Annotated in this window: 44 protein-coding genes and 1 tRNA gene; 36 read left to right on the top strand and 9 right to left on the bottom strand. The window is 46.3% G+C overall.

What is annotated here, in order from left to right; translation table 11 throughout:
* Positions 1 to 1,037: [citrate (pro-3S)-lyase] ligase (gene citC / locus RT269_RS11210; RefSeq protein ID WP_313182657.1), on the top strand; the 1,037-nt coding region annotated here is incomplete at its 5' end.
* On the opposite strand, the gene RT269_RS11215 is transcribed toward citC, so the two are convergent.
* A complete protein-coding gene (locus tag RT269_RS11215; RefSeq protein ID WP_313182659.1) occupies positions 1,034 to 1,720 on the bottom strand; it encodes a response regulator transcription factor in 687 nt (228 codons plus the stop codon). The genes citC and RT269_RS11215 overlap by 4 nt on opposite strands.
* A 97-nt stretch (positions 1,721 to 1,817) precedes the next feature.
* On the opposite strand from RT269_RS11215, the gene RT269_RS11220 reads away from it, so the two are divergent.
* Together RT269_RS11220 and RT269_RS11225 are read left to right on the top strand one after the other, a co-directional pair.
* Positions 1,818 to 3,995 (top strand): ATP-binding protein, encoded by a 2,178-nt coding sequence (locus tag RT269_RS11220; RefSeq protein WP_313182661.1) that lies wholly within the window; start codon positions 1,818 to 1,820, stop codon positions 3,993 to 3,995.
* A gap of 127 nt (positions 3,996 to 4,122) precedes the next feature.
* Positions 4,123 to 5,460 (top strand): CitMHS family transporter, encoded by a 1,338-nt coding sequence (locus RT269_RS11225; RefSeq protein ID WP_313182662.1) that lies wholly within the window; start codon positions 4,123 to 4,125, stop codon positions 5,458 to 5,460.
* 88 nt (positions 5,461 to 5,548) lie between these two features.
* Here the strand turns inward: RT269_RS11225 and RT269_RS11230 are convergent, their stop codons facing one another.
* Positions 5,549 to 6,091, bottom strand: a complete 543-nt coding sequence (locus RT269_RS11230; RefSeq protein WP_313182664.1) for a beta-class carbonic anhydrase — start codon at positions 6,089 to 6,091, stop codon at positions 5,549 to 5,551.
* A 299-nt stretch (positions 6,092 to 6,390) separates the two neighbouring features.
* Here RT269_RS11230 and RT269_RS11235 point away from each other — a divergent pair, with 299 nt between their 5' ends.
* The 21 genes from RT269_RS11235 (at position 6,391) to RT269_RS11335 (ending at position 31,605) form a co-directional block, all read left to right on the top strand.
* Positions 6,391 to 7,845: an acyl-CoA carboxylase subunit beta gene (locus tag RT269_RS11235; RefSeq protein WP_313182665.1), complete on the top strand. Its 1,455-nt coding sequence runs from the start codon at positions 6,391 to 6,393 to the stop codon at positions 7,843 to 7,845.
* Between the two features lie 17 nt (positions 7,846 to 7,862).
* Positions 7,863 to 8,633: an OadG family transporter subunit gene (locus tag RT269_RS11240; RefSeq protein ID WP_313182667.1), complete on the top strand. Its 771-nt coding sequence runs from the start codon at positions 7,863 to 7,865 to the stop codon at positions 8,631 to 8,633.
* A 21-nt stretch (positions 8,634 to 8,654) separates the two neighbouring features.
* A complete protein-coding gene (locus tag RT269_RS11245; RefSeq protein WP_313182669.1) occupies positions 8,655 to 9,080 on the top strand; it encodes a biotin/lipoyl-containing protein in 426 nt (141 codons plus the stop codon).
* Between the two features lie 56 nt (positions 9,081 to 9,136).
* Positions 9,137 to 10,285, top strand: coding sequence for a sodium ion-translocating decarboxylase subunit beta (locus RT269_RS11250; RefSeq protein WP_054789842.1), 1,149 nt, complete (start codon positions 9,137 to 9,139; stop codon positions 10,283 to 10,285).
* A 67-nt stretch (positions 10,286 to 10,352) separates the two neighbouring features.
* A complete protein-coding gene (locus RT269_RS11255) occupies positions 10,353 to 11,765 on the top strand; it encodes an oxaloacetate decarboxylase subunit alpha (RefSeq protein ID WP_313182671.1) in 1,413 nt (470 codons plus the stop codon).
* A gap of 200 nt (positions 11,766 to 11,965) precedes the next feature.
* Positions 11,966 to 14,287: a dockerin type I domain-containing protein gene (locus RT269_RS11260; protein ID WP_313182673.1), complete on the top strand. Its 2,322-nt coding sequence runs from the start codon at positions 11,966 to 11,968 to the stop codon at positions 14,285 to 14,287.
* 24 nt (positions 14,288 to 14,311) lie between these two features.
* On the top strand, positions 14,312 to 16,144 hold the full coding sequence (locus RT269_RS11265; protein ID WP_313182675.1) for a cadherin-like beta sandwich domain-containing protein: 1,833 nt from the start codon (positions 14,312 to 14,314) through the stop codon (positions 16,142 to 16,144).
* A gap of 217 nt (positions 16,145 to 16,361) precedes the next feature.
* On the top strand, positions 16,362 to 16,748 hold the full coding sequence (locus tag RT269_RS11270) for a GntR family transcriptional regulator (protein ID WP_312442274.1): 387 nt from the start codon (positions 16,362 to 16,364) through the stop codon (positions 16,746 to 16,748).
* Positions 16,749 to 16,770: 22 nt separating this feature from the next.
* Positions 16,771 to 17,355, top strand: coding sequence for a UvrB/UvrC motif-containing protein (locus RT269_RS11275; RefSeq protein WP_313182676.1), 585 nt, complete (start codon positions 16,771 to 16,773; stop codon positions 17,353 to 17,355).
* On the top strand, positions 17,348 to 18,379 hold the full coding sequence (locus tag RT269_RS11280; protein WP_313182678.1) for an ATP--guanido phosphotransferase: 1,032 nt from the start codon (positions 17,348 to 17,350) through the stop codon (positions 18,377 to 18,379). The genes RT269_RS11275 and RT269_RS11280 overlap by 8 nt, the downstream gene beginning before the upstream one ends.
* Before the next feature lie 16 nt (positions 18,380 to 18,395).
* The gene (locus RT269_RS11285; RefSeq protein ID WP_313182680.1) at positions 18,396 to 20,846 is read left to right on the top strand and encodes an ATP-dependent Clp protease ATP-binding subunit; all 2,451 of its coding nucleotides are present in this window, start codon (positions 18,396 to 18,398) and stop codon (positions 20,844 to 20,846) included.
* 104 nt (positions 20,847 to 20,950) lie between these two features.
* Positions 20,951 to 21,364 (top strand): endosialidase, encoded by a 414-nt coding sequence (locus RT269_RS11290; RefSeq protein ID WP_313182682.1) that lies wholly within the window; start codon positions 20,951 to 20,953, stop codon positions 21,362 to 21,364.
* A gap of 117 nt (positions 21,365 to 21,481) precedes the next feature.
* Positions 21,482 to 22,879 (top strand): DNA repair protein RadA, encoded by a 1,398-nt coding sequence (radA, locus tag RT269_RS11295; protein WP_313182684.1) that lies wholly within the window; start codon positions 21,482 to 21,484, stop codon positions 22,877 to 22,879.
* 418 nt (positions 22,880 to 23,297) lie between these two features.
* Positions 23,298 to 24,719 (top strand): MBOAT family O-acyltransferase, encoded by a 1,422-nt coding sequence (locus RT269_RS11300; protein WP_313182686.1) that lies wholly within the window; start codon positions 23,298 to 23,300, stop codon positions 24,717 to 24,719.
* A gap of 17 nt (positions 24,720 to 24,736) precedes the next feature.
* Entirely contained in the window at positions 24,737 to 25,768 is a 1,032-nt protein-coding gene (locus RT269_RS11305) for a GDSL-type esterase/lipase family protein (RefSeq protein ID WP_313182687.1), read from the top strand.
* Positions 25,769 to 26,026: 258 nt separating this feature from the next.
* The gene (locus RT269_RS11310) at positions 26,027 to 26,263 is read left to right on the top strand and encodes a hypothetical protein (RefSeq protein ID WP_313182689.1); all 237 of its coding nucleotides are present in this window, start codon (positions 26,027 to 26,029) and stop codon (positions 26,261 to 26,263) included.
* Between the two features lie 28 nt (positions 26,264 to 26,291).
* Positions 26,292 to 26,453 carry a hypothetical protein gene (locus tag RT269_RS11315; protein WP_313182691.1) on the top strand — a complete coding sequence of 54 codons (162 nt, stop codon included), beginning with the start codon at positions 26,292 to 26,294 and terminating at the stop codon, positions 26,451 to 26,453.
* Positions 26,454 to 26,784: 331 nt separating this feature from the next.
* Positions 26,785 to 28,527, top strand: coding sequence for an ABC transporter ATP-binding protein (locus RT269_RS11320; RefSeq protein WP_313182694.1), 1,743 nt, complete (start codon positions 26,785 to 26,787; stop codon positions 28,525 to 28,527).
* Positions 28,514 to 30,364: an ABC transporter ATP-binding protein gene (locus tag RT269_RS11325; RefSeq protein WP_313182695.1), complete on the top strand. Its 1,851-nt coding sequence runs from the start codon at positions 28,514 to 28,516 to the stop codon at positions 30,362 to 30,364. Before RT269_RS11320 ends, RT269_RS11325 begins: the two co-directional genes overlap by 14 nt.
* 198 nt (positions 30,365 to 30,562) lie before the next feature.
* Positions 30,563 to 30,955 (top strand): Fur family transcriptional regulator, encoded by a 393-nt coding sequence (locus RT269_RS11330; protein ID WP_313182696.1) that lies wholly within the window; start codon positions 30,563 to 30,565, stop codon positions 30,953 to 30,955.
* A gap of 86 nt (positions 30,956 to 31,041) precedes the next feature.
* Entirely contained in the window at positions 31,042 to 31,605 is a 564-nt protein-coding gene (locus RT269_RS11335) for a 6-pyruvoyl trahydropterin synthase family protein (RefSeq protein ID WP_313182698.1), read from the top strand.
* Between the two features lie 468 nt (positions 31,606 to 32,073).
* On the opposite strand, the gene RT269_RS11340 is transcribed toward RT269_RS11335, so the two are convergent.
* Positions 32,074 to 32,144, bottom strand: a tRNA-Trp gene (locus RT269_RS11340).
* 437 nt (positions 32,145 to 32,581) lie between these two features.
* Between RT269_RS11340 and RT269_RS11345 the strand changes: the two genes are divergently transcribed.
* The gene (locus RT269_RS11345) at positions 32,582 to 32,824 is read left to right on the top strand and encodes an HPr family phosphocarrier protein (RefSeq protein WP_313182700.1); all 243 of its coding nucleotides are present in this window, start codon (positions 32,582 to 32,584) and stop codon (positions 32,822 to 32,824) included.
* Between the two features lie 151 nt (positions 32,825 to 32,975).
* Positions 32,976 to 35,342 (top strand): ATP-dependent DNA helicase, encoded by a 2,367-nt coding sequence (locus RT269_RS11350; RefSeq protein WP_313182743.1) that lies wholly within the window; start codon positions 32,976 to 32,978, stop codon positions 35,340 to 35,342.
* Positions 35,343 to 35,390: 48 nt separating this feature from the next.
* Here RT269_RS11350 and RT269_RS11355 read toward each other — a convergent pair whose 3' ends face one another.
* Positions 35,391 to 36,266, bottom strand: a complete 876-nt coding sequence (locus RT269_RS11355) for a LysR family transcriptional regulator (protein ID WP_313182702.1) — start codon at positions 36,264 to 36,266, stop codon at positions 35,391 to 35,393.
* Between the two features lie 141 nt (positions 36,267 to 36,407).
* On the opposite strand from RT269_RS11355, the gene RT269_RS11360 reads away from it, so the two are divergent.
* Positions 36,408 to 37,016 carry a sigma-70 domain-containing protein gene (locus RT269_RS11360; RefSeq protein ID WP_313182704.1) on the top strand — a complete coding sequence of 203 codons (609 nt, stop codon included), beginning with the start codon at positions 36,408 to 36,410 and terminating at the stop codon, positions 37,014 to 37,016.
* Between the two features lie 18 nt (positions 37,017 to 37,034).
* Positions 37,035 to 37,646, top strand: a complete 612-nt coding sequence (locus tag RT269_RS11365; protein WP_313182706.1) for a histidine phosphatase family protein — start codon at positions 37,035 to 37,037, stop codon at positions 37,644 to 37,646.
* Positions 37,647 to 37,725: 79 nt separating this feature from the next.
* On the opposite strand, the gene RT269_RS11370 is transcribed toward RT269_RS11365, so the two are convergent.
* Positions 37,726 to 38,043, bottom strand: a complete 318-nt coding sequence (locus RT269_RS11370; RefSeq protein WP_313182708.1) for a hypothetical protein — start codon at positions 38,041 to 38,043, stop codon at positions 37,726 to 37,728.
* 311 nt (positions 38,044 to 38,354) lie between these two features.
* Between RT269_RS11370 and RT269_RS11375 the strand changes: the two genes are divergently transcribed.
* Positions 38,355 to 42,104 (top strand): phosphoribosylformylglycinamidine synthase, encoded by a 3,750-nt coding sequence (locus RT269_RS11375; protein WP_313182709.1) that lies wholly within the window; start codon positions 38,355 to 38,357, stop codon positions 42,102 to 42,104.
* 466 nt (positions 42,105 to 42,570) lie between these two features.
* On the top strand, positions 42,571 to 44,454 hold the full coding sequence (locus tag RT269_RS11380) for an APC family permease (protein WP_313182710.1): 1,884 nt from the start codon (positions 42,571 to 42,573) through the stop codon (positions 44,452 to 44,454).
* A 5-nt stretch (positions 44,455 to 44,459) separates the two neighbouring features.
* Here RT269_RS11380 and RT269_RS11385 read toward each other — a convergent pair whose 3' ends face one another.
* Complete coding sequence (locus RT269_RS11385) at positions 44,460 to 45,254, bottom strand: MerR family transcriptional regulator (RefSeq protein WP_313182711.1); 795 nt, start codon at positions 45,252 to 45,254, stop codon at positions 44,460 to 44,462.
* Positions 45,255 to 45,514: 260 nt separating this feature from the next.
* Here RT269_RS11385 and RT269_RS11390 point away from each other — a divergent pair, with 260 nt between their 5' ends.
* Positions 45,515 to 46,804 (top strand): FAD-dependent oxidoreductase, encoded by a 1,290-nt coding sequence (locus RT269_RS11390; protein WP_313182713.1) that lies wholly within the window; start codon positions 45,515 to 45,517, stop codon positions 46,802 to 46,804.
* A gap of 55 nt (positions 46,805 to 46,859) precedes the next feature.
* On the opposite strand, the gene asnB is transcribed toward RT269_RS11390, so the two are convergent.
* Complete coding sequence (asnB, locus tag RT269_RS11395; protein WP_313182715.1) at positions 46,860 to 48,710, bottom strand: asparagine synthase (glutamine-hydrolyzing); 1,851 nt, start codon at positions 48,708 to 48,710, stop codon at positions 46,860 to 46,862.
* Between the two features lie 27 nt (positions 48,711 to 48,737).
* Positions 48,738 to 50,108, bottom strand: a complete 1,371-nt coding sequence (locus RT269_RS11400; protein ID WP_313182716.1) for a citrate transporter — start codon at positions 50,106 to 50,108, stop codon at positions 48,738 to 48,740.
* 131 nt (positions 50,109 to 50,239) lie between these two features.
* Between RT269_RS11400 and RT269_RS11405 the strand changes: the two genes are divergently transcribed.
* A complete protein-coding gene (locus RT269_RS11405; protein ID WP_313182718.1) occupies positions 50,240 to 52,090 on the top strand; it encodes an ATP-dependent nuclease in 1,851 nt (616 codons plus the stop codon).
* 8 nt (positions 52,091 to 52,098) lie between these two features.
* On the opposite strand, the gene RT269_RS11410 is transcribed toward RT269_RS11405, so the two are convergent.
* Positions 52,099 to 52,704: a sugar O-acetyltransferase gene (locus RT269_RS11410; RefSeq protein ID WP_313182719.1), complete on the bottom strand. Its 606-nt coding sequence runs from the start codon at positions 52,702 to 52,704 to the stop codon at positions 52,099 to 52,101.
* 377 nt (positions 52,705 to 53,081) lie between these two features.
* On the opposite strand from RT269_RS11410, the gene xylB reads away from it, so the two are divergent.
* From xylB to RT269_RS11430, 4 genes are all read left to right on the top strand, one after another.
* A complete protein-coding gene (xylB, locus tag RT269_RS11415) occupies positions 53,082 to 54,605 on the top strand; it encodes a xylulokinase (protein WP_313182720.1) in 1,524 nt (507 codons plus the stop codon).
* Between the two features lie 32 nt (positions 54,606 to 54,637).
* Complete coding sequence (fsa, locus tag RT269_RS11420; protein ID WP_313182721.1) at positions 54,638 to 55,291, top strand: fructose-6-phosphate aldolase; 654 nt, start codon at positions 54,638 to 54,640, stop codon at positions 55,289 to 55,291.
* A gap of 18 nt (positions 55,292 to 55,309) precedes the next feature.
* Entirely contained in the window at positions 55,310 to 55,936 is a 627-nt protein-coding gene (locus RT269_RS11425) for a DUF4867 family protein (RefSeq protein WP_313182723.1), read from the top strand.
* Between the two features lie 74 nt (positions 55,937 to 56,010).
* Entirely contained in the window at positions 56,011 to 57,489 is a 1,479-nt protein-coding gene (locus RT269_RS11430; RefSeq protein ID WP_313182725.1) for an L-fucose/L-arabinose isomerase family protein, read from the top strand.
* Positions 57,490 to 57,671: the final 182 nt, after the last annotated feature.

Raw genomic sequence — 57,671 nt, forward strand, 5'->3', positions numbered from 1 at the left:
GTGAAGGAGAGGATTCTATGGAATTCGTAAAGCTGGAGGGAAGACCCTTAAAAGGAAAAGAGCTGGAGCTGTTAAAGGATTTTTTAAAACGGAATGATCTGGATTATGACCAGGGAATCGAATACAGCATATGCCTGCTTGATGAGAATTACCGGATCCAGGCCACCGGCTCGGCAGAACAGAATGTCTTAAAATGCATTGCGGTTGATAAAAGCGCACGAGGGTTTGGCTTATCCGGATCGATCATCTCAGACTTAACCCAGTATGAATTTGAAAAGGGCAGATCCCATATTCTTATATACACAAAGCCGGAAAACAGGGAGATGTTTGGAGACCTTGGATTTTATCCGGTTCTTATGACCGATGAGGTCCTTTTTATGGAAAACAGGAAAAACGGGTTTGAAGAGTTTATGAACCGTCTGATCTCAGAGTCTCCGAAGGAGGCTCTGAAACCGGATATGGTCATCGGTTCCATCGTTGCCAACTGCAATCCATTTACTTACGGCCACCGGTATCTGGTAGAACAGGCCCTTACCTGCTGTGACTATGTCCATGTACTGGTCCTTGCCGATAACAGAAGCAGTTTTGGGGCGGCTGAACGCTTTTTTATGGTACGGGAGGGACTAAGGGATCTGCCGCGGGCTATCGTTCATCAGGCGGCTGATTATGTCATATCCGCAGCAACCTTTCCAACCTATTTCATAAAGGAAAAGGTCCGGGGGGAAAGGGCCGGCTGCCAGCTGGATTTAGAGCTATTCGGCAAGCGCATCGCCCCGGCTCTTAAGATAACAACGCGTTTCGTGGGAACAGAACCCATATGCGCGGTAACCGGCCATTACAATGAGGAGATGAAAAAGATCCTTCCCCGGCATGGGATTTCTGTTATGGAAATCGAGAGGAAGCGTTCCGAAGGAGAGGCAATCAGTGCAACTGAAGTCCGGAAATGGTATGAAAAGGGAGATTTTGAAGGAATGAGGGACCTGGTGCCTGAAACCACATTGGAATACCTTAAAAAGAAAAAAAGGCCAGAGGCCTAAGGGATAAACCGGTATCCAAGACCTCTGACTGTTACGATATGGACCGGCTTTTGCCGGTTTTCTTCGATTTTACCACGCAGGCGGTTGATATACACCATGATGGCATTATCGTCTACGGCAACGCTGTTTCCCCACACATGATCGTAAATCATGTCTTTTGTAAATACCTGGCCGGGATGCTTTAAAAACAGGAGCATCAGACTGCTTTCCTTAGAAGAAAGAACAACCTCTTCTCCGTTTTTATAAAACCGCATGGTGGAAGTATTGTAAGTGAAAGATCCGCATTCCAGAACATTGGAGCTGTACAGCACCTGATTTTTGTTGCGGCGGATTAACGCCTTTACCTTGGCCCCCAGCACCAGGGGACGGAATGGCTTGGTTATGTAATCATCGGCGCCAACCGAAAGACCGTATAGGGAATCATAATCCTCGTTTCTTCCGCTTACAATCATAACCGGAGTCTGGATGCCCTGGCTGCGCAGACGTTTGATAACCTCAAAGCCCTCCATATCACCCAGCATTACATCCATAAGGATCATATCGTAAGTGTGGTTTTTCAGTTGATTCAGTGCGGTAAGTCCGCTGTCTGCAACGCTGGTTTCCAGATCGTTGCTGTGCATGACCTTCTCCAATAACTTACAAACCGCCGGATCGTCATCCACAATTAATACTTTATCAGACATAGCTTCCCCCTAAGTAAAATTTATGTAAAGTCTAAAATTATTATAATATTAACCCGGAGACAAGTCAATGAGGAACAGGCAAATAGAGGATGATTTCATGAGTAAAATAAAGGGAAATAAGAGATATGGGACGGTTTTCATGTTTTGTGCCATGGCCTCCGTACTGCTGATTTTCTGTTGTCTTGTATTCAGCATCTGGGATGAATATAAAGAAACGATTATAAATAATCAAAAGAAACAAATGCTTTTGACAACCCAGAGCATGGGAGAAAATTTAAAGATTTTTATTGAAGGATATCAGGCGGATTTAAACACCCTGTGCGACATAGAAAACGAGAACTATAAAAAGACAGGCAGGGAAGAATGGAGCATACTTCAGAGCTATGTGACGAAACACAGCCGGTTTGTTTTTGATGTTATTTTGGAGGATCAGGACGGAAGTTTATTAAAAAGTGTCAATGGATATGGGGTGACTGAAACCTATTCCGTTACAGAGATCAGCCAGGATGTGAGCTTTCGGCAGTGCAAACTGGATAATGGAGAAATGTATTTGATTTTAAAGAAAAGTCTTCCTGACGGCAGATCCCTTTCCGTTATCTTAAATGAAAAAAATTATTACAATTCCCTTGTTTCCAACATCCGCCTGGGAACCAATGGGTATGTGGTAATCAAGGACTCAAAAGGGATCATCCTCATTCACCCCCAGGAAAGCCAGTGGGGGATCAATGTGATTTCCGGCAGGCAGGAGATGTTTCCGGACAAGGATTTAACAAGCCTTCAGCAGATGATAAAAAACCAGAACAGAGGAGAGGCAGGGGTTTCCGAGTATTATTCCTACTGGTGGCTGGATCCGGGAGTTCCGGAGGTGAAAAAGGTCAGCGCTTATTCACCGGCTGTCATTGGAAACGGGTTTCTGGTAGTCAGTGCGGTGATTGACTACAATGATATTTATATCCCGGTTGCAGCCGGATTTTTCAAGCTGGGCCTTGTCTTTTTGGGAATTGTTTCCGTACTCCTTGGAATGGTGCTTTATATCGGGGACCTGCGGGTCCAGAAGAAAAAGGACACGGAAGAGATCGCCTATCTCTGGGAGTTGAATAAAATTTTAGAGGAAATGCATCAGAGTGAAGAAACCATCGCCCATCAGCAGCGGCTTCAGATTATGGGGACCATGACCGGCGGCATTGCCCATGAGTTTAACAACTTACTGACTCCGATCATGGGATATGCCGAATTGCTGATGTACGGACTTCCGGAGGGAGAGGAAAATTATGACAGTGCGTCAGAGATTTATGAAGCCTCCAGAAAGGCAAAAGAAATCATCCAGCAGATTTCATCCTTAAGCCGGAAAAATATGGAGACCGCTTATAAAAACATAAACGCCGCAAAGGTACTGGGCCGTGCCATAAAAATGGTAAGCTCCGTATGCCCCGCCCATGTGCATCTGAGGAAAGAAATTGTCTTGTCCGATGAATGTTTTTTGGGAAACGAAACCCAGATGAACCAGGTCATATTAAACATCTGTGTAAATGCAATCCATGCCATCGGTCACAGGGAAGGAACCATAACCATAAACGGAAGCAGGGTAAGTTGGGAAGAATTAAAACAATACAAGTTTACCTCAGTTTCAGAGGAGTGGAACTATTACCTGCGGATTGACATTGCTGACGACGGGGAAGGCATGAGCGAAGAGGTGTTAAAACAGATTTTTGATCCGTTTTTTACAACAAAGAAAAATGGGACAGGAACGGGCCTTGGCCTTTCTCTGGTGGAGCAGATCATCCATTCCCACAAAGGATATGTTTTTGCGGAAAGCAGACTGGGAGAAGGCAGTGTCTTTCATATTTTCCTTCCGGTGAATGAACAGAAAGAGCAGGAAGGGCAGCAGGAGACTGAGGAGGAAAGCGGGGACTCTTTAAGGCTTCTGGTCATCGACGATAATCCAAAGGTATTACGGCTTCTGGAAAAAAGCTTCAGCAGGCTCCATGTGCCTTTGACAACCTGCATGGATTTTGAAGAGGCAAGGAGAGTGCTAAAGGAACAGGAAACCGATGCCATTGTGACGGAGCATGAAATTGCCGGGAAAAGCGGTACGGATTTTTATATGTCCCTTCAGGGACAGTATCCGGATATTATCCGGATCATTATGACGGACCGGGTAACGAGAGAAATCCTGGAGGCAAAGAAGAGGAAAATCATCGATGAATACATCGATAAACCGGTTTCCGACTCCGCTATTTTAAAAGCAGTAAAGAACTGTAAGGAAAGAGTATAAAAGAAAAGCCTAATCTTAACATCTGTTAATTTTTCTCTTAAAGAAATGAAAGAGAGAAGGAGGAAGAGTGTAAGGTTAGGCTTTTATACTGTTCCTATAAATAAAAAGTAAAGAGGAGGAAGAAAACATGAATGAGACAATGCTTGCATTATTAGGATTTGCAACCATTATCATGATCATTGTTTTGCTGCTGAGGAATGTTACTGTTCCGGCGCTGGCATTTATCGGTGTATCAAGCGTTAGTGCGCTGATCCTGGTTTTGAGCGGAACCTTCACAGTCAGTGAAGTTGGGAAATTTATTTCCAAGGGGGTATCCGGGGTACACTCGACCGCTGCGCTGTTCATATTTTCCGTATTGTTTTTCGGAATCATGACAGATGCAGGAATGTTTGACCGCATCATTGATGCGCTTATGAAAAAAGTGGGGAACAATGTAGTAGGTGTGGCTTTTATGACCAGTATTATCGCCATAATCGGCCATTTGGATGGAGGCGGAGCTTCTACGTTCTTAATTACCATTCCGGCCATGCTGCCAGTCTATAAGAAATTGAAAATGCGTCCGACAACGCTGCTTTTAATATGCGTTACTTCTATGGGTGTTATGAACCTGCTTCCATGGGGCGGCCCGACCATGCGTGCTGCTTCCGTGCTGGAGGTAGAAGCCAATGTCCTTTGGATGAAGCTTTTGCCGATGCAGGCGGTTGGCATTGTAGTTGCTCTTTTTACTGCGTTTTTCTGGGGCGTTGTTGAAAAGAAGAGAGGGGCAGGAGCCAATAGCACTCTTGTGATCGATGATTACGAAGCCCTGGAAGAAAGCGCCTCTGCCTCCGATCTGGGAGAGCTGGCAAGACCAAAGCTGTTTGTTTTCAACGTGATCCTGACATTAGCAGTTATCATAGCTCTTGTTTTCATGCCGATGCCGTCTTATTTTATATTTATGATTGGATGTGTTGCAGCACTTTTAGTCAATTATCCTGGTGCGAAGCTTCAAAATAAGATCATTAAGTCCCACGCCGGTCCTGGCCTTATGATGGCATCTACCATTCTGGCAGCCGGTGTATTCCTTGGAGTATTGGAAGACAGTGAGATTATGAACTACATGGCTAACGCAATGGCTGCATTTATCCCTCAGTCCATGGGCCGTTTTCTGCCGCTTATCATCGGAGTACTGTCCGTGCCGCTGACCTTATTGTTCTGTACGGATTCCTATTTCTATGGCCTCCTTCCGGTTTTGATCGGTATAGGAAACAAATTTGGCGTAGATCCTGCCCAAACTGCCATCACCATGGTGGTCTGCCGAAACTGTGCAACCTTCATAAGCCCTGTTGTGCCGGCCACATTCCTGGGAATCGGCCTGGCGGGTGTGGAGATCAAAGATCATATTAAGACCTGCTTCCTGTGGGTATGGGGAGTGAGTATGGTATGTCTGGCAGCCGGCCTTATACTCGGTGTACTGACCTTTTAATAGATTCCTGATATAAAATCCTAAAATAAGGTTTAAATAGGAAAGACGCCGGAATTTGATTCCGGCATCTTTCTTTCCTATGTAAGGATCAGGAAACGTTATCCAGCCTGCCGCAGGTAATATCCATTACAAAGCCCTGGACCGCTACGTCGGATGGCATGAGAGGATGGCCTTTAATCAGGGAAACGGATTTTTGAACAGCGGTTTCCGTGTTCTCAAAGCCCTGAAACCAGGATTCAAAGTCCAGTCCCTCCTCTTTCAGCCGGAGTATGGTTTCCATGCCTATGCCTCTCTGGATCAGATGGGTGACGATGGTTTCCGGTGTTAGAACGGCTGCTCCGCAGTCGGTATGACCGATAACCATGATTTCTTCCACACCGAATTCCAGAACAGCGATCAGCAGGCTGCGGATTGTGCTGTCAAATGGATCTAAGATCAGGCCGCCTGCATTTTTTATTAACTTTACATCGCCGTTATGGATTCCAAGTGCGGCCGGCAGAAGCTCTACCAGCCGGGTATCCATGCAGGTCAGAATGGCGAGCTTTTTTCTGGGACATTTGTTCGAAGCAAAGGATTTGAAAGTACCGTTGTTTACAAAAACATCATTGTGCTTTAAAATTTCTTTAATCATAATCTGCCTCCTCTTTATCATATAGGCCAATAATAGAGGAGAAACCTTAATATTGGATAAAATACTGTCTTAAAGATTGTTTAGTTTGTTTTATCATGAACCTTTTGGTAGGTTCGCCTATATTGTGCTGTGTTTAAAGAAGAAAGTTTCAATATAATGTGAAAATACACGGCCTGGTACTTGAAATTTACCAAAATTAGTTATACAATTATAATTGGCAGAAATTGGTGTTATTGCATAGGATTTTGTTAAATGTTTAACAAATGACTGTAAAAAATTACAAAATGGAGGATTGCAATATGAGTAATTCAACAGAAACATCAGCATGCAACCGGATTCATACCTTGCTTGATGAGAACAGTTTTGTTGAAGTTGGCGGCTATGTTACCGCAAGGAACACAGACTTCAACATGACAGCAAAAGAAACTCCTGCTGACGGTGTTATTACTGGCTATGGTACCATTGAGGGATGCCTTGTTTATGTGTACAGCCAGGATGCATCGGTACTGGGCGGCTCCGTAGGGGAGATGCATGCAAGAAAGATCACAAAGCTCTACACCATGGCTATGAAGACCGGCGCGCCGGTGATTGGTCTGGTTGACTGTGCTGGATTAAGGCTTCAGGAAGCAACCGACTCTCTAAATGGATTTGGTGAGATTTATATGAGCCAGACTCTGGCATCCGGAGTAATCCCTCAGATAACAGCAATATTTGGGACTTGCGGCGGCGGCATGGCTGTTTCTGCAGCAATGTCTGACTTTACCTTTATGGAAACCAAGGGCGGCAGATTGTTTGTCAATTCCCCCAACGCCATTCAGGGAAATTATACTGAAAAATGCAACACTGCTTCCGCAGACTATCAAAGCCGCGAAACCGGTATGGTGGATTTCACGGGAGAGGCGGCTGACATTTTAAATAATATCAGAACTCTTATTTCCATTCTTCCTTCAAACAGTGAGGATGACATGTCTTATGATGAGTGCAATGACGATTTAAACCGTGTATGCTCCGACCTGGAGAATTATATTGGGGATACGGCGATTGCATTGACTCAGATTTCCGATAATCATTTCTTTATGGAGACCAGGAAGGAATATGCAGCTTCCATGGTAACCGGTTTTATCCGTTTAAATGGCATGACAGTGGGCTGTGTTGCAAACAGAACGGAATCCTATAATGAAAGCGGCGTTAAGACAGGGGAATATGATGCTCTTTTAAGCGGGCAGGGCTGTGAAAAGGCTGCAAGATTTATTCATTTCTGTGATGCATTCAGTATCCCGGTACTTACCCTGGTAAACGTAAAAGGGTATGAATCAACCAAATGCTCCGAGAAAAGGATTGCCAGGGCGGCTGCAGGTCTTACTTATGCCTTTGCCAATGCCACAGTCCCAAAGGTAACTGTTATTCTTGGGCAGGCCCTGGGAACCGCTTATCTGACCATGAACAGCAAGTCCATTGGAGCAGATATTGTTTATGCCTGGCCGTCGGCCTGCATCGGCATGATGGAACCGGTTGAAGCGGTAAAGATCATGTATGCAGATGAGATTGCAAAGGCAGAGGATGGAAAAGCACTGATCAGCGATCAGGCAGAAAGCTACAGGCAGCTTCAGTCCAGTGCTGTTTCTGCGGCTAAGAGAGGATATGTTGATGATATCATAGATGCCAGCGAAACAAGAGCACGGGTCATAGCGGCATTTGAGATGCTGTTCACAAAGAGAGAGGATCGTCCGGCAAAAAAACATGGCACGATTTAGAATGAGGTGACAGGTATATGAAACTGAATATGAAACGAGTAGCATTGGGACTTATTATGGCAGCCTGCCTCTTTTCATTATCTGCATGCAGCAAAGCCGATACCGCAGCCGAAGAAGTCGATGCCAGGATCCAGACACAGATGGAACAGCTTCCCGGTTCCTTCCTGGAGCTGTATACCGGTCTTGAGGACAGCCAGGTTCCTGAATTTAAGAAGAACATGCAGTCCCAGGATGAGTATGCAGCCCTGGCAGAAGGCGTGGATTCCTGGGAGAATATAAAGCATGAGCTTGGTTCCCTGGTATCCATCGGTGATACGGTGAAGGTAGAGGCCATTGATCATGGGTACAGTGCTACAATTAATGCAGTATTTGAAAAGAGAAATATGGAATTTTCCATTACAACGGATTCAAAACTAACGAAGATCACCAGTGTGGCATTTGTGCCGGAATATACATTGGGTGAACGGATGGAAAAAGCCGTGTTCAATACCCTGATGGGAATGGGAACAGTCTTTATTGTGCTGATTTTCATCAGCTGGCTTATCGGCTGCTTCCGGTATATCGGGAAGCTTGAAGATAAGATAAACGGGAAGGCACAGGAGCCTGCTCCCGAACCTATTCCCGAAGTTTCTGTCCCTGCGGCAGAAGAGGACGAAGAACTTGTGGATGACTTAGAGCTGGTAGCAGTGATCACTGCGGCAATTGCGGCATCTGAAGGGAGCTCGCCAAGCGGCCTGGTGGTCCGCTCGATCAGACGGGCGCCATCTGGTAAATGGAAAAAAGCTTAATCAATCAGGAGGATTAACATCATGAAAAACTATACAATTACAGTGAATGGGAATGTTTATGAAGTAACCGTAGAAGAAGGCTTTACCACAGGTGCGCTGGCAGCAGCTAACAAGGCAACTGTGCCTGCGCCTTCTGCACCAGCCGCACCAGTTCCCTCTGCACCGAAGGCAGCAGCACCGGCAGCGCCTGCACCAGCAGCTCCTGTGAAGGCGGCCAGCGCCGGTTCAGAAGGTGATCTTAAGGTGGCGGCTCCCATGCCAGGCAAGATCCTTGGAGTTAAGGTAAACCCGGGACAGGCAGTGAAACGGGGAGATGTGCTGGTTCTTCTTGAGGCTATGAAGATGGAGAACGAGATCGTAGCGCCTTCCGATGGAACCGTTGCCAGCGTTAATGTAGCGATCGGTGACTCAGTAGAAGCAGGAGCAACCTTGGCTACATTAAACTAGTACGGAAGAATCCGCTGTAAAGATAAACAGGGCGGATTCCATATGGAGGGATTAACATGGATTATATAAGTAATACATTTACAAATCTTCTTCAGCAGACCGCATTTTTTAACCTGACCGCAGGAAATATGATCATGATTCTTGTAGCCTTTATATTTTTATATCTGGCTATCAGAAAAGGTTTTGAACCCCTGCTACTGGTACCGATTTCCTTTGGTATGCTGTTAGTTAATATCTACCCGGATATTATGAAGGAGGCTGGACCAGATGGCTCCGGAGGCGGACTGCTGAATTATTTCTTTAAGCTGGATGAATGGGGAATCCTGCCACCCCTGATTTTCATGGGTGTAGGTGCCATGACGGATTTTGGACCTTTAATTGCCAATCCAAAGAGCTTTCTTTTAGGAGCGGCTGCTCAGTTCGGTATTTATACCGCTTATTTTCTGGCTATTTTTATGGGCTTTAACGATAAGGCAGCAGCTGCCATCTCAATCATCGGTGGAGCCGACGGACCGACTTCCATATTCCTTGCGGGAAAATTGGGAATGACCTCCCTTATGGGCCCCATTGCGGTTGCGGCTTATTCCTATATGGCGCTGGTACCCATTATCCAGCCGCCGATCATGAAGCTTCTGACCACGGAAAAAGAGAGAAAGATCCGGATGGAACAGCTTCGTCCCGTATCAAGGCTTGAGAGGATCTTATTTCCGATCATCGTAACAACGGTCGTATGCCTCATTCTTCCCACAACGGCTCCCCTGGTGGGCATGCTGATGTTAGGAAACTTATTTAAAGAATCCGGCGTGGTAAAGCAGTTAACAGAAACAGCAGGCAATGCCATGATGTATATCGTGGTCATCCTGTTAGGAACTTCCGTAGGTGCGACGACCAGCGCAGAAGCATTCTTAAATATGAACACCATAAAGATCGTCATTTTAGGCCTGGTGGCCTTTGCGGTAGGAACAGCCGCCGGCGTGCTGTTTGGCAAGCTGATGTGCAAGGTTTCTGGCGGCAAGGTGAATCCCCTCATCGGTTCTGCAGGCGTATCCGCGGTTCCTATGTCAGCCCGTGTGTCCCAGAAGGTTGGTTCTGAGGCAGATCCTACCAATTTCCTGCTGATGCATGCCATGGGACCAAACGTGGCAGGCGTTATCGGTACTGCGGTTGCGGCTGGTACATTTATGGCAATATTCGGAGTTAGGTAACTTTTCCCTGGAAAGGCGTTAAGCCTTTCCGGTAATCAGAAGAATGAACAAACCTGGAGGTAAGACAATGGCAGAAATAGAGAAAAAGCCGGTTAAGATTGTAGAGACAGTCCTTCGTGACGCTCATCAGTCTTTGTTTGCTACAAGAATGACAACCGAGCAGATGCTTCCCATCATAGAGAAGATGGATCAGGTTGGCTATCATGCGGTAGAGTGCTGGGGCGGTGCAACCTTTGACGCTTGCCTGCGTTTCTTAAAGGAAGATCCCTGGATGAGGCTTAGAAAATTAAGGGATGGATTTAAGGATACAAAGCTGCAGATGCTGTTCCGGGGACAGAATATCCTGGGATACAACCATTATGCCGATGACGTGGTAGAGTATTTTGTCCAGAAATCACTGGCTAACGGCATTGATATCATCCGCATTTTTGACTGCTTCAATGATCTTCGCAACTTACAGACAGCAGTGAGTGCGTGCAATAAAGAAAAAGGCCATGCACAGGTAGCTTTAAGCTATACCCTTGGGGAATCCTATACCCTGGATTACTGGAAGGACATAGCAAAGAGGATAGAGGATATGGGTGCTGATTCCATCTGTATCAAGGACATGGCAGGACTTTTAACACCCTACAAGGCGGATGAGCTGGTACGGGCATTAAAAGGATCCACAAAGCTTCCGATTGACTTACACACCCACTATACTTCCGGCGTTGCTTCCATGACCTATCTAAAGGCAGTTGAAGCAGGCTGTGATATCATCGATACCGCAATGTCTCCCCTTGCTCTTGGAACCAGCCAGCCGGCGACTGAGGTCATGGTTGAGACCTTCCGCGGCACGCCCTATGACACGGGCTACGATCAGAACCTGCTGGCAGAAATCTGTGCATACTTCCAGCCGATCAGAGAGGAAGCATTAAAGAGCGGAGGTTTAAATCCAAAGGTATTGGGCGTAGACATTAAGACCCTTCAGTATCAGGTACCTGGCGGCATGCTTTCTAACCTGGTGAGCCAGTTAAAGGAAGCCGGTCAGGAAGACAAATACATGGAAGTGCTGCAGGAGATTCCAAAGGTACGAAAAGACTTTGGAGAACCGCCTCTTGTTACCCCATCCTCCCAGATCGTCGGTACCCAGGCCGTTTTAAATGTTATTAGCGGTGAACGTTATAAAATGGTAACGAAAGAGACAAAGAAAATTTTTATGGGCGAATTCGGACAGACGGTTAAACCATTTAATGAAGAAGTCCAGAAGAAGATCATCGGTGATGAGACGCCGATCACCTGCCGCCCGGCCGATTTGATTCCTCCCCAGCTTCCTCAGTTTGAGAAGGACTGTGCGCAGTGGAAACAGCAGGATGAAGACGTACTTTCCTATGCCCTGTTCCCAACGGTTGCCAAGGAATTCTTCCAGTACCGGGCCGCGCAGCAGACAGGCGTGGATTCGTCTCTGGCAGATAAAGAAAATAAGGCCTATCCGGTATAGCCTGGATTAAAAAGATCTCCCAAATCAGGGGGATCTTTTTTTATATAAGTATAAAGATTTTCTTACAAATATTTCCATTTGTCTGAACTTTACCTGATTCAGTTGACACATGGTATCATTTGTCATTATAATAAATAAATGTATAATTTACATGTAATTGGAAATTTATTAAATACAAGAGGACATATTGGGAGAAACAGATGAAAAAGTATAAAAAAGCTCGTAAGATGGCCGTCATTCTGGCCAGCGTCCTGGTGATGGACTCTTACATGGGAGCGGTTTCGCCATACATAAATGCTTATGCTTATACGGAAAAGGCAGCAACGGTCAATGCCACCACTTTAAACGTGAGAAGCGGTCCGGGCACGACCTATTCAGTTGTTACAAAATTAACAAATGGAGCATCGGTTACGGTGATTGATGAGAAGAACGCATCGGATGGAGCGCTCTGGTATCAGATCCGTGTGTCCAATTCCGGCGGCCAGACGGTTACCGGATATGTTTCCAAAAGCTATCTTAAGTTTCCTGCCTCTTATACCAATGATGCGGATTTTGAGTCCCGGCTTACGGCGGAAGGGTTTCCGGAAAGCTATAAGATTAAGCTTCGTGCGCTGCATGCCCAGTATCCCAAGTGGGTATTCCGCGCCCAGCATACAAACCTGGACTGGAACACGGCTATTAAGGAAGAAAGCCAGGCAGGAAAAACTCTGGTCCACACCAATAGCCTGTCATCCTGGAAGTCCACGGTAGATGGCGCATATAACTGGGATACCAGCACCTGGATCGGTTATGACGGAAGCTCCTGGGTCACCGCTTCGGAAGACATTGTAAGATATTATATGGATCCAAGAAATTTCCTTGATGAGACCAATGTATTCCAGTTTATGACCCATACATATGACAGCAATAAGCATACGGCAGATGGATTAAAGACCATGGTAAAGGGTACGTTTCTATCCGGCGAATCTTCCGGCGGAAGCAGTAACTCAGGAAATACGGACAGTTCTTCCGGTGGCGGCACGGTCATAGGGCCGGGAGCGGCCGCTGGGCCGGGAGCTGCTGCTAGCCCGGGGGCAGGATCGGAGTCCAATTCAGATTCAGGAAAAGCCAGCCTGGAAGGGCCGCAAGCTTCCATAACGCCTAAAAACCTTCCCATCGTCATGGAATACGGACCGGGAGCCAGCCTTACGGGGCCGTCCTCATCCGATACCAATACCAATACCAATACCACTGGAACGGTTTCAGGCAGCAGCGCCTATGTAAACATGATCATGAATGCGGCTGCCCAGTCAGGGGTGAACCCTTACGTCCTTGCAGCTATGATCATTCAGGAGCAGGGATCTTCAGGAACAGGCAAAAGCATTTCAGGAACAGAATCCGGTTACGAAGGATATTATAATTTTTTTAATATTGAAGCATATCAGTCAGGAACTATGACTGCGGTGCAAAGAGGCTTATGGTGGGCGTCTCAGTCCGGCAATTATGAAAGGCCATGGAATTCTCCTGAAAAATCAATTTTAGGCGGAGCTTTCTATTATGGTAATAACTATGTAAAAGTTGGGCAGGATACATTTTATCTGAAGAAGTTTAACGTGCAGGGGTCTAATTTATATAAACACCAGTATATGACCAATGTACAGGGAGCTGCATCAGAGGGTGCTGTTTATTCAAAAGCCTATAACAGTGATATGAAACAGACAGAGCTTGAATTTAAGATACCAATTTATAACAACATGCCTGATAACGCCTGCAGCCAGCCTACCGGCGACGGCAATCCAAACAATAAGCTGTCCGGTCTGAATGTGGAAGGATTTGTCATGACTCCCACCTTTAGCCGCGATACTCTTGCATATGATTTGATTGTGGATCCGGGAGTATCAAGCATCAATGTGAATGCAACCGCCCTCAGTTCTTTGGCATCTGTCAAAGGGACAGGCACAATCGCGCTTTCAAGCGGCAATAATGATATCAAGGTGACGATTACAGCTCAAAATGGAAGTGTCAGGGAATACGTCCTTCATGTGGTGCGCCAGAACAACGGCCCGACTTATTCCTCAGGCGCTGGCACCGGAACAGGCTCCGGCTCCGGCGGCAATGCTTCTTCCGGACCTGGCGGCAACATAGGTCCCGGAGTATCAAATCCTTCCGGTACGGATCATGCAGGAACACCGGGAGGGAGCAATGTGTCCATAGCTCCTGATGGTTCCACAGGCATTTCCGTCCAGACTTCCACGGGAGTCATAGCCCAGGGACCAGGAACTGAAATCAAAGTGACGGAAGCCGCCACAAGCAGTCCCCAGCAGACCCAGGCTCCGGCCGCCGGCCAGTCCTCCGCCTATGGAATAGGAGATATCAACGGGGATGGAAAAATAAACAGCCTGGATGTACTGAAGCTTCAGCGATACCTTTTGGGATTGGAAACCATACCGGAGAAGGGCAAGCTGGCAGCTGATTTAAATGGAGACGGCAAGGTGAATTCACAGGATCTTCTGCTTTTGCAGAAAAAAATCCTCGGACTTTAAAGTCCAACAGAAATAGGAGACAATATGAATAGGAAACTGAAAAAACTAACGGCCGGTCTGATTCTGGCCTGTGTGATTGCCATATCCTGTCCTGCCGGACGGCTGGTATCCTGGGCCGCAGATGCTAAGATCGCGTTTTCTGACCCATCGGTCATGGTGGGAAACGAAGTAACAGTAAGTATGAAAGTGACCAGTGACAGTGCCCTGGGTACGGCGGAAGTCATGCTGTCTTATGACCCGAATATATTGGAGTTTGTAAGCGGAACCAATGCAAATGGCGGCGCAGGAGCTATTAAGGTCCTGGGAACCATGGATTCTGCCAATCAGAAAACTTTTAGCTTTACCTTAAAGTTTAAGGCTTTGCAGGCAGGAAATACCCAGATCAACGTGACCTCCCAGGAAATCTATGATGTGGATTCCCAGACACTTTCTTTAAGCAAGCAGGGGAGTTCAACGGTCAAGGTCACATCTCCTGCCACATATTCAAAGGATGCAACGCTTAAATCATTAAAGATATCCCCAGGGACCCTGACTCCGGCGTTTTCTGCGTCTGTAGAAAGCTATACGGCAGAGGTTGATGCAAACACAGCGGATTTAGTAGTGAATGCGGTGGCAGCCAATGCAGGCGCCCATGTAGCACTTCAGGGAGAAAAGGGCTTAAAGCCCGGTGCAAACCAGGTAGTTATCAAGGTAACTGCAGAGGATGGGCAGACCGTTAAGAATTATACGATTCAGGTCAATAAAACAGAGGGAGAACAAACAGCCCCAACTACAGGCGGAAATACAGAAACCTCTGAGGCCGAATTCGGCGAAGCAGTGGTGACCATTAACGGAACCGATTACAGCATTGCTTCATCCTTTGATGAATCAACGCTTCCGGAAGGCTTTGAGTCTGAGACCTATTCCTATAAAGGAACAGAAGTCATGGCCGGAAAAGGACTGGAAAAAGACCTGCTTCTGCTTTATTTAAAGGATTCCGGAGGAAACGGCGGATTCTACATTTACAATGAAGGTTCAGATTCCTGGGCCCAGTTCGTACAGGTTGAGACCGTAGCAAAGGCCATTGTCATCATTCCTCTTGATAAGGATACGGTTGTGCCGGAAGGCTTCCGTGAACGGCAGGCCGATATCGACGGCGCGCGAGTGACCGGCTGGGTGGAAAACTCAGAGGCTGAGCCACAATATTGCCTTTTCTATGCAATGAACTGGAACGGAGAGAAACATTTCTACCGTTATGATATTTCTGAAAAGACCATTCAAAGATACTATGCTTCCGGAGTTTCCAATAGTAAGTATGTGGAAATGGCCAACACATATGATCAGCTGGCTAAGGATTACTACAGGCAGCTCTACCTTCTCATTGGAGTGAGCGTTGTAGCCCTTGGATTGCTTGTTACTGTGATCGTCCTTGCAAGAAAAGGAAACGGATCCGGCTGGGGCCGGCCAGGCAGCGGCAGATCTGGAAAAGGAAAAGAACAAGAACCGGAAGATAACCGGCTGTGGGCAGAGCCGGAGGAAGAAATTCCCACAAGCAAGATCAAACGATACAGCAGGGAAGAGTTTGACAGACAAAGCTCCCAAGCCGAAATGGATCCGGAATACCAGGAAGAAACCTTGGACGAGCCTCTTTATGCAGATGATTCAGAACAGGAAGTCCAGGATGAGGATGATTTCATCGAAGAAACCAGCCTGGAAGACTTTGAACGGGATCTTAAATCTTCCGGTGCGGAGAATTCCGGGAAACCAAGGGAAAAAGGCGGTTCAAGGCCTGTCAATAAGGAGCCGGATGACGTTGCGGAAACGGAAGATCCAGAAAAGGATGAAGACGACTTTGAGTTTTTGGACTTAGATGATTAAAGTACTTTAAACAATTGGAATGACTATGACGAAAGCACCTGAATGAAGGTGCTTTCGTTATTGGTTTTGATCATAAGGAAGGAACCTGCGGATTGTTTCGGACAGAGCACAGGATGCGTTTAAAAAGGGGAATGATACCTGATAATATTTTGTGTTGAAAAAGGCGATGGATTGTGCTATTATGTGTATAACAGGTATAACGAAAGATGGTGAAAATATGTTTCTACAAATTGATTTTAACAGTGATGAAGCGATTTACATTCAGCTTCGGAACCAGATAATCATAGGAATCGCCACTGAAAGTATAAGAGAAGGTGACCCCCTGCCTTCCGTGCGCCAGATGGCCGACAACATAGGGATTAATATGCATACGGTAAATAAGGCGTACTCTGTTCTGAAACAGGAAGGGTTTGTCAAGCTGGACCGCCGTAAAGGGGCCGTAGTATCGCTGGACGTGGATAAGATCCAGGTCCTTGATGAAATGCGCAAAGATTTAGGCGTTGTGCTTGCCAGAGGAGTCTGTAAGAATGTATCATGTGAAGAGGTTCACCAGCTGGTTGATGAGATATTCCAGTCGTTTTTAAGGGGCCAGGGGGAAGAGTGATTCACTGGATTGGAGGTTCTTTATGTTATGTGAGAAATGTAAAATTCGCGAAGCAAATATACAATATACAGAAGTTGTAAATGGAACGAAAAAAGAGCACCATTTTTGTGCCCAGTGTGCGAAAGAGATGGATTTTGGCGTGTATGCAGCTATTTTTGACGGGGAATTTCCCTTAGGAAAGCTGCTTTCCGGCCTTTTGGGAATAGAAGATAAGGATCAGGAGCCAGATAAGCTCCATCAGATCCTGTGTCCGACCTGCGGGACCGGTTACGATGAATTTGTAAGAGACAGCAGATTTGGCTGTGCAGATTGCTACAGTGTATTCGGTCCCCTTATGGAGGACAGTTTAAAACAGCTTCATGGAAATCTTGTCCACACGGGAAAAACACCGGTTTATCAGAGGCGGGACAGTATGGATCCGGCCGGCCAGGGGAACGGCCGCTCTGCGGGGGCGCCATTAGACCCGGAAACCGCTGCCAATTACGAGGAAATCTTTCAATGGGATGCCAAATTAAAGGAAGCCCTGCGATTTGAGGATTATGAAACGGCAGCCGTATGCCGCGACAAGATAAGAGAGCTGAAGAAAGGAAATGAGACAGATGCTTAGATGGTTTGAACAGAAGGACACTGGTCGGCCTGGAGTGATAAGCAGCCGGATCCGCCTGGTAAGAAACTGGCAGGACTATCAGTTTCCTTCAAAGCTTAATGAAAAAGAAAGCGATGAGATGGTCCGCAGGCTGGAGTTCGGCTTAAAGGATTTAGGCAGGGAAGAAGGCAGGAATTTTGAGTTTGCCATGCTTTCAGACTTGGAAGAGCTGGACCGGGTGGCCCTTAAAGAGCGGAGAACCCTTAATTCCGCGGCTGTTTTAAGTAAAAAGCCTGCCGGTATTTTTATCTCAGAGAATGAAGACACCGGCATCGTGCTTAACTGCGATGATCACATCCGGATCCAGCTTCTCCAGACGGGCCTTCATCTGGAGGAGCTTTGGGAAAGGGCAGATAAGATTGATGATTACATTAATGAACGGTTTGCTTATGCATTTGATGATCGTTACGGTTATCTCACCTCGTTTCCCACGAATATGGGAACCGGTTTAAGGGCATCGGTGGTGGTTCATCTTCCCATGCTGTCACAGGGAAAAAAGTTCCAGGGGCTTATCAGCGATATGGGCCGCTTCGGAGCTTCTGTCCGGGGCGTCCATGGGGAAAGGGACGAGAATTTCGGTTCCCTTTATGAGATATCAAACCAGAAAACCCTGGGGCAGACAGAGCGGGAAATTATTGATACAGTTACAAAGGCCGCGATACAGCTGACCAATCAGGAGCTTTCAGTGAGGAAGCTTTCTCTCCAGAGGCACAGGGACGAGAGAGAGGATGAAGTATACAAATCCTACGGGGTATTAAAATACTCCAGACGGCTGACTTCCAGGGATGCTATGATTTTCCTATCACAGATCATGGCAGGGCTGGCAGACGGCCTGATCCATACGGAGGAAGACTTTTCCGTCTACCGCTTGATGCTTGGAATCCAGCCGGCGAATCTGCAGAAGCTTTCAGACCGCCCATTAAGCAAGGAAGAACTGGATGGAGCCAGGGCGGAATTTATCCGGAAAGAATTGCCGGAACTATGACAGGAGGATTGCATTTATGATAGACAGATTTACAACAAAGGCCAGGACAGCCATTAATCTGGCCGTTCAGGCAGCGGAACGTCTCGGCCACAGCTATGTGGGAACGGAGCACTTATTAATCGGGCTTTTAGAAGAGGGCAGCGGAGTAGCTTCCAGGGTTCTGGAAGAAAATGGTGTTAAAGAGGAGAAGGTTTTAAACTTAATCAGCCAGCTAATCGCTCCTGACCAGGCAGTCCGGCTGAAAGAAGACAGCGGGTATACTCCGGGTGCCAGAAGGGTTCTGGAGAACAGCTACCGGGAAGCCGTGCGTTTTAAGGCAAATCTTATCGGTACGGAGCATTTGCTCATTTCCATAATCCGTGACAATGACTGCGTCGCTTCCAGGCTTTTAAATACCATAGGAATCAGCATTCAAAAGCTTTATATTGATGTGCTGTCAGCGATGGGAGAGGATGCTCCTGCCAATAAGGAAGAGCTTTTGAAATCACCAAAGTCAAAAGGCAGTACGCCGACTCTTGACAGTTACAGCAGAGATTTAACAGAGCTTGCAGTACAGGGAAAGCTTGATCCGGTCATCGGAAGAGAGTCGGAGATCAAGCGTCTGATCCAGATCCTGAGCCGGAGGACCAAGAATAATCCATGTCTCATCGGAGAGCCGGGAGTGGGGAAAACCGCAGTTGTGGAAGGTCTTGCTCAGATGATAGCAGATGGTGACGTGCCTGAGACCATTGAAGGCAAGAGGCTTCTGACCCTGGATTTATCCGGCATGGTGGCCGGTTCCAAATACAGAGGAGAATTTGAAGAGAGAATTAAAAAGGTAATTGCCGAGGTGATCGAAGATGGGGAAGTTCTTTTGTTCATCGATGAGATCCATACGATTATCGGTGCAGGAGGAGCGGAGGGAGCCATTGACGCCTCCAATATCTTAAAGCCCTCTCTGGCAAGAGGAGAATTGCAGCTGATCGGCGCCACCACCATTGAAGAGTACCGCAAATATATTGAAAAGGACTCTGCCCTGGAACGTCGTTTCCAGCCGGTTACGGTGGAGGAGCCATCGGAAGAGGCTGCTGTCGACATATTAAGAGGACTGAAAGGCCGGTATGAGGACCATCATAGGGTAACCATTACAGACGATGCCTTAAAGGCCGCTGTAAAGCTGTCTTCCAGGTATATCAATGACCGTTTCCTTCCGGATAAGGCCATTGATGTCATTGACGAAGCTTCTTCCAAGGTACGCCTTACCACATTTGTAGAGCCGGCTGAAATTAAGGAACTGGAAGCTGAGATCGAGCAGCTGGAAGATCAAAAGGAAGCCGCCATTAAAGCCGAAGCTTACGAAAAGGCAGGAGCCATTAAGAAGAAGCAGGAAAAGAAGCGGGAAAAGATAGAGAAGATCCGGGAACGCTGGCAAAAAGAAAAAACATCAAAGAACCTCATAGTCGATGAGGGAGAGATCGCTGATGTGGTATCCAGCTGGACCAAGATCCCCGTAAGAAAGCTGGAAGAGGGAGAGAGCGAACGCCTCCGCAATCTGGAAGCCATCTTACATGAGAGGGTGATCGGCCAGGAGGAAGCGGTTACTGCTGTTTCAAAGGCCATACGACGGGGGAGAGTGGGACTTAAAGATCCCAGGCGCCCCATTGGCTCCTTCCTGTTTTTAGGACCTACGGGTGTGGGAAAAACCGAGTTGTCCAAGGCCCTTTCCGAAGCCATGTTCGGTACGGACAATGCTTTGATCCGGGTAGACATGTCTGAGTATATGGAGAAGCACAGCGTTTCCAAGATGATCGGCTCGCCGCCAGGATATGTAGGCTATGATGAAGGCGGACAGCTCAGTGAAAAGGTCCGAAGAAATCCCTATTCCGTCATCTTGTTTGATGAGATCGAAAAGGCTCACCCTGATGTGTTCAATATTCTGCTTCAGGTACTGGACGACGGACATATTACAGATGCCCAGGGACGGAAGATTGATTTTAAGAATACCATCATCATCATGACCTCCAATGCAGGAGCGGAGAACATCATATCTCCCAAACGTCTGGGCTTTGGTGCAGCAGCGGATGAGAAGGCCGATTATAAGATCATGAAGGAACGGGTAATGGAAGAAGTAAAACGTCTGTTCAAGCCGGAATTCATTAACAGGATCGATGAGATCATTGTATTCCATACGTTAAATAAGATCCACATGAAGGATATTGTGACGATCATGATGAAGGATATTATGAAACGGACATCGGAACAGATGAGTATCACCCTGGACATCGGAGAGGATGCCAAGGAATACCTGATCAATAAGGGCTATGACCAGAAATACGGTGCTAGGCCGTTAAGGCGTACCATTCAGAACTGCCTGGAGGATAAACTGGCAGAAGAGATCTTAAATGGAACGATAAAGACAGGGGATGACGTAATTGTGACCGCAGGTGAGGACGGACTAAAATTTTCTGTCAGGGAGCTGGTAAAATAACTAGCCATTTGATATCAATTCGTGTATAATAGCTACAAGCGAGATCATTAGTTCATCGCCTTAAAAAAAGGATAAGTAAACAAAAATACTAGGAGGGCAAACCAATGCCGGTAATTGAAGAATTAATCCGCTCAGAGCAAGACGGGACGATCAGTTTTGGTAATTACAAATTAAAGACAAAGTCAAAATTACAGGATTTTGAACACGACGGTGATTTATATAAAGTAAAGACTTTTTACGAGATAACCAAGCTGGAAAGAAATGGCATGTTCGTATACGAATCCGTACCGGGAACCGCCGCCATGAATTTCACCGTATCCGATGATGGGGTGGGATTTTTAGTAGAAGGTGACAAGGATGCTCAGTTGACCGTTCAGCTGGCAGAGGATACCGAATATGAGGTATATGTGGATGATGCTGCCGCGGGCGGCATGAGAACCAATATGAGCGGAAAGCTGTCCATCAGCGTGGAACTGAATGAAGGAACACCTGTAGCAGTGAAGATCAAACGAAAATAACAGGATAAGAAGCTGGGTTCGGCTCTTTTATAAAGAGCCGGGCCCAGATTTTTTGTATGAGCAATGAGCCGGACGAATATGCCTGCATATTTCTCTGGTAAATAGGAGGAAATTCCCATGGCAAAGGGAAAGACAACCGCATTTTTCTGCAAGGAATGCGGATTTGAATCGGCAAAGTGGCTGGGACAGTGTCCGGCCTGTAAGGAATGGAATACGTTTGTGGAGGAGCCTTCCGGGAAAAAGGAGCCGGCTGCCAAGAGGGGAATCAGCGGAAAAGGGGACGGGACCGCCGGAAATCATTTTCTGAATGCCAAGCCCTCCCGTTTGTCTGACATTCATTTAGACGAGCAGGACCGGATGATGACCGGATATGAGGAACTGGACCGGGTTTTGGGCGGCGGAGTTGTCAAGGGCTCACTCGTGCTGGTAGGCGGTGATCCAGGCATTGGAAAATCTACGCTGCTTTTACAGGTCTGCCGCAATCTGGCGGCCGGCAGCAGGAAGGTGCTTTACATATCAGGAGAAGAATCCCTAAAACAGATCAAGCTGCGGGCAAACAGAATCGGGGAAGTGAAGGGGGATTTATTATTCCTTTGTGAAACCAGCCTGGAGCTGATTGAACGTGCAATAGAAGAGGAAAAGCCAGATGTGGTGATCATTGATTCCATACAGACTATGTTCCGGGAAGAAATCTCTTCCGCCCCGGGAAGTGTCAGCCAGGTAAGGGAATCCACCAATATCCTGATGCAGATCGCCAAGGGGGCGGGAATCGCCATATTTATCGTAGGTCATGTGACAAAAGAAGGCGTAGTGGCCGGTCCCAGAGTCTTAGAGCATATGGTTGATACGGTTTTGTATTTTGAAGGAGACAGAAGCGCTTCTTACCGGATCATCCGGGGAGTGAAGAACCGTTTTGGCTCCACCAATGAGATCGGCGTTTTTGAAATGGTTGAAAGCGGACTTTCAGAGGTGAAGAATCCTTCGGAATATATGCTCAGCGGAAGGCCGGAGGATGCCTCCGGTGCAGTGGTAGCCTGTTCCATGGAAGGTACCAGACCCATGCTATTGGAGGTTCAGGCCCTGGTCACCCCAACAGCTTTCGGTATGCCCAGGCGTACTGCGGCTGGTACGGATTATAACCGGGTGAATCTTTTGATGGCTGTTTTGGAGAAACGGTGCCATTATGACCTGTCCCATTTTGATGCTTATGTAAATATTACGGGCGGTCTGCGTATGAATGAGCCGGCATTGGATTTAGCAATTATGATGGCAATTGTGTCCAGCATGAAGGACAAGGCCGTGGACCCGAAAACCATTATTTTTGGGGAAGTGGGACTGGCAGGAGAGGTGCGGGCCGTGTCCATGGCACAGCAGAGAGTGAATGAGGCAAAGAAGCTGGGATTTAACACCTGCGTGCTGCCGGAAATTTCCCTGGGAAAGATGGGGAAAGTGGAAGGGATGCGGCTGATTGGAGCCACGAATGTAAGAGAGGCGATTGTTCGGGTTATGGGGTGAAGCCATTTATGGCTTCACCCTTATTTTATTAGAGATATATCGTTCCCGATCAGCATTTGAGAAATTTCCCGCGAAAACAGGAAAAATAACAGATGTACTTACCTTGCTCCGAAAGCGCCTGCAAGGCTATTTTTATATGCCTGCATGCTAGGTTAGTCACGGATGAAGATTTTTGTGAAAATCACTTTTACCGATAGGAGGATATTTGATTTCGTCCAGGAAATAGGCGGTATAAGCGGACGTACAATGGCTGCAGGAGTTAAAACAATGGACGTAATTTGTCTGCAGGTAGGAGTGATTATAGCTTAAATAGTATTTTTGCTTTACATACGCATACAAAATTTTGCAGGAATCTGCAACTTTTCGGTCTCCTGATTCGTCTAATATAATAAATACAAATGTTAGGAATAAATGTCAAATGATTTTTAGCAGCCTGGAGTTTATATTTAAATTTCTGCCGGTGTTTCTATTTTTTTATTTTGTGTGCCCGGATAGAGCAAAAAATATCTGCCTGCTTGCAGGAAGCTTGCTTTTTTATTTTTCTGGAGTTACAGACCATCCAGCTTATATGATGCTTTTGTTGTTATCTGTCTGCGTCAATTACTGCATTGGCAGGAAAATGGAACGATACAAATCTCGTTTCAGACGCAGGAAATGGCTTCGCCTGGGAATTGCCTACAACTTATTTTGGCTGATTCTGTTTAAATATTCCGGCTTTCTGATGGAACAGTTCAGTTTATTGCTTCAAATTGGAGGGCTGGAGAAAGCCGCCCTTTCGATTCCTCATCCGGCTCTTCCCCTGGGAATCAGCTTTTATACCTTCCAGGCCATTTCTTATCAGGCTGATGTGTATCGAAGGGAGGTGCCGCCAGAAAAATCATTTCTGGACTTTGCCCTGTATATGACCATGTTTCCACAGCTCATTTCCGGACCGATTGTGTCCTATGCTTCTCTCAGGAAGTTGATTAAGAAGCGGGTCCACACCCTGGAACAAGTGGAAGAAGGACTCCGGGAATTTACAATCGGACTTGGATTGAAAGTGCTGCTTTCAAACCAGATCGGCGGACTGTGGAGCCAGATCGGAGCAGTAGGTTATGAAAGTATTTCAACGCCTCTTGCATGGATGGGGTTGGCAGCTTTCAGCCTTCGGCTGTATTTTGATTTCTATGGTTATTCCCTGATGGCCAGGGGACTGGGAAGAGTGCTTGGATTTCCCCTTCCCCATAACTTCAACCATCCCTATATGGCTCTGACCATGACAGATTTTTGGCGCAGATGGCATATGACTCTGGGCGGCTGGTTTCGGAATTATGTCTATATTCCGCTGGGCGGAAACCGTGAGGGATCCTTTAAAACCTTTCGAAACATGCTTGCCGTATGGCTCCTTACCGGATTGTGGCACGGAACAAGCCCCAATTTTCTCTTATGGGGAATTGTATTGTTTGCGCTGATTTCATTGGAGAAGCTGGGACTGGGAAAACTGCTGGAACGCTGGAGAGTTGCAGGACATGTGTATATGCTGTTTGCAATTCCTCTTACGTGGATGTTATTTGCAATAACGGATTTTTCACAGTTGGGAATTTACATTCAGCGGCTGTTCCCCTTACTGGCGCCTGCCGGGAAATATACATATTTTGCCGGAGATTTCCTGAAATACGGAAGGAGCTACGGACTGTCCCTATGCGCTGGACTCATTTTCATGACAGGTCTTCCGCGAAGACTGTATGACAGAAAACGGGAAAGCCTATGTACGGCAATCGCCCTTTTGATCATATTCTGGCTGTGTGTCTATTGTATGAAAATGGGGGCAAATGATCCGTTTATGTATTTCAATTTTTAGATTGTGAGGAAAAAGCGATGAGAAAATACTGGTTTACCCTTCTTTTGACCATCAGTCTGGTACTGATTGCCGTTCTGCATGCATCAGCTGGAAGCATGGATCAGTTAACAGCCCTGCGGTTGAACCCGGCAGGAAGCAAATGGTTGCATGAGGACAGTATAGACACAACTAATAGTATAGACACAAATGATAGTATAGATATAACTGATAGTTTAGATGAAACTGATAGTTTAGATGAAACTGATAGTTTAGACGAATCTGATAGTTTAGACATAACTGATAATATAGATACAACTAATAGTATAGCCGAAACTGACAATTCAGATGAAACTGAAGGTTCAGGCAAAACTGCTGATGAGAGCGCAATAGACGGTGCAAGCAAAGCAAGTGGTGCAGATGTAACGGAAAGTTCGAGCGGGGCAAATGATAGGAATGCAGAATTTGCGCCGTCTGCCATATTGCTGCAGCCAGGACAAAGGCCCAAGCCGCCGGAAAATTTCGAAGGCGTACTTTTTGTTGGAGATTCCAGAACCATGGGACTTTCCGAGTATGGAGATTTGGGGAATGCCTCGGTATTTGCCAACTCCGGCATGAGCGTATTCAATGTATTAACTGCCCGCGTTTCATCAGGGGGTGAGAAACTAACTCTGGATGAAGTACTTTCAAGCAAACAATACCAGATGATTTACCTGATGCTGGGTATCAACGAACTGGGCTATGATATGTCCCAGACTATAAAACAATATAAAGCAGTTTTGGACAAAATCAAAGAAATGCAGCCAGAAGCAATCCTGGTCCTGGAAGCAAATCTCCACATAACCAGTGAAAAATCAGAGAAAAGTCCTGTTTACAGTAACAGTAAAATCAATAGGCTGAATCAGGAAATACAGAAGATAGCGGAAGAGAACAGCTGCTATTATATTGATGTTAATAAAATATTTGACGATGACGGAGGCAGCTTGAATCAGGCATACACAACAGACGGTTCCCATGTACTAGGAAAATATTATGCTGAGTGGGTAAAATGGCTGAAGGAAGAAATAGTTTAACCTCATCAAGTAAGTCCCCACCCACCACTTCAATGCCGGAAAGGCATAAGTGGTGGGTGGGGACTTACTTGTGCCCGGTAAACCGGAGCATGCTGTGAGCAAGCGACGAAGCAGATTGCGAATATCCGACTGACTGTTAAGTTGAATGCTTTTATTACGAAGGAGTACAAAAGTGAAAGCGCGGCTGAATTATAATAATGTTACCTTTGGGTATAATGGGAATAAAATATAACAAGGGTATAACAAGGAGCGGAATTTATGAGAGGATATTTGTCCATCGGAATATTTTTCTTAGGAATAATTTTGGCTGTTTATATTGGCTATTGGACTCTGTTCATTAAACCCATTATGGTTTGTGTTTCAGCATCTAAGGCTGGGGTGCTTACTGCAGCGATGACGAAAGCAACAATAATTAAGTGTATCGCTTCATGGCTGGTTGCGGGAGTGATCTTCGGATTGGGGTATATCGCTGCAATGATTGTGAGTCACAAATAATTTAAGACGTTGTATTGGAGGAAAAACGATGTTGAACGAAGAAGTGCAGGCATGGGTAGATTTGGGGTTTTCGGAGGAAGAAGCAGTTGATCTGGCTAATGCAATGAAAGCCAGATACGATGATGTTGAAATTATAGATGATGACTCTATCGCTTCTTATACTGATTCAATCGAGAAGAATATGTCATAAAGCAATATATAAAGCAAATAGGACGAGTATCATAATGCAAATGTAATGCTTACGCCGGCATCAGGTATATACGGAAAAAAACACTTGCATGAAACTTTGGTATATGCTATTCTTAATGAAACGAGCGGTGTGAATCACGTAAGACCAGTTGATTCACGCCGCTCGTTTTTTTTATGCAATTTTTTATATGAAAAGGACAGAACTAAAATGGAACCTATTGAAAATGCCGTCCCACAAAATCAAATAACGGCGACTGTGGGAAGGCTATCGTACAAAATGTCGTTATATCTGAAGCTTCCCATGATTTACGTACAAAGGAGGAACATCCCGCATGATTAAGAAACTCGCAAAGTCAATCAGGCAATACAAAAAAGCGTCAATCCTATCGCCTGTATTTATGGCATTTGAAGTAACTATGGAGGTTTTGATTCCATTTTTAATGGCTAATTTAATCGACCTTGGCATCACTGGCGGCAACATGGATTATATTGTTAAAATGAGTATTGTCCTCTTTTTGGCTGCCTTACTATCACTTGGATTTGGCATTATGAGCGGCATCTTCGCCGCGACCGCGTCGGCAGGTTTTGCCGGGAATTTACGGCATGATATGTATCGCAACGTACAGAATTTTTCATTCTCGAATATTGATAAATTCTCCACCGCGAGCCTTGTTACCCGCTTGACCACCGATGTCACCAATCTGCAGAACGCCTATCAAATGATTATTCGTCAGGCGGTACGCGCACCGTTAATGATTATTTTAGCGCTTAGTATGTCTTTTCGTGTGAACGCGAAGATTTCGCTTATATTTTTAGGCGCAATTCCGGTTTTGGGTCTTGGATTATTCTTCATTCATTCAAGCGTACACCCGATCTTTACACGCGCCTTTAAAAGATATGACAAACTCAACAGCGTTGTTCAGGAAAACCTGCATGGTATCCGTGTGGTGAAATCTTATGTCCGTGAAGAAATGGAAAAGGAAAAATTTGAAGCAATCTCAAACGATATTTATACGGATTTCACGAAAGCGCAAAAAAGGGTAGCCTTCAACGCACCACTGATTCAGCTTTGCGTAAATGCCTGCATGATACTGATTGCGTGGATCGGTGCAAAGCTGATTGTAGGCGGCACAATGTCTACCGGTGAGTTGATGAGCATTATTGCCTACACCATGCAAATATTGATGAGCTTAAACTTGCTCTCGATGGTTTTTGTAATGATTATCATTTCCCGGGTTTCCGCTGAAAGAATCGTCCAGGTGTTGGAGGAGGAATCTGACCTTAAGAATCCAGAGCATCCTGTTATGGCTGTAAAAGACGGCGGAATTGTATTCAAAAACGTAAGCTTTAGCTATAGGAACGATGAAAGCAGGCCTTGTTTATGCGGGGTGGATCTTGAAATTTCTTCGGGTGAAACCATAGGGATTATCGGCGGCACCGGCAGCTCCAAAACGAGCTTTGTGCAGCTTATTCCAAGGCTCTATGATGTAACTACGGGGGCTGTGCTGATCGGGGGTGTGGATGTGCGCAATTATGACATCGAAGCGCTCCGAAGTGAGGTAGCGGTGGTTCTTCAAAAGAATCTGCTGTTTTCCGGAAGTATCAAAGATAACCTGCGTTGGGGAGATGCGGATGCGGATGACGAGGAAATCCGGCGCGTCAGCCGCCTTGCGCAAGCGGATGATTTTGTTATATCCTTCATCGATGGCTACGACACCTATATCGAACAGGGCGGCACGAATGTTTCCGGCGGTCAAAAACAGCGCCTTTGCATCGCACGGGCGCTGCTCAAAAAGCCGAAAATACTTATCTTGGACGATTCTACCAGCGCGGTGGACACCAAAACCGATTCATTGATCCGAAAAGCACTCAAGGAAGAAATTCCAAATACCACCAAGCTGATTATAGCGCAACGAATTTCCTCCATTCAGGATGCCGACAGAATTATTGTTATGGACGGCGGCCTGATAAATGCCGTCGGAACGCATGATGAGCTGCTCAGCAGCAATCAGATATACAAAGAAGTCTACAATTCGCAAATTCAGGGAGGAGGCGATTTTGATGCAGAAAAATAGTACCGTAAAACGCCTGATGAAGACAATCACAGGCAAGTATAAAGTTTCGTTGATTTTTGTATTTCTTTTCATTATTATCAGCGCACTTTCCACTGTTATTGGTTCAATGTTTATTCAAAGGCTGGTGGATGATTATATCTCCCCGCTTCTTTTAAGCGACAATCCCATATTTTCCGGGCTTCTCAAAGCGATTCTTATCATGGGAACCATTTATCTCATCGGCGTTGCGGCCACGCTGCTGTATAACCGTATGATGGTTACTGTTGCGCAGGGGGTGCTCAAAAAAGTCCGCGACGATATGTTTTCGCATATGCAATCGCTGCCTATAGGGTATTTCGACACACATACACATGGCGATATCATGTCCCGTTATACCAATGACACGGATACGCTTCGGGAAATGATTTCGCAGAGCCTTCCGCAGGCGCTTTCTTCTATCGTCACGGTTGTTACAGTGGCAGCGGCCATGCTGGCGCTCAGCATTCCCCTCAGCCTTTTGGTTTTTACCTGTGTTGCAGTCATGCTTTTTATTGTAAAGAAGGTAGGAGGAAGGGCAGCGGGGCATTTCATCAAACAGCAAAAGCTCATTGGCGGCCTGAACGGCTATATTGAAGAAATGATAAACGGTCAAAAAGTTGTTAAGGTGTTCTGCCATGAAGAGGCGGCATTAAGAAAATTTGACGAGAAGAATGAAGAATTAAAACAGCAAGTAATAAAAGCCAACCGCCTTACGAATATACTTTTGCCAATCACAATGAACATCGGTGCGCTGCAATATGTACTGATTGCACTTGTTGGCGGCGCTTTGGCGCTGGGCGGCGTTGGTGGCATGACACTTGGAACCATCGCTGCATTTCTAACTCTTTCAAAGAGTTTCAGTGCGCCAATCGGACAAGTATCCACGCAAATCAATGCTGTTATCACAGCCCTCGCGGGTGCGGAACGGATTTTCAACCTAATGGATGAACAGCCTGAAACAGACGCTGGCTATGTCACGTTGGTCAACGCAAAATACGTAAACGGTGACCTTACGGAGTGTGCAGAAAATTCCCGGCTATGGGCATGGAAACATCCTCATGGGGACGGAAGCCTTACATATACGGAGGTTAAGGGCGATGTTCGGTTTTTTGACGTTGATTTCGGATACAGCAGCGGCAAGACGGTATTGCACGATATTTCTATTTACGCGAAACCCGGACAGAAAATAGCCTTTGTCGGCGCAACAGGCGCAGGAAAAACCACCATCACTAATCTGATCAACCGTTTTTATGATATCTCGGACGGTAAAATCCGGTTTGACGGCATTAATATCAACAAAATCAAGAAAAATGACCTGCGGCGCTCGCTTGGAGTTGTATTACAAGATACCCATTTGTTCACAGGCACCATTTCTGACAATATCCGATATGGGAAACTGGATGCAACTGAGGAAGAAATCATGCATGCGGCACAGCTTGCAAACGCGCACGACTTTATCATGCGTTTGCCGGATGGCTACAATACGGTGATTGCGGGGGACGGAGGACATCTTTCAGGCGGTCAGCGTCAGCTTCTTGCCATTGCGCGCGCCGCTGTAGCCGATCCACCTGTCATGATTTTGGACGAAGCAACCTCAAGCATCGACACTCGCACGGAAGCAATTGTTCAAAAAGGTATGGATGGCTTAATGGCAGGACGAACAGTATTTGTCATTGCCCATAGGCTGTCTACAGTCAAAAACTCCAACGCCATTATGGTTATGGATCAGGGGCGGATTATTGAACGCGGCGACCATGACGAGCTTATAGAAGAAAAGGGGAAATATTATCAGCTATATACCGGTGCGTTTGCAGAATAATATCAAATATAATGCGGGGGCCGCCAGTCATCTGGCGGCTCCGGCGCTTAGGTCCGATTTGGCTATTTGCAGAGCGGTTATACAGAGCATTTCATCTATGGTAGTAAAAAAGACCGCTTATTAAAAAAGAACTTGACATATTGTTCTTATTGAGATATAATCCTAATTAGAAATAAGTACTATGATGAGGTTAGCTTTATGATTAGACGTAATACCATTCAATGCGCGTTAGTCCTTGAGACCGTAAATAAGCTGAAGTGTCACGCGACCGCAGACCAGATATATGATGCGCTTGTTAAGGAACACCCAAATATCAGCAGAGGGACAGTGTATCGGAACCTGCAGCGGCTATGCGAAATGGGCGATATACGAAAAAGGGAGATTCCCGGCGGGGCTGACCGTTACGACCATCTTTGCGGCGATCATTATCATGCAAGATGCGTAAAGTGCGGCCGTGTTTTTGATGTGGACATGGAATATATAGCAGATATGGAGAAATCTATCAAGGATACCCATGGGTTCGAATTTACCGGGCACGATATCGTTTTCAAGGGTATCTGCTCTGAATGCAAAAGCAATCCATTAGAATAACCGCAGATATCTCGGTAAAGTATTGTTTAGTGCGCATACGGGAGCATAGAAATACCCCGTAAATAATATAGATAAGGAGAATAACTATGAGAAGTATTACAACATTAGACCTGCAGTACGCACACAGATTCTTTGGATTCAAAGGCGAAGCACAATATTTGCACGGTCACACCGGCATCCTGACGATTGAGGTCGAAGATTCTGTTAATTCCGGCGTCAATATGGTTTTCCCTTGCAATGAAATTCAGAAGACAGCATGGGAAGTCCTGAAAAACTTCGATCATGCGCTGGTCCTGCGGGAAGACGATCCCCTGTTGCCTGCAATCCTCGATGTTTACGAAAAGCAGGGCATTAAGGACGGTGCACCGACCAATAAAATGAAGGGCCCCGCTTTCAAGACAGCGCTTGCAACCGCATATCCGGAGTGCCGTTTGGTTGTGACCAAAGAGACCATGACCGTTGAAGGTATGATCAAGATTGTTTATGATCTGCTGAAGGATAAGCTGAACATTGCCAAGATTACATTTACCAGCGGTGTTAATGCGGCTTCCGAAGAATTTGAGACTAAAAACAAAATTGACCGTTGCCCGTTGTGTGGTATTGCCTTAAATGAAAACGGCGTATGTCCAAAGTGCGGATATAAAAAGTAATTTAACTGGAATTTTATAAGAATGAAAAGTACTTCCTTGATCCGTATCTGAGTGAGTATCGCAAAAATTTATACCACAGCATGTATAATAGCGGCATAGTACTTCATTAACGGCCTGTAAAAACTGATGAAGTACTAAGATTTCTAGCGATTTAAATACATATTTGCAACGCAGCCTTAACTTAGAGATAACAAAGATAATCTCCAACAACATATAACAGCCGGCAGACGCTCTCCTTGAATATCTGCCGGCTGTTCCTGTTTTGATAAAACTGTCTGTGGTCCTGCTGTTTAAGTGTGATACCATTCTTTATGCGAACACTGGGCTTGCCTTATGGTGAGTTTTTTTAGAAACTTTGACAATGATACAGAATGCCTTTTGAATGTACCTCCGGGCACAGTTGGGCACAAGAATAAAAAAAAGAAGCTCTGAAACCCTTATGAATAAAGGAATCAAAGCAACAAAAAGCAGGGGAAGAGGGGCTCGAACCCCCATTTACGGTTTTGGAGACCGTTGCTCTACCATTGAACTATTCCCCTATGGGTCGGCATTTTAACTCTGCCTGAGCACTTAGAGAGTATAGCATAGAAGTTTTTAAATTGCAACAGTTTTTAGTAAAAAATAAAAAATTAATTCTGCTGTTATTGAATCCCTGTTTGTGGTAAAATATGATAGAAAAGGAAGTCCATGGACAGGAGTCAAGTTTCATGGGCTTGGTTTGGCGTTTTATATGAAAATCATAAGGTAAAACCGTGAAATTGAATTAGAATGAAAAGTATCATTGATAATCATTCCCAAAATAAAACTTGTCTCATCAAAAATATGCTTATCTACAAAGCTTTCCCTCAGAGATAATTACAGGATATGCACAAAAAAAGGCCATATAATCGTATATGAAACATAATTTGACAAATCATGTCAAACATGATATATATATTCTATAACTTTTTCTTCACTTTAAAAAGGAGTTGTGATTATGAAACAGTTTAAGATTATGTTGCCGAATGTTGCCGAGGCGAAGAATTTTGTTGCTGCTGCTGCTAAATGTGATTTTGACATAGACGTGTATTACAATAGAGTAACCATTGACGCAAAGTCTATATTAGGAGTATTGAGTTTAGATTTGACACAGGTTTTGACCGTTGAATTTAACGGGGAAGATGCAGAGTTTGAGGCATTTCTGGCGGCGAAAGCTCCAGGTAAATGTTCAGCAGCATAAACAGATGCAACGGAAAGAGGGAATTGTATGCCGTACGGCCTGCAGTTCCCTTTTTTTATTCATGGGAAAATGCTTCGCGGCAGTTGCACACTCTTTATATTTAGCTGAAAAAGAAAAGAACGGGAAAGAAAAGGAAGGAGGGGACGCCGGAGTGGAGGAGACAGAGAAAAAGATCCTGAAAATATCTGTCAGGAATTTAGTTGAGCTTGTTCTGCGCTCCGGCGACTTAGATAACCGGCGGACCGGAGGGGCTGAAAAGACCGCCATGCAGGAAGGGAGCCGGATACACAGGAAGATCCAGCGCCGCATGGGTGCAGACTACCGGGCGGAAGTGGTATTAAAGCATGAGATAGAAGTGGATCAGTTTCAAATTCTGGTGGAGGGGCGGGCCGATGGCATCATTGATAAACCGGAAGGGGTGACCATTGATGAAATCAAAGGCATGTATATGGATTTGTCCTATTTATCAGAGCCTATTGAAGTACATTTAGCCCAGGCCATGTGCTATGGGTATTTTTACTGTTATGACCACGGGCTGAATGGGGCCGTCATGCAGATGACCTACTGCAACATTGAAACAGAGGAAATACGGCGTTTTCAAGTGGAAAAATCCTTTGAGGAACTGGAAAGCTGGTTTCAGGGTCTGATTCACGAGTACATTAAATGGGCAAGATATTTATATAACCATGGAATAAGAAGAGATGAGTCCATAAAGGAGCTTTCCTTTCCCTATCCCTACCGGAAAGGGCAGAGGGAGCTTGTGGTAGCCGTTTACCGGAGTATTTCCAGAAAGAAGAATCTTTTTATCCAGGCGCCTACGGGAATCGGAAAGACCCTTTCCACCGTTTATCCGTCCATAAAGGCCATTGGGGAAGGGCTTGGAGATAAATTATTTTATCTGACTGCAAAAACCATAACCAGAGGCGTGGCGGAAGAAGCTTTTGATATTTTGCGGGAGCATGGGCTGTATTTAAACTCAGTGACTATTACGGCAAAGGAAAAACTGTGCTTCCTTGAAAAACCGGAATGCAACCCGGATGCCTGTCCTTATGCCAAGGGCCATTTTGACCGGGTGGGTGATGCGGTATATGATATTATCCACAAGGAAGCCGGAATCACCAGAGAAACAGTACTTCGTTATGCAGAGGAATATCAGGTATGCCCATTTGAATTCTGCCTGGATATCAGCAACTGGGTGGATTCCATTATCTGTGATTATAATTATGTATTTGACCCGAATGTCCGTTTGAAACGGTATTTTTCCGAAGGCATCGCCGGAGATTACCTGTTTTTGACAGACGAGGCCCATAACCTTGTTCCAAGAGCCAGGGAAATGTACAGCGCAACTGTCTATAAGGAGGACTTTCTTCTTATTAAAAAGATTTTGAAATCCATGAGCCCAAAGCTTGTCCGGATGCTGGAGCGGTGCAACAAAGAGCTTCTGGAAATGAAACGGGAATGTGAGGAGTTTCAGATCCTGGAAGACATCCGGTTTTTTATGACCGGTGTCATGACACTTTTCGGGGAAATGGAAAAGTTTATGGAAAGCGGCGAGGAATTTAAAGACCGGGACCTGGTTCTGGATTTCTATTTTAAACTGCGGGATCTTTTAAATATCTATGACCGTCTGGATGAGAATTACCGGATCTATACAGAGCTTTTGTCTGACGGACGCTTTATGCTCCGGCTGTTTTGCGTAAATCCGGCGAAAAACTTAAAAGAGTGTCTGGACAAGGGAAACAGTACCGTGTTCTTTTCTGCCACATTGCTCCCGGTGCGGTATTATAAGGAACTTCTAAGCGGTGACCAGGAAGAATATGCAGTATATGCCCAGTCTCCCTTTGATCAGGAGAAACGTTTACTCCTTGTCGCTTCTGATGTCAGCAGCCGCTATACCAGAAGAAACCGCCGGGAGTACCAGAAGGTAGTGGATTATATGCGAAGAATCGTGTCAGCCCGAAAAGGAAACTACATGGTGTTTCTGCCGTCATACCAGTATTTAAAGGCAGTAGAGGCAATTCTTGAGGAAACAGAAGGACTGGAGCAGGAGTTTGCCTACATGTCCCAGGCCTCTCACATGAGCGAACAGGAGAGGGAGGAGTTTTTAAAGGAATTTTCAGAGGACCGGAAGGATTCTTTTGTGGCCCTTTGCGTTATGGGCGGCGTATTTTCAGAAGGAATTGATTTAAAGGAAGGACGTCTGATCGGAGCCATCATCGTTGGCACCGGACTTCCCATGGTCTGTACGGAGCAGGAGATCTTAAAGGGGTATTTCGATTCCAGGGAGCAGAACGGATTTGATTATGCCTACCAGTATCCGGGGATGAATAAGGTCATGCAGGCAGCAGGAAGGGTAATCCGTACGGTCCGGGATGAGGGAGTTATCGCGTTGCTTGATGAACGTTTTATAAAAACGGATTATCAGGCCCTGTTTCCAAGGGAATGGGAAGGGTATTATGAAGTGAAGCTAAAAAATGTGGATGAAGTGGTCCAGAACTTTTGGACCGGGCGAAAGTAAAAGCTGCCGCCCCAAAGGGGGCGGCAGCGGAAAACCAGCCATTACCGGTTAAAGCATGTCCATGAACTGTTTGGAAGCCTGGGAAACGGGTAAGTTCTCATTATAAGCTACGACCATCTGACGGGTAGGAAGCTTTTCCGAAAGCTTTACCTGGAATAAGTCCCTGTCATTCTCAGGAATGCAGAAATCCGGAACAAATGCGATCCCCAGGCCGATGCGGGCTAAGTCGATCAAAAGATCGTTGCTGCTCAGTTCGATTTCAGGGACCAGATCAAGCTGTTCCTTTTGGAACATGTGATGAAGGAACTCGCTGGTCGTACTTTTTCTTTCCAGCATCAGAATGGGATAGGTCTGGAGAGTCCCAAGGCTTACGGTCTGTCCCTTCAAAGGAAAATATTCCTGATTGGCGACAAATACATCGGAGAATTCGTTGATGACCCGGGTATTCTGGGAGCTTAAAAGCCCTGAGTTGGGATAATTGGTAATAATAAAATCAACCTGCCCGCTTTCCAGAAGATGAGCGCATTCAATAGAAGTCTGGTTGGTAACCTTGATGTGTACATTGGGGTAGGTTTTATGAAATTTATTTAAATATGGAACAAGGTAGTAGCGGCAAATGGTGTCGCTGGCACCGATCCGCAGCTGGCCGCCGTTTAAGGTATTGGCCTCCAGCAGCTGGTTTTCTCCCTTTTGAATCAGATTAATGGCTGGTTCTATGTGCTTTAGGAGGATGTCTCCTTCCGGAGTAAGCTGGACCTTTTTCGTACTTCGGACGAAAAGGGTCTGGTTCAGCTTTTTCTCCAGCACCTTGATGGACTGGCTGACTGCCGACTGGGAGATGAAAAGCTGTTTGGATGCCTCCGAAAAGCTTAAGGTGGTGGCAACGTGGTAAAAGACTTTATAAAGTTCATAATTAATATCCATTATTAGTCCTCCTTATAAACATATGGATATTCTATCATGGATCTGATTGGTTTGTAAAGGCGTTTGACAAATTTCCTGGGGTGCGGTATAGTACGGGCACAGGAGCCAGGATATGAAAAAGAGAAGGAGCGGAATAAGAGTATGCATGATGATTTTTACCAGATGTATCTGGAAGAGATGGGACATATCCCTCCCTGTAGCAGGGAGGAGCAGGAAGACCTTTTAAAGGAAGCAGCAGAGGGCAGAAAAGAAGCGAAAAAAAGGCTTGTTGAAGGAAACTTACGGGCTGCCCTGGAATATGCCAGGGAATATGACGGCAGGGGCGTTCTTATGACAGATCTGGTCCAGGAAGCCAATATGGCACTCATGATGGCTGTGGAGGAGTATGTCCAGTCAGAAGACAGACCGGAGTTTGACAGCTTTAAAAACCAGAGAATCAAGGAAGCCCTTGATGCTGCTGTGGAGGAACAGCAGTTTGCAAAGCAGACAGGAGAAGAGCTGGCTGCCCGGGTGAATGTGCTTCAGCGGATAGCCCAGCTTCTTGCAGGGGAACTGGGACGGGAGGCAACGGTAGAAGAGCTGGCAGACAAGATGAAGATGACCGTGGAAGAAATAAAGGGAATTATGAAGATTGCAATGGATGCCATGAGCTTGAATGCTGAAACCATGGATTTAGAAGCCCTGGCAGAAGTGGAGGGCATCGAAATCACTGGGGATGAAGAGGCTGATGATTACGATTACGAAGAATAAGAGACTGGGAGAGATGAGATGAAGATATATCTGATGCGCCACGGACAGACAGACTGGAACATTCAGGGAAAAATCCAGGGGAGCCACGATATTCCCCTTAATGAAACGGGCCGAAGGCAGGCGGAGCTGCTGGCAAAGGGCATGGATTCCCGCCCGGTTTCCAGGATTTTTTCCAGCACCTTAACCCGTGCCATGGAAACCGCCGAAAAGATCAAAAGCAGGCAAAAGGTGGAAATCTGTTCCATGCCCCAGCTTATTGAAGTGGAATTTGGCAAATGGGAAGGCATGACGTGGGATGAGATCATGGAAGCGTATCCAGAGGAATACAAACGGTGGGCTTTATGCCCTGACGAAGCATCCCCTCCAGGCGGGGAAAACCGGGACCAGGTTTTAAGCCGCTGTGTGTGGGCGGTCAGGGAAATATTAAGGATCACCGGAGGCAGGGAGGATGTTGCGATTGTATCCCACGGCGCCACCATCGCCTATCTTGTCTCCTATATGATGCGCAATCATCCGGAGGTAGAAAGCATTATTGTAGAAAATGCAAGCATCACAACGGTTAATTACAGTCCGCTGACGGAAGATTTCATGCTGCTGGAGATGAACGATACTTCCCATATGGAGGAATAAAAAAAGCCCCTTTGAAAAAGGGGAAGAATAGAAGGAGCAAGGAAGCCTTTTGGCATCCTTGCTTCTCTTGAACCAGTACTTAATCAAATAGTGTTTCTATGAGGATTTTCACCATGGAAGGGGTGGTGCGGATATAAAGCATATCCCTTCCAGCACAGCGCAGAGAGGTCTGCATAAGAACCTCCATTGGAGCGGAATCGTCAAAGATGCTGACCATGTTGGCACATGATTCCACAATGGAGTTAAGCTGCCCGGCTTTTTCAATGAACTTTTCAATGTGTACTTCTTTAAGCTGCAGGCATACCTCCAGATAGGGACTTTGTTCCTCTTTCTTTAAGCAGGCGTTTTCAAATGAATATTTTTGGGATAAGTCCTTTAATTGCTGATGAAGATCCATAAATCTAGCACTCCTTTATTAAAAAAAATCTTTTATTACTATAGTTCAAATTTTTCAAATTTTCAAGTATTTTTATAAAAAATGTCGAATTTTGTCAAATTGCGTCGAAGTGGTAGGAGACCAGATGAAACATAAGGCTGGATAATGATTTTCTTCTGCCGATGGCATCAATGATATTAACTGTACTGATTAATAACATAAGATATATTAATTTCTCTAATCTATATAACTTGTGGTATGATTAATACACGAGAATAACAGGGAAAATCCTGTCCTGATAAACCATGGGGAGTTTTTGCAAGGAGGAAAATATGAGTGTAAGAAGAGTGTATGTTGAGAAAAAAACGGCCTATGCCGTTAAGGCGATGGAATTAAGAGAAGAAATCGCAGGCTATCTTGGTATCAATACGGTGACTGGTGTGAGGGTGCTGATCCGCTATGATGTGGAGGCTCTGTCCGACGAAGTCTATGGATTGGCTCTTACCGCTGTTTTTTCAGAGCCCCCTGTTGATGAGGTTTATGAAGAGGCTTTCCCGAAAAAGGAAGGGGATGTGGTTTTTACCGTAGAGTACTTACCGGGCCAATTTGACCAGCGGGCTGATTCCGCAGAGCAGTGCGTCAAGCTGCTGAAAGAAGATGAAGAGCCTGTGATCCGGTCTGCAACCACCTATGTGATTTCCGGAGTACTTACAGAAGCCCAGATTGCCGAAATCAAATCCTACTGCATCAACCCCGTGGATTCCAGAGAAGCAGAGGAAAGAAAGCCGGAGACACTTGCCTCAATGTTTGATACTCCTGCAGATGTGATTATTTTTGATGGTTTTACGGATCTTGCAGAAGATGCATTAAGGGAATTATATGAGTCCTTAAATCTGGCTATGACCTTTAAGGATTTTCTTCATATCCGGAATTACTATAAGGAAGAAGAACAAAGAGACCCGTCAATGACAGAGATAAGGGTCCTTGATACCTATTGGTCGGATCACTGCCGCCACACTACCTTCCAGACGGAATTAAAGGATGTTACATTTCGTTCGGGAGATTACCGCAAGCCCATTGAGGATACCTACAGGCAGTACCTGGCAGACCGGGAAGTGGTCTTAAAGGGAAAAGACGGCAAGTTTGTGTGCCTTATGGATCTGGCTCTCCTGGCGATGAAGAAGCTTCGCATGGAGGGAAAAGTGGAGGATTTGGAAGTATCTGATGAGATCAACGCCTGCAGCATTGTAGTCCCGGTCCTGATTGACGGTGTAGAAGAGGAATGGCTGGTGAATTTCAAAAATGAAACCCACAATCATCCTACGGAAATCGAGCCCTTTGGCGGTGCGGCCACCTGTCTTGGAGGAGCGATCCGTGACCCTCTTTCCGGACGCACTTACGTATACCAGGCCATGAGGGTAACAGGAGCAGCTGACCCTACAAGGCCTTTGAGCGAAACATTAAAAGGAAAACTGCCTCAGAGAAAGATCGTAACTGGAGCAGCTGACGGCTACAGCTCCTACGGAAACCAGATCGGGCTGGCAACCGGATATGTAAAGGAGATTTACCATCCGGATTATGTTGCAAAGAGAATGGAAATAGGCGCTGTCATAGGTGCTGCTCCAAGAAAAAATGTCATCCGGGAGACTTCGGACCCGGGAGACTTAATCATTCTCCTTGGGGGCCGTACCGGACGGGACGGCTGCGGAGGAGCCACCGGCTCCTCCAAGGTCCATACGGAAGCCTCCATTGAGACTTGCGGAGCAGAGGTCCAGAAGGGGAACGCGCCCACGGAACGAAAGATACAGCGTTTGTTCCGAAGAGAAGAAGTGAGCAGGCTCATCAAGAAATGCAATGACTTTGGTGCAGGAGGTGTGTCGGTTGCCATAGGAGAACTGGCAGACGGCCTGCTGATCGACTTAGATAAGGTTCCAAAGAAATACGCAGGACTGGATGGTACGGAAATCGCCATCTCAGAGTCTCAGGAACGCATGGCAGTAGTGGTTGACCCGAAAGATGCAGACCGGTTCCTGGCCTGCGCGGCAGAGGAAAACTTAGAGGCAGTAGTAGTGGCGGAGGTTAGGTCAGAGCCAAGGCTTGTGATGAATTGGAGAGGAAAGACCATTGTGGACATCAGCCGGGCTTTCCTGGATACCAATGGAGCCCATCAGGAGGCTTCGGTTGTTGTGGAAGTCCCTGACAGAGAACCAGGCACGTTTATGAGACAGGAGACCGGAGATGTCAGGGAAGCCTGGCTGAAGCTGCTTTCTGACTTAAATGTCTGCTCTCAGAAAGGGCTTGTGGAAATGTTTGATGGTTCCATAGGGGCGGGAAGCGTGTTTATGCCCTATGGAGGCAGGTACCAGCTGACAGAGACTCAGGCCATGGTGGCAAAGCTTCCGGTGCTTCATGGTAAGACAGATACCGTAACCATGATGAGCTGCGGCTTTGATCCTTATCTGTCAAGCTGGAGCCCCTATCACGGCGCAGTATATGCAGTTTTGTCCTCTGTTGCCAAAATCGTGGCATCAGGCGGCGATTACAGAAAAATCCGCTTTACCTTCCAGGAGTATTTCCGCAGGATGACAGAGGATCCGGCGCGGTGGAGCCAGCCCTTTTCCGCTCTCCTTGGGGCATACAGCGCCCAGATTGGATTTGGGCTTCCTTCCATCGGAGGAAAGGACAGCATGTCAGGAACCTTTCGTGACATTGATGTACCGCCGACCCTTGTTTCCTTTGCTGTGGATATTGCAGATGGGAAGCATATCATTACACCGGAATTTAAGAAGGCGGGAAGCAGGATCGTGGTATTTAGGATTGAAAAGGATTCCTATGATCTTCCGGTATACAGCCAGGTCATGAAAGGCTATGAAGCATTGTTTGAAGATATCTGCGCAGGACGCATCCTATCTGCCTACGCTGCAGAGAGCCATGGGATCTGTGAGGCGGTCAGCAAGATGGCCTTTGGAAACCGGATGGGCATAAGGATCAGTAACAACGTAGATCCAAGTGATTTCTTTAAGGCCGGCTGGGGAGACATAGTATGTGAAGTTCCGGAAGGAAGGCTTGAGGAGCTGACGGTCCCCTATACCGTCATCGGTGAAGTCACTGATGGAGGCGTGTTTGAATACGGGGGCACATCCATTGCCATAGATGAGGCGCTGAACGCGTGGACGAAGCCACTTGAAGATGTGTTCCCGACGGTGTCAGGGGCAGAAAAGACCCCTGTTTCAGAGCAGCTTTATGATACAAAGGATATCTACGTCTGCAGGAATAAGACAGCAAAGCCCAATGTATTTATTCCGGTGTTCCCTGGTACAAACTGTGAGTATGACAGTGAGAGGGCCTTTAAAAGAGCAGGTGCCAATGTGGTGACAAAGGTCTTTCGGAATTTAACGGCCCAGGACATCAGGGAATCGGTGGAAGTCTACCGCAGGGAAATATCCAAAGTCCAGATCGTCATGTTTCCCGGAGGATTTTCCGCAGGCGACGAACCGGATGGCTCTGCCAAGTTCTTTGCCAACCTATTCCGGAATCAGGTGATCAGGGAGGAAATCGGGAAGCTGTTAAATGAAAGGGATGGCTTGATGCTAGGAATCTGCAATGGCTTCCAGGCCTTGATCAAGCTGGGGCTTGTGCCGGAAGGAATGATCACAGAGCAGAGGGAGGATTCCCCTACGCTGGCGATGAATACCATTGGCCGTCATATTTCCAAGATGGTTTATACAAAGGTGGTGACGAATAAGTCGCCGTGGCTTTCAGGGGCAGAATTAGGAGGCGTTTACTGCAATCCGGCTTCTCATGGAGAAGGCCGGTTCGTTGCAGGGGAGGAATGGATGAAACGGCTGTTTGACAATGGACAGGTGGCGACTCAATATGTGGATGACAAGGGGTGCCCTACCATGGATGAGTGCTGGAATCCTAACGGGTCTTTCCTGGCGGTTGAGGGCATCACAAGCCCTGACGGGCGGATCCTGGGCAAGATGGCTCATTCCGAACGCCGCGGCGAATCGGTGGCCATGAACATTTACGGTGAGCAGGATATGAAGATTTTTGAATCCGGTGTGAAATATTTCCAGTGAGCCTGGACAGTTCCTTGTACGTAGAAATCATTCATGAAAATTACAGCAATTAAAGCAAAAAGCGTTTCTACTGCGGATGGCATCCGCAGTAGAAACGCTTTTTGTTTTAAACCGGGTCAATTAGATATTCGCAGACCGCTTTCCTGCTTGCTCATAGCGTGACCCGCTTCACCAGGTATAACCTCATCGCTGCTATCGCAGCTTGTCAGAGAGGGCATGCACGCCTTCTGACATGGTATGTCCCACTTTACCGGGCCCCCACTTATGCCTTTCCGGCATTAAGTGGGGTTCTTATTTAATGAGGTTAAAATCGTAACGTTTTTTAACGGCAGAAAGGTGTATTCTCACTTGACAATCCATAAATTTAAGCCTATGATTCATCAGGTATATTTTTATATAGTATTGAGATTATTGGCAATACTAAAATTAAGGAAAGAAGATTATGTATCAGAGAGGACATTAGGATATGCATTCAAAGAGAAAGATAAAAAATATATTGTTGGGAAATACATTGAAAAACAATGATTTGGAAGGAGAAAAGCTGGGACCCCTTTGGGGAGTCCCTATCATGGCAAGTGATGCGGTTTCGTCGGTGGCGTATGCGATTGAAGAAATGCTGTTGGTTTTGGTTCCGGTCCTGGGGTTATCGGCAGTCAATTATCTTGGATATGTCACCTCGCCGATCATACTGTTGTTTTTAGTTTTGGCTTTTTCCTACTCACAGATCATTGCAAATTACCCAAACGGCGGAGGCGCATATGTCGTATCTGCCGAAAACATTGGAAGAGGCGCATCAATGGTAGCTGCATCTTCCCTGATTATCGGCTATGTGATGACAGTAGCAGTCAGCCTGTCGGCAGCAACGGCAGCGCTTATTTCTGCTTTTCCTCAATTGTCAGATTACAGGCTGCTGTTCGCCCTGCTTTTTCTATGCATCGTCACACTCCTTAATCTTAGGGGAATGAGAGAGTCCTCTAAGCTTTTCGGAGTTCCGACATACGCATTTATTGTTCTTATGCTGGTGCTTATTATAATTGGGTTTGTAAAGCTTGCAACAGGGAATCTTTCGCCGGTCCAATATTCTGAAAGCATACAGCCTGTTACAGGCGGAGCCGGGACGGTTACCCTGTTTCTACTTCTCAGAGCGTTTTCTTCCGGCTGTTCGGCCCTCACGGGAGTGGAAGTAGTAAGCAATGCGGTTCCAAGCTTTCGGGAGCCGTCACAGCGGAATGCCACCCATGTGCTTTTTATACTGGTAGGCATCATTGTTGCCATCTTTGGAGGCGCGGTGGTGCTGGTTACTTCTTTAAACATTGTTCCCCTGGAGGGAAAGACGGTAATCTCCCAGCTTGGAATGGCTGTGTTCGGACCGGGACCCTTGTTTTATATCTTACAGTTTGCAACCTCCCTTATTTTGCTGCTGGCTGCAAATACCGCATATAACGGTCTGCCCACACTGCTGTCGATTCTGGCGGCAGATGGATTTGTACCCCGTCAGTTTATGCACCGAGGGACAAGGCTCAGCTTTTCTAACGGGATCCTGTTTATCTTTTTTGTAGCGGCATTTTTGTTAATTGTTTTTAACGCGGAGACCCATTACCTGATCCCCCTTTATGCCATCGGAGTTTTCTTATCCTTTACCCTGTCCCAGAGCGGAATGGTGGCCAGATGGACCCGGGTGAAAGGAAAAGGTTATTTGCATAAAATGTTCATCAACGGACTGGGCGCTCTTATGACGGGAACGGGAACGATCATTGTATTTGTAACCAGGTTTGCCCAGGGTTCCTGGGCGCTGGCGATAATCATACCGATAATTGTTTATATCATGCATCGCATTGATACCCATTATAAGTTTGTGGGCCGGCAGTTAATGGTCAATGACTTTATGTCTCATTATCATAAAAGTACCAGCCAGGACACCAATCTTTGTATTGTCCTTACCGGAGGAATCAACCGTTCCATATTGAAGGCGCTTAATTACGCCAATTTGATCACTTCCAATGTGGTAGCCCTTCATATAGCAACGGATGAGAAAGAATGCGAACAGCTACAGAAAAAATGGAAGGAAACCGGCATTGATATACCGCTTGAGGTCATCATGTCACCTTACCGGGAGCTTATTGAGCCTGTTGATGAGTATATCTGCGAAAAGGAAGCCAATCTGCTTCCGGGGGAAATGATTACGGTCGTTATGACCCGTTTTATAGAAGAGAGCTGGTTTGCCAATATTCTTCATAACCAGACTACTTATTTCATTATGCAAAGACTTAGGAAGCACAGAAATGTTTCTACGGTTCTGGTTCCATACATTTATAGTTCAGCGTTTAAGCCTGCTCCAAAGGAGAAATAAAGCCTCTATGACTGAATCGGCAGATACACTTCAATGTAATTGACGGGTGTATCTGCTTTTTTTTCCTGATTTTCTTTTGTGGTATCCTTAAAGGCGGAGCTTAATAAATGCCCGCTGTAGGCTGTACCGAGGGGAGAATATCCTTCTTGCCTTGCCCAGTCGGCTGCATTTAAAACAGCCTGTGATTCTAAAACAGGGCCGTCTGATGCAATCACGGTATAAACACAACGTTCCGGATTTCGTATGGGATAGCCGTTTAATGCCTGTTTCATCTTCAGAATCGAGGCAGTATCCTCAGTGATCATGAAGAATTCGTTAATCTGCTTTGCCTGGTTTCCCTCTATCTCATATTCCTGGCAGATATAGCATAAATCAGAGATGCCTTCTTGACTGATAAATTGATTGTCCGGCATCTGATAATGGGGAGGCATGGGTCTTAAGTCATAACGGTTTAAGCATTTTTCTACATTTTGATAGTGCTTCTGCAAATGAGTCAGATGGATGAGGGATTGCCGGTGCTTTTCCATCTGCTTTTTTTCCTCTGCAATTTTTTCCCGAATCATGGAACAATAGGAAGGAAAAGAACTTTTATACAGGATACGGCCGATATCATCGATGCTGAAGTTCAGTCTACGGTAAAACATGATGCTCGAAAGCTTTTTAATATCATCATATGTATAGGTTCGGTAACCGTTTTTTTGCTTTTCCGGTTGTATGATCCCCTTCTTTTCATAAAAGCGAAGGGTGTCCCGGCTTACGCCTAATTGGTCGGAAACTTCTCCAATGCTGTATTTTTTCATTTTGATTCCTCTTTTCAGTTCGCAGTGCAGCGAGTGAATCACAAGGGATTCCTCGTTCAAGGGTGTCCGCCCTGGTTGCACTGCTCATTGCTTACTTGGATAGTTTACCATAAAAAGACGGCTTTTCGGCTTTACAGTTTTCTTTCTATGCTTACGAATTATTAACGGAAAGAAGTTTGAAATCGTAAAAAATTATGTTATGATAGGATCAGACATAAAGCTTGTACTTACAAAGGAAACGTGAGAAGGGGGTATTTTACATGGGAGAAAGTAAGAAGAAAATGGTTAAGTGCCTGGTATGCGGCGCCGTATTTGAAGAGGGGAATGAGGTCTGTCCGGTATGCGGAGTAGGACCGGAAAATTTTGTCCCTTATGAGGAGGAAGAAAGGAATTACCATAAAAACACGGAGGAGTTATACCTCATACTTGGCAATGGTGCCGCTGGTGTCAGTGCGGCAGAGGCGATTCGGGAAAGAAATTCCACCTGTTCCATTGTCATGGTAACGAAAGAGGACTGCCTGCCTTATTCAAGGCCCATGCTGACAAAGGCCGTGATGGGAAAAGATGAAAGAGAAGAATTGCTTCTTCATGACCCGGCATGGTACGAAGAGAAACGTATCTTAAACCTTACGGGAAAACAGGCGGAGAAGATCGATACCAGGGAAAAGGAAGTCACCTTTGATGACGGAATCAAGCTTAAATACGACAAATGCATCTATGCATTGGGATCGGAATGCTTCATTCCTCCGATACCTGGAAGTGAAAAAAATGAAGTGGTCGCCATACGCCGGCTTTCTGATATAGAGAAGCTTAATTCCCTCCTTTCCGAATCAAAGCGGGCCGTGGTCATTGGCGGCGGCGTGCTGGGACTGGAGGCAGCCTGGGAATTAAAAAAGGCAGGCCTTTTTGTGACGGTATTGGAGCAGGGCGGCCAGCTTATGAAGCGCCAGCTTGATGAGGAAGCCGGTGAGTTTTTAAGAACCATTATCCTGGAAAAGGGGATCGATGTGAAATTCCAGGCAGTTACCCGGGAGATAGAAGGGGAAGAGAAGGTGACGGGTGTCCGCCTTGAGGATGGTACAGTCCTGCCGGCAGATCTGGTGGTCATATCTGCAGGAGTCAGGGCCAATGTATCTCTGGCAGAAGATGCCGGGGCTAAATCCGGACGGGCAGTAATCGTTAATGAGCACATGGAAACCACGGTACCCGGCATTTATGCGTGCGGAGATTGTGCGGAATATGAAGGGATCAATTATGCCATCTGGCCTCAGGCCGTGGAGATGGGAAAGGCAGCAGGAGCCAATGCAGCCGGAGAAAGGATCTCCTATAAGACCGTGACAGCAGCTCTCACATTTAATGGCATGGATACTTCCTTATTTGCAGTGGGCGACCCGGGAAAGGATCCTGGAAAAACCTATGAAGTGCGCCGGGAAGAGGACGTAGAAAAGAAGATTTACAACGTGTATTATTATGTAGAAGGCAAGCTGACAGGAGCTATACTCATTGGCGATACATCAGATATGGGAAGAATCCTGGAAGAGATTGAATAAAGGATTCACAAAGAGGTGCAAAGGTCTTTCGAGAGACGTTTGCACCTCTTTGCTTTTATTCCACTGAGATATGATATTTTTCCAGCCAGTAGTTGATCTGAAGGATATAGGCAAGCATCTGGGGACCAGCCATGAGCTGACCGTACCAGGGCTTTCCGTAATCCGAAGGACTGGTCAGGAGTCTTTCCAGTTTCTTTCCGTCCAAAAAATCCATAACCGGAGCGGAACCGCCAGCTATCATTTCCTCTACCCGTTTGGCTAAAAGTGCCTCGTAATTGGTATCATAGGTTTTGGGATACGGAGATTTCCTGCGGAACAGGATCTCGTCAGGCAGAAGCCCCTTTCCGGCCTGGCGAAGGAGATTTTTTACCACCCCATCCCTTGTTTTCATATCCCAGGGAACATTCCACACATACTCGATGATCCGGTGGTCTGCAAAGGGAACTCTGGCTTCCAGGCCGGAATACATGCTGCCACGGTCCATCCGGTTTAATAAGGTCTGCATAAACCAGCGGAGATTCAGATAAGAAATCTCTCTTCTTCTTGCTTCTTTTGGATTATCCTCGGAAAGGACGGGAGTTTCCGCAACAGACTTTTCGTAGGCTTCCATCACATACTCATCCATTTTTAGATAATCCAGGAATTCATCCTTTAAGATGGCTTTGCGCATACCTAAGTCCATGGTCCAGGGGAAAGTCTGGGCTTTAAAGCATTCTTCCTTATGAAACCATGGGTATCCTCCGAATATTTCATCTGCGCACTCCCCGGTTAAAGCTACCTTGTTAAACTGTTTGACCATGGAGCAGAAGTGGAGCAGGGAGGAGTCAATGTCTCCCATGGCCGGAAGGTCATGAGCAAGAACGGAGTCATAAAGCCGGTCTGCCTGGGTGCCATTATCACATTCCAGATAATGATGGTCGGAATTTAAAAATTTAACCATCTGGTCCACAAAGGGGCGGTCCTGGGAGGGCTGGAAGTTGCTGGCTTTAAAGAATTTATCATTGTTGACAAAATCAAAGGAAAAGGTAGTAAGCTGTTTGCCCTGTTTTTTCAGTTCTGCAGCGCAGACAGCCGAAACCAGGCTGGAATCAACCCCACCTGACAAAAAGGTGCAGATAGGGACGTCGGAAACCATCTGCCGGCGGATGGAATCCTGAACCAGAAATGAGGTTTTTTCAATGGTTTCCTCATAGCTGTCCTCGTGGGGCCTGCTTTCCAGCTTCCAGTAGCATTTTAAGTGGAAGCCGTCCTTAGAACAGAGAAGCATGTGGCCCGGGAGGATCTCATTGATTCCTTTAAAAACTCCGCAGCCGGAGGTGTGAGCCGGTCCCAGGGAGAATACCTCGTTTAAGCCTTTCCGGTCTAATACAGGACGTACGCCCGGATATGCAAAGATTCCTTTCAGCTCCGAAGCAAAGATAATTTCTCCATCCCGTATGGTGTAATAGAGAGGCTTTATGCCGGAACGGTCCCGGCAAAGGCATAAGCGTTCCCGGAATGAGTCCATAATGGCAAAGGCAAAGATCCCGTTTAACTGTTTCGCAAAATCAGGCCCGTATTCCATATATCCGGTTAAAATCACTTCTGTATCTGAGGTGGTGGAAAAGGAATGGCCCCGCTCCTCTAAGTCCCTGCGCAGCTCCTTTGTATTATAAATTTCTCCATTGTACACAATTCCAAATCTTTTACCCGCCTCGGTTTTTATTATGGGCTGGCGTCCGGTTGTTAAGTCGATAATAGATAGACGGGCATGGGACATGCCTCCCTGGTGAAAGAGCCAGATCCCTGAATCGTCAGGTCCCCGGTGTCTTTGGCTCTCTGACATCTGTTCCAGGATGTTCTCATAATAGGCTTTATCTTTCTGGTAATCGTGATCTGGATTGTAAAAACCAGCAATTCCGCACATGGAAATCCCTCCTTAAAGCTGGATTATCTATAATAGGAAACAGGCAGCAATAAAAGTAGCAAGAAAACCGATCATGACCGGAGGAAGATTCTTTCTGGCAAGCTCCAGGGGATTTACGCTGCAGATGGCTGCAACGGGGATAAGACCCCAGGGAACGATGGTACCTCCGCCGACGAAAACTGCGGCAATCTGTCCCAGGGTAGCCAGAATAGGAACCGAAGCTCCCACTGCCGTACCAAAGGTGTGGGCCAGGGAACCGGTAAGTGGCAGCCCGGAAAAACCAGAACCGTCTAAGCCAGTCAGGCCTCCGATCACCAGCTGGAAAAATGCAGCCATATATTTATTGAGAGGAACATTGTGAGCCAGCCAGATGGCCCAGTCATTCATAATTCCCCTTTGGAACTGATCCCCCATGATGGAGGAGATTCCCTCTCCTCCTAAAAAGAAAAAGGCCCCGATGATGATGACGGGAGCAAAGATCCGTATGGCAAAAAGAAAGCCTTCCGTAACATACGATGTCACTTTTTCCAGAGAATGCCTGCCAAAGCCCAGAATCGCTCCAATGCACATAACCAGGACGGCTGTGCCGGAAACCATGCTGGTGGCGTCTCCTCCCTTTAAATCAAAAGCCAGCATAAGTAGGATGTCGGCCAGGAAAAGAAGAGGGGTAAGGATCGCCATGATAATCGCGGCAATCCCGGTATCATGGTGTTCTTCAGCATTCTGGATATGGACTTCCTGACAGCAGGCAGCGATTTCGTTCCTGTTTAACAGATATGCAGAAACTACTGTAACAATGCCCATTACCAAAAACAAAGGCCGACCCTTGATCAGGATCTGGTCAGTTGTGATGGATGCTGCAGCTGCGGAAATGGCCGGAGCGCCCTGGATGACGAAATCGTAGCTTAAAGCAATTCCGTGGCCGAATAAATTCATGGCCATGGCAGCTGCCAGAGGATCCAGACCGGCTTTGACTGCAAAGGGCAGCATGATCGCACCCACCAAAGCCACGGATGGGGAAGGCCAGAGAAAGAGGGAAAATACCAGCATGGTACCTCCCAGGATCCACCAGGTAAAGGTGGGAGTTTTCATGACCTTTGACATGGGAATCATCATCAGATAGTCGCTTCCTAAGTCTTTTAAGCATTTGGACAGGGCTGTGACCAGGGCAATGGTGGCGATGATATCCATAAACTCCTTAGAAGCATACAAGATGGCGTTGAATACGGTCATGATGCCTCCGGTCAGGGACTTAAGGCCTGTAAGACCAAGGAGGAAGAGAAAAAGGATGCAGACCAGGGGCGTATCCTTTCTAAGAACCATGACAGTCAGGATCACAATGACGCCGATGAGATAAATATAGTGCATAGGTGTGAGCACCAGATAAGGATCAAACATAGGAACCACTCCTGTGAAAAGAATATATTCTATATTATGATAAAGAGGAAAGGACAGTGTGATTTTTTTTCAGGCAGAACTTGAAATTTTCCTGTCAGCCTTTTATACTGAGTTTTATAAAGGAGAGGCCTATGCAGATTACATCGGTACATATTAAAAATTTTAAATCCATACGGGATATGGAAATTCAAAATGTGGAAAATGCCCTGATACTTGTGGGGAAGAACAACACGGGAAAAACAGGTGTCTTAGATGCCATACGGGCAGCTGCGGGCGTATATGAAGTTACGGAAGAGGATTTTAACGAGAAGAAACAGAATATAGAGATCACCATGACCCTGGCAATTACGCAGGAGGATCTGGTTTCCTTTCACAGGGGAGGGGTGGTGAGCCAGTATAAGCGGTTTGATGCATGGCTCCATGATTTTGTAACAAAGCTGCCTTCTTACCGGGATGGAAGCCTGATGTTCACCTATCAGGTAAACTGGAACGGAGTCGTCCGGTTTAAGGATGGATACCGGAAGAATAACCGGTATATCAGGGAGATTTTTCCCAGGCTTTATTACATTGACTCGGAACGGGATTTAAACCAGTTTCAGAATGATCTGCTGCTTTTCCAGGAGGATGACCAGTTGTCAAAGCTAAGGACCCATGTGTGCATGTTTGACAGCGCAAGGGAATGCAACCAGTGCTTTAAGTGCATCGGACTGATCAACCAGAAGAAGCCGGAGGAACTGCAGATCTATGAGACGGCTAAGCTGCTGGAATATAAGATGTATCAGTTAAATTTAAATAATTTTGCCGAAAGGGTCAATGACAATTACAGAAAAAACGGCGGCTATGAAGAAATACACTTTTCCTTAAACTGTAATCCATGTGAATTATTTAAAGTAACAGCGGAGACTTATCATGTGGAGAGAGGAAAACTAAGCCCTATAAACAACTTAAGCAATGGCATGAAAAGCCTTTACATGCTGTCTCTTTTGGAGACCTATACAGAGGATGAAAAACGGATTCCCAGCATTGTCATCGTAGAGGATCCTGAGATTTTCCTCCATCCCCAGCTTCAGAAAATATCCAGTGAGATCCTTTACCGTTTATCCAAGAAGAATCAGGTGATTTTTACCACTCATTCTCCTGGCATGCTGTTTAATTTCACCAGGCGCCAGATCAGGCAGGTGGTGCTGGAGCGTGACGGTTATTCCATTGTAAGGGACAGAACCGATATTGACGCCATTCTGGACGATTTGGGCTATGGGGCCAGCGATCTTCTTGGGGTCAGCTTTGTGTTCATTGTGGAGGGGAAGCAGGATAAGAGCCGTCTGCCGCTGTTATTGGAAAAATATTATTCGGAGATCTACGATAAGGAGGGAAACTTATCCCGGATATCCATCATTACCACCAACAGCTGTACCAATATAAAGACGTATGCAAACTTAAAGTATATGAACCAGGTGTATCTAAGGGATCAGTTTCTGATGATCCGGGATGGAGACGGTAAGAACCCTGAGGAGCTGGCAGGCCAGCTTTGCCGGTATTATGATGACCGCAGTCTGGAGGATATCGACAAGCTTCCAAAGGTCACCAGAAAAAATGTGCTTATATTAAAGTACTATTCTTTTGAAAATTATTTCCTGAATCCTAAAATCATGGCAAAGCTTGGAGTGGTGGAAGATGAAGATGCATTCTACCGGATACTGTTTGATAAATGGAAGGAATATCTTTACCGGTTAAAGAGCGGAAAACAGTTTGCGGAGGCAGTGGGGAAGGATATGGAATCCCCGGAAGATATAAAGACCCATATGGAGGAATTTAAGATTTATATGCGGGGACATAACCTGTATGATATTTTTTACGGGTCATATAAAAAGCAGGAAGGGGAGCTGTTAAAACAATACATTGATCTGGCTCCCCGGGAAGATTTCAGCGATATTTTAGATGCGATTGATAAGTTCGTTTACTTTGAAAGCAGGAAGGCGTAGGGAAGAGTTTATATTTCCGGATCGATTTCCCAGTCTCTGAAATAGTATTTCATATCCCGCTCGCCGATTTCCCTTATGACGCGGCATGGGCTTCCATAGGCAACTACGTTGGCAGGGATATCCCTGGTCACAACACTTCCGGCTCCGATTACGCTGTTTTCACCGATCCGGACGCCTGGAAGGATGATGGTTCCGGCTCCGATCCATACGTTATCCTCAATGGTAACGGGGACGTTAAACTGGATCTGCCTTTTTCGGATATCGGGGCGGATGGGATGGGCGGCGGTGTCTACCACAACGTTAGGGCCGAACATGACGTTATTTCCTATGTTGATATCGGCGTCATCTACTAGGGTTAAATTAAAGTTTACATATACGTCATTGCCCATGTGAACGTGACTTCCCCAGTTGGCGTGGAGCGGGGGTTCTATGTAGCAGTTTTTTCCGATTTCTGCAAAAAGCTTCTTTAAGATTTCCTGCCGCTTTTCGCCTTCGGATGGGCGGGTCTGGTTGAAGTCATAGAGGATTTCCAGATAGCTGGTCTGTTCCGCGATCAGGGCATCATCAACACAATTGTAGAGCTTTCCGCTTCTCATCTTTTCTTTTAAGTTCATGAAAACCTCCTTGGGTAACGGGGCTGTCCGGCAGACAGCCCCGCTTTTACTTCATTATACCTTGTATGGCTTTAAGTGTCTATGCGATTAAATGCTTTGCGGTAGGGGGCGGTATATCTGGCTGTTGGGGTGATTGTGCCATAAGTCCGCAGTGCAGCTCGCGAAACCTGCGGTCTCGCTCACGGGCATTCGCCCTATGAAATAGGCCATGACAAGATTTTCTTATGTGCAAGCACAACGAAAATCTTGTCATGGCCTATTTCACACTGCTCATTGCAAAAGTGCAAGAAAGTGCTATTACTTGGACAAATAAGCGCACGCTTTTTTCGGGTATGTATATTATAATCAAAATAGAGATTTTACGAGGAGGTATTAGGATGAAGTATTTGATTGGAATTGATGTGGGGACATCGGCAACTAAGACCGTCCTGTTCGATGAAACGGGCGGTGTGATTGCTTCTGCATCCAGGGAATATCCCCTTTATCAGCCTAAGAATGGCTGGGCGGAGCAGAAGCCGGAAGACTGGAGAGACGCGGTTCTTGATACCCTTTCCCAGGTCATGACGGAGTCAGGCGTTTTAAAAGAGAATGTGAAAGGAATCGGTATCTCAGGCCAGATGCACGGACTTGTGATGCTTGATGAAAAGAATGAGGTGATACGCCCCTCGATTATCTGGTGCGACCAGAGAACAGCGGCCGAAGTGGAAGACATGCTTTCGATTATGCCAAAAGAACGCTGGATTGAGATCACCGCGAATCCGCCTCTTACCGGCTGGACGGCAGCCAAGATTTTATGGGTAAGGAAGAATGAACCGGAGAATTACGATCGGTGCAGGCATATCCTCCTTCCCAAGGATTATATCCGTTACATATTAACCGGAGTTTTTGCCACTGAGGTTTCCGATGCCAGCGGAATGCAGCTTTTAGATGTGCCCGGAAGATGCTGGTCCGAGGAAGTTTTAAATAAGCTGGATATTGATTCAAAGCTTTTGGGAGAAGTTTTTGAATCCTGTGAGGTAACGGGAACACTTCTTCCTGAAATTGCAGAGAGAACCGGGCTTTCGGAGGAGACAAAGGTCGTGGGAGGCGCCGGTGACAATGCGGCGGCTGCAGTCGGAACCGGGGTTGTGAAGGATGGAACGGCCTTTACCACCATAGGGACTTCCGGGGTTGTGTTTGCTCACAGCAGCCAGGTTACCATTGACCCGAAAGGAAGAGTCCATACCTGCTGCTGTGCAGTACCGGGGGCATGGCATGTCATGGGAGTGACCCAGGGGGCGGGGCTGTCCTTAAAGTGGTTTAAGGATCATTTTTGCCAGGACTATGTGGAAGAAGCGAATAAACAGGGGATTGATGTTTACGATCTCATCAACCGGGATGTGAGCCAGGTGGAAGCAGGAAGCGATAAGCTTATTTACCTTCCGTATTTAATGGGGGAGAGGACTCCTCATCTGGACCCGGACTGCCGGGGAGTGTTTTTTGGACTTTCCGCCATCCATACGAGAAAACATATGCTGCGGGCTGTAATGGAAGGAGTTTCTTATTCTCTCAGCGACTGCAATGATATCCTTAATGAAATGGGGATCAGAGTAGGAGAGATGATGGCATGCGGCGGCGGCGGAAAGAGTTCCGTATGGCGGCAGATGCTGGCGGATATGTATGACTGTCATGTAAAGACCGTGGCTCAGACAGAAGGACCGGCTCTGGGAGCCGCTATTCTGGCCGGAGTCGGGTGCGGTGTTTTTGAGAGCGTGGAAGCTGCCTGTGATACCTTAATCTCTGCGGATAAGTCTACGGGACCGGAGGAAAAACAGGCCGTCCTTTATAAGAAATACCATCAGTTATATAAAGAACTGTATGAGGATTTAAAGGGCAGCTATAAGAAACTTGCGGCTTTGTAAGGAAAGACAAAGGAAAACAGGAGGGTGAAGATATGCGTTTTTTTATTGATACGGCAAATGTAGAAGAAATCAGCTTGGCCAATGAAATGGGGATCATCTGCGGAGTTACTACAAATCCCTCCCTGATTGCAAAGGAAGGACGTGATTTCAAGCAGGTGATCAGGGAAATCGCGTCTATTGTTGACGGACCAATCAGCGGAGAGGTAAAGGCCACCACGACTGATGCGGAAGGCATGATAAAGGAAGGCCGGGAGATCGCAGCGATCCATCCGAACATGGTCGTGAAGATCCCCATGACGGCAGAAGGCTTAAAAACAGTAAAAGTTCTGAACGCAGAAAATATCCCAACGAACGTTACCCTGGTGTTTTCCGCTGCCCAGGCGCTTTTGGCAGCAAGGGCCGGAGCCACCTATGTTTCCCCGTTTTTGGGACGTTTGGACGATATCTCCATGCCGGGAATCAATCTTATTGAAGATATTATGGAGATATTCCAGATACATGGGATCGAGACGGAGATCATTGCAGCCAGCGTGCGCAATCCGATTCATGTAATCGATTGTGCCAGAGCAGGGGCAGATATAGCAACGGTGCCGTATAAGGTGCTGGTTCAGATGACACAGCACCCGCTCACAGACCAGGGCATTGAAAAATTTAAAAAGGATTATCTGGCTGTATTCGGAGAATAGAAAAGGAGAGGTAAAACCATGGGATTAACAATCAAACCAGTGACAGATCCTGCCTTTCAGACTTATGGGAAAGTGGTTACAGGATATGATGCAGGGGAACTGTTGGAAAAGATGAAGGAGACGCCCCTTCCGGAAGATGTGGTTTATGTTCCTTCCGTAGCGGAATTAGAGGAGTTGGCGGTTTCTAGGGAAATGGAAAAGAAGCTGTACGGCCAGCTGCCCATTCAGGTAGGTTACTGCAACGGCCACAATAAGAAGCTGAATGCGGTGGAATACCACAGAGGTTCAGAGATCAATATTGCTGTGACGGATCTGATCCTGATTTTAGGAAGGCAGCAGGACATTACCTCGGGTTATACATACGATTCAGGTAAGATGGAAGCTTTCCTCGTTCCTGCAGGAACTGTGATCGAGGTTTATGCCACGACCCTTCATTATGCGCCATGCCATGCGGAGGAAGGCGGTTTCCGGTGTGTTGTGATCCTTCCAAAGGATACCAATACTGACTTGGAGCCGGCAGGAGAAGCAGTAAATGAAGAAGACAGACTGCTGTTTGCCAAGAACAAATGGCTCATTGGACACAAAGAGGGCGGACTTCCGGAACATGCTTATATTGGAATATCAGGAGAAAACCTGTCTATTTGACAAATGTTTAACAATGAAATCACAGGCATATCATCCTAAGAAAATGCCTGATTAACAACAGGAGGAGTTATAAAATGAATAATATCCCAGAAATAAAAGTAGGAATCGTAGCGGTAAGCAGGGACTGTTTCCCGGAAACTTTATCAGTGAACAGAAGAAAAGCTCTGGTGGAGGCATATCATGCAAAGTATGATGCCGCAAATATTTACGAATGTCCAGTATGTATCGTGGAAAGCGAGATCCATATGGTTCAGGCTCTGGAGGATGTGAAGAAAGCCGGCTGCGATGCACTGGTCGTTTATTTAGGAAACTTCGGACCTGAGATTTCAGAAACCCTTCTTGCAAAGCATTTTGACGGACCGGTTATGTTTATCGCAGCAGCAGAGGAAAGCGGAGATGACTTAACCCAGGGACGCGGGGATGCGTACTGCGGAATGTTAAATGCAAGCTATAATTTAAAGCTTAGAAATATTAAAGCGTACATACCGGAATATCCGGTTGGAACAGCTGAGGAATGTGCCGACATGATCGAGGAATTCCTTCCCATTGCCAGAACTCTGGTAGGACTTTCCCAGTTGAAAATCATAAGCTTCGGCCCGCGCCCCTTAAACTTCCTGGCATGCAATGCCCCGATCAAACAGCTTTACAACCTGGGTGTGGAGATTGAAGAGAACTCGGAGCTGGATTTATTTGAGGCCTTTAATAAGCATGCAAACGATCCAAGGATCCCTGATGTAGTAAAGGATATGGAAAAGGAGCTGGGAGAGGGTAACCAGAAGCCGGAAATCCTTCCAAAGCTTGCCCAGTATGAACTCACCCTGCTGGATTGGGTGGAGGCCCACAAGGGATACCGGAAATATGTAGCCATTGCAGGAAAATGCTGGCCAGCATTCCAGACCCAGTTTGGCTGTGTTCCCTGCTATGTAAACAGCCGTCTGACAGGAATGGGCATCCCGGTTTCCTGTGAAGTGGACATTTACGGAGCTCTCAGTGAATTCATCGGAACCTGCATCAGCATGGACGCCGTAACCCTGCTTGACATTAATAACACGGTTCCTGCCGATATGTATGATGGAGATATTAAGGGTAAGCATGATTACACCCACCAGGATACCTTTATGGGCTTCCATTGCGGAAATACCTGCTCCAGAAAGCTTTCTTCCTGCTCGATGAAATACCAGATGATCATGGCAAGAGCGCTTCCGGAGGAGGTTACTCAGGGAACCCTTGAGGGCGATATTGCTCCTGGTGATATTACATTCTTCCGCCTTCAGAGCACAGCAGACAATTTACTCCGTGCATACGTTGCCCAGGGAGAGGTGCTTCCTGTAGCCACCCGTTCCTTTGGTTCCATCGGAGTTTTCGCTATTCCGGAAATGGGAAGATTTTACCGCCATGTGCTGATCGAAAAGAACTTCCCTCATCATGGAGCGGTTGCTTTCGGACATTATGGCAAGGCTATATTTGAAGTATTTAAGTATCTTGGGGTAGAAGAGATTGGATTTAATCAGCCAAAGGGAATGCTTTATAAATCAGAAAATCCATTTGGATAAAAAATGCTCCGGGACTTAGCTGTCACCCAATAAGGAAGTATCAAGGAGCATTCAGATTGGGTATTCGGCAAGCGGAATATGACAACAAAAGGCGGACTATCGGCGTAAAGCTGATAGTCCGCCTTTTAAGTTGGAGGAGCAGGTCGAAGCCTTGACACGCGCAACGGGGTTTCCAAAAGGGT

Origin of the sequence: Lacrimispora sp., assembly GCF_032078915.1 — a bacterium.
Taxonomy (GTDB): Bacteria; Bacillota; Clostridia; order Lachnospirales; family Lachnospiraceae; genus Lacrimispora.

Coding starts and splice junctions, on each gene's coding strand:
- RT269_RS11215 (WP_313182659.1), bottom strand. CDS start 1,720: ATGTCTGATAAAGTATTAATTGTGGATGACGATCCGGCGGTTTGTAAG.
- RT269_RS11220 (WP_313182661.1), top strand. CDS start 1,818: ATGAGTAAAATAAAGGGAAATAAGAGATATGGGACGGTTTTCATGTTT.
- RT269_RS11225 (WP_313182662.1), top strand. CDS start 4,123: ATGAATGAGACAATGCTTGCATTATTAGGATTTGCAACCATTATCATG.
- RT269_RS11230 (WP_313182664.1), bottom strand. CDS start 6,091: ATGATTAAAGAAATTTTAAAGCACAATGATGTTTTTGTAAACAACGGT.
- RT269_RS11235 (WP_313182665.1), top strand. CDS start 6,391: ATGAGTAATTCAACAGAAACATCAGCATGCAACCGGATTCATACCTTG.
- RT269_RS11240 (WP_313182667.1), top strand. CDS start 7,863: ATGAAACTGAATATGAAACGAGTAGCATTGGGACTTATTATGGCAGCC.
- RT269_RS11245 (WP_313182669.1), top strand. CDS start 8,655: ATGAAAAACTATACAATTACAGTGAATGGGAATGTTTATGAAGTAACC.
- RT269_RS11250 (WP_054789842.1), top strand. CDS start 9,137: ATGGATTATATAAGTAATACATTTACAAATCTTCTTCAGCAGACCGCA.
- RT269_RS11255 (WP_313182671.1), top strand. CDS start 10,353: ATGGCAGAAATAGAGAAAAAGCCGGTTAAGATTGTAGAGACAGTCCTT.
- RT269_RS11260 (WP_313182673.1), top strand. CDS start 11,966: ATGAAAAAGTATAAAAAAGCTCGTAAGATGGCCGTCATTCTGGCCAGC.
- RT269_RS11265 (WP_313182675.1), top strand. CDS start 14,312: ATGAATAGGAAACTGAAAAAACTAACGGCCGGTCTGATTCTGGCCTGT.
- RT269_RS11270 (WP_312442274.1), top strand. CDS start 16,362: ATGTTTCTACAAATTGATTTTAACAGTGATGAAGCGATTTACATTCAG.
- RT269_RS11275 (WP_313182676.1), top strand. CDS start 16,771: ATGTTATGTGAGAAATGTAAAATTCGCGAAGCAAATATACAATATACA.
- RT269_RS11280 (WP_313182678.1), top strand. CDS start 17,348: ATGCTTAGATGGTTTGAACAGAAGGACACTGGTCGGCCTGGAGTGATA.
- RT269_RS11285 (WP_313182680.1), top strand. CDS start 18,396: ATGATAGACAGATTTACAACAAAGGCCAGGACAGCCATTAATCTGGCC.
- RT269_RS11290 (WP_313182682.1), top strand. CDS start 20,951: ATGCCGGTAATTGAAGAATTAATCCGCTCAGAGCAAGACGGGACGATC.
- radA (WP_313182684.1), top strand. CDS start 21,482: ATGGCAAAGGGAAAGACAACCGCATTTTTCTGCAAGGAATGCGGATTT.
- RT269_RS11300 (WP_313182686.1), top strand. CDS start 23,298: ATGATTTTTAGCAGCCTGGAGTTTATATTTAAATTTCTGCCGGTGTTT.
- RT269_RS11305 (WP_313182687.1), top strand. CDS start 24,737: ATGAGAAAATACTGGTTTACCCTTCTTTTGACCATCAGTCTGGTACTG.
- RT269_RS11310 (WP_313182689.1), top strand. CDS start 26,027: ATGAGAGGATATTTGTCCATCGGAATATTTTTCTTAGGAATAATTTTG.
- RT269_RS11315 (WP_313182691.1), top strand. CDS start 26,292: ATGTTGAACGAAGAAGTGCAGGCATGGGTAGATTTGGGGTTTTCGGAG.
- RT269_RS11320 (WP_313182694.1), top strand. CDS start 26,785: ATGATTAAGAAACTCGCAAAGTCAATCAGGCAATACAAAAAAGCGTCA.
- RT269_RS11325 (WP_313182695.1), top strand. CDS start 28,514: ATGCAGAAAAATAGTACCGTAAAACGCCTGATGAAGACAATCACAGGC.
- RT269_RS11330 (WP_313182696.1), top strand. CDS start 30,563: ATGATTAGACGTAATACCATTCAATGCGCGTTAGTCCTTGAGACCGTA.
- RT269_RS11335 (WP_313182698.1), top strand. CDS start 31,042: ATGAGAAGTATTACAACATTAGACCTGCAGTACGCACACAGATTCTTT.
- RT269_RS11345 (WP_313182700.1), top strand. CDS start 32,582: ATGAAACAGTTTAAGATTATGTTGCCGAATGTTGCCGAGGCGAAGAAT.
- RT269_RS11355 (WP_313182702.1), bottom strand. CDS start 36,266: ATGGATATTAATTATGAACTTTATAAAGTCTTTTACCACGTTGCCACC.
- RT269_RS11360 (WP_313182704.1), top strand. CDS start 36,408: ATGCATGATGATTTTTACCAGATGTATCTGGAAGAGATGGGACATATC.
- RT269_RS11365 (WP_313182706.1), top strand. CDS start 37,035: ATGAAGATATATCTGATGCGCCACGGACAGACAGACTGGAACATTCAG.
- RT269_RS11370 (WP_313182708.1), bottom strand. CDS start 38,043: ATGGATCTTCATCAGCAATTAAAGGACTTATCCCAAAAATATTCATTT.
- RT269_RS11375 (WP_313182709.1), top strand. CDS start 38,355: ATGAGTGTAAGAAGAGTGTATGTTGAGAAAAAAACGGCCTATGCCGTT.
- RT269_RS11380 (WP_313182710.1), top strand. CDS start 42,571: ATGCATTCAAAGAGAAAGATAAAAAATATATTGTTGGGAAATACATTG.
- RT269_RS11385 (WP_313182711.1), bottom strand. CDS start 45,254: ATGAAAAAATACAGCATTGGAGAAGTTTCCGACCAATTAGGCGTAAGC.
- RT269_RS11390 (WP_313182713.1), top strand. CDS start 45,515: ATGGGAGAAAGTAAGAAGAAAATGGTTAAGTGCCTGGTATGCGGCGCC.
- asnB (WP_313182715.1), bottom strand. CDS start 48,710: ATGTGCGGAATTGCTGGTTTTTACAATCCAGATCACGATTACCAGAAA.
- RT269_RS11400 (WP_313182716.1), bottom strand. CDS start 50,108: ATGTTTGATCCTTATCTGGTGCTCACACCTATGCACTATATTTATCTC.
- RT269_RS11405 (WP_313182718.1), top strand. CDS start 50,240: ATGCAGATTACATCGGTACATATTAAAAATTTTAAATCCATACGGGAT.
- RT269_RS11410 (WP_313182719.1), bottom strand. CDS start 52,704: ATGAACTTAAAAGAAAAGATGAGAAGCGGAAAGCTCTACAATTGTGTT.
- xylB (WP_313182720.1), top strand. CDS start 53,082: ATGAAGTATTTGATTGGAATTGATGTGGGGACATCGGCAACTAAGACC.
- fsa (WP_313182721.1), top strand. CDS start 54,638: ATGCGTTTTTTTATTGATACGGCAAATGTAGAAGAAATCAGCTTGGCC.
- RT269_RS11425 (WP_313182723.1), top strand. CDS start 55,310: ATGGGATTAACAATCAAACCAGTGACAGATCCTGCCTTTCAGACTTAT.
- RT269_RS11430 (WP_313182725.1), top strand. CDS start 56,011: ATGAATAATATCCCAGAAATAAAAGTAGGAATCGTAGCGGTAAGCAGG.